The 57,671-nt window shown below is 50.6% G+C and carries 51 protein-coding genes, 3 pseudogenes and 1 riboswitch (1 of these 55 running past the window's edge); of the genes and pseudogenes, 15 read left to right on the forward strand and 39 right to left on the reverse strand.

Features of this window, described 5'->3' with window-relative positions; translation table 11 throughout:
• Window positions 1–139 precede the first annotated feature (139 nt).
• The 11 genes and pseudogenes from B5E82_RS18550 to B5E82_RS13300 all read right to left on the reverse strand — a co-directional run.
• Window positions 140–340 (reverse strand): annotated as a pseudogene (locus tag B5E82_RS18550) (ATP-binding protein); the annotation flags it as partial.
• A gap of 97 nt (window positions 341–437) precedes the next feature.
• Window positions 438–1,313 (reverse strand): SEC-C metal-binding domain-containing protein, encoded by an 876-nt coding sequence (locus tag B5E82_RS13250; RefSeq protein WP_087308040.1) that lies wholly within the window; start codon window positions 1,311–1,313, stop codon window positions 438–440.
• A 9-nt stretch (window positions 1,314–1,322) separates the two neighbouring features.
• The gene (locus B5E82_RS13255) at window positions 1,323–1,811 is read right to left on the reverse strand and encodes a hypothetical protein (protein ID WP_087308041.1); all 489 of its coding nucleotides are present in this window, start codon (window positions 1,809–1,811) and stop codon (window positions 1,323–1,325) included.
• Window positions 1,812–1,931: 120 nt separating this feature from the next.
• Window positions 1,932–2,093 (reverse strand): annotated as a pseudogene (locus tag B5E82_RS13260) (DUF961 family protein); the annotation flags it as partial.
• A pseudogene (locus B5E82_RS13265) lies at window positions 2,090–3,355 on the reverse strand (MSCRAMM family protein); the annotation flags it as partial. The pseudogenes B5E82_RS13260 and B5E82_RS13265, both read right to left, overlap by 4 nt.
• A 461-nt stretch (window positions 3,356–3,816) precedes the next feature.
• On the reverse strand, window positions 3,817–4,410 hold the full coding sequence (locus B5E82_RS13270; protein ID WP_087308042.1) for a helix-turn-helix domain-containing protein: 594 nt from the start codon (window positions 4,408–4,410) through the stop codon (window positions 3,817–3,819).
• 506 nt (window positions 4,411–4,916) lie between these two features.
• A complete protein-coding gene (locus B5E82_RS13275) occupies window positions 4,917–5,714 on the reverse strand; it encodes a hypothetical protein (protein WP_087308043.1) in 798 nt (265 codons plus the stop codon).
• 66 nt (window positions 5,715–5,780) lie between these two features.
• Window positions 5,781–6,524, reverse strand: coding sequence for a metallophosphoesterase family protein (locus tag B5E82_RS13280; RefSeq protein ID WP_087308044.1), 744 nt, complete (start codon window positions 6,522–6,524; stop codon window positions 5,781–5,783).
• Between the two features lie 20 nt (window positions 6,525–6,544).
• Window positions 6,545–6,832 (reverse strand): DUF503 domain-containing protein, encoded by a 288-nt coding sequence (locus B5E82_RS13285; protein WP_087308045.1) that lies wholly within the window; start codon window positions 6,830–6,832, stop codon window positions 6,545–6,547.
• Window positions 6,829–7,227, reverse strand: coding sequence for a GNAT family N-acetyltransferase (locus tag B5E82_RS13290; protein WP_162610782.1), 399 nt, complete (start codon window positions 7,225–7,227; stop codon window positions 6,829–6,831). Before B5E82_RS13290 ends, B5E82_RS13285 begins: the two co-directional genes overlap by 4 nt.
• Window positions 7,228–7,765: 538 nt before the next feature.
• Window positions 7,766–9,010 carry an NAD(P)/FAD-dependent oxidoreductase gene (locus B5E82_RS13300; protein WP_242966328.1) on the reverse strand — a complete coding sequence of 415 codons (1,245 nt, stop codon included), beginning with the start codon at window positions 9,008–9,010 and terminating at the stop codon, window positions 7,766–7,768.
• A 240-nt stretch (window positions 9,011–9,250) separates the two neighbouring features.
• Between B5E82_RS13300 and B5E82_RS13310 the strand changes: the two genes are divergently transcribed.
• Entirely contained in the window at window positions 9,251–10,384 is a 1,134-nt protein-coding gene (locus tag B5E82_RS13310; protein ID WP_087308050.1) for a DUF362 domain-containing protein, read from the forward strand.
• A gap of 249 nt (window positions 10,385–10,633) precedes the next feature.
• Here the strand turns inward: B5E82_RS13310 and B5E82_RS13315 are convergent, their stop codons facing one another.
• The 7 genes from B5E82_RS13315 to cls all read right to left on the reverse strand — a co-directional run bounded on the left by B5E82_RS13315 (window position 10,634) and on the right by cls (window position 18,091).
• Window positions 10,634–12,040 carry an oxaloacetate decarboxylase subunit alpha gene (locus tag B5E82_RS13315; RefSeq protein ID WP_087308051.1) on the reverse strand — a complete coding sequence of 469 codons (1,407 nt, stop codon included), beginning with the start codon at window positions 12,038–12,040 and terminating at the stop codon, window positions 10,634–10,636.
• Window positions 12,041–12,099: 59 nt separating this feature from the next.
• Entirely contained in the window at window positions 12,100–13,251 is a 1,152-nt protein-coding gene (locus B5E82_RS13320) for a sodium ion-translocating decarboxylase subunit beta (protein WP_087308052.1), read from the reverse strand.
• Between the two features lie 35 nt (window positions 13,252–13,286).
• Window positions 13,287–13,727, reverse strand: a complete 441-nt coding sequence (locus B5E82_RS13325; RefSeq protein ID WP_087308053.1) for a biotin/lipoyl-containing protein — start codon at window positions 13,725–13,727, stop codon at window positions 13,287–13,289.
• 33 nt (window positions 13,728–13,760) lie between these two features.
• On the reverse strand, window positions 13,761–14,600 hold the full coding sequence (locus tag B5E82_RS13330) for an OadG family protein (RefSeq protein ID WP_087308054.1): 840 nt from the start codon (window positions 14,598–14,600) through the stop codon (window positions 13,761–13,763).
• Between the two features lie 15 nt (window positions 14,601–14,615).
• Complete coding sequence (locus B5E82_RS13335; RefSeq protein ID WP_087308055.1) at window positions 14,616–16,010, reverse strand: acyl-CoA carboxylase subunit beta; 1,395 nt, start codon at window positions 16,008–16,010, stop codon at window positions 14,616–14,618.
• Between the two features lie 84 nt (window positions 16,011–16,094).
• Window positions 16,095–16,508, reverse strand: a complete 414-nt coding sequence (locus B5E82_RS13340) for a CBS domain-containing protein (protein WP_087308056.1) — start codon at window positions 16,506–16,508, stop codon at window positions 16,095–16,097.
• Between the two features lie 47 nt (window positions 16,509–16,555).
• Complete coding sequence (gene cls / locus B5E82_RS13345) at window positions 16,556–18,091, reverse strand: cardiolipin synthase (RefSeq protein ID WP_087308057.1); 1,536 nt, start codon at window positions 18,089–18,091, stop codon at window positions 16,556–16,558.
• A gap of 172 nt (window positions 18,092–18,263) precedes the next feature.
• Here cls and B5E82_RS13350 point away from each other — a divergent pair, with 172 nt between their 5' ends.
• Window positions 18,264–19,373 carry a DUF362 domain-containing protein gene (locus tag B5E82_RS13350; RefSeq protein ID WP_087308058.1) on the forward strand — a complete coding sequence of 370 codons (1,110 nt, stop codon included), beginning with the start codon at window positions 18,264–18,266 and terminating at the stop codon, window positions 19,371–19,373.
• A gap of 94 nt (window positions 19,374–19,467) precedes the next feature.
• Here the strand turns inward: B5E82_RS13350 and B5E82_RS13355 are convergent, their stop codons facing one another.
• From B5E82_RS13355 to B5E82_RS13405, 11 genes are all read right to left on the reverse strand, one after another.
• Window positions 19,468–20,385: a M15 family metallopeptidase gene (locus B5E82_RS13355; protein WP_087308059.1), complete on the reverse strand. Its 918-nt coding sequence runs from the start codon at window positions 20,383–20,385 to the stop codon at window positions 19,468–19,470.
• A 223-nt stretch (window positions 20,386–20,608) separates the two neighbouring features.
• The gene (nox, locus tag B5E82_RS13360; RefSeq protein WP_087308060.1) at window positions 20,609–21,937 is read right to left on the reverse strand and encodes a H2O-forming NADH oxidase; all 1,329 of its coding nucleotides are present in this window, start codon (window positions 21,935–21,937) and stop codon (window positions 20,609–20,611) included.
• 133 nt (window positions 21,938–22,070) lie between these two features.
• Window positions 22,071–22,712, reverse strand: a complete 642-nt coding sequence (locus B5E82_RS13365) for an ABC-2 transporter permease (RefSeq protein ID WP_087308061.1) — start codon at window positions 22,710–22,712, stop codon at window positions 22,071–22,073.
• A complete protein-coding gene (locus tag B5E82_RS13370; RefSeq protein WP_087308062.1) occupies window positions 22,709–23,578 on the reverse strand; it encodes an ABC transporter ATP-binding protein in 870 nt (289 codons plus the stop codon). The genes B5E82_RS13365 and B5E82_RS13370 overlap by 4 nt, the downstream gene beginning before the upstream one ends.
• Window positions 23,579–23,580: 2 nt before the next feature.
• Complete coding sequence (locus B5E82_RS13375) at window positions 23,581–23,955, reverse strand: GntR family transcriptional regulator (RefSeq protein WP_087308063.1); 375 nt, start codon at window positions 23,953–23,955, stop codon at window positions 23,581–23,583.
• Window positions 23,956–24,246: 291 nt separating this feature from the next.
• Window positions 24,247–25,452, reverse strand: a complete 1,206-nt coding sequence (locus B5E82_RS13380) for a C40 family peptidase (protein ID WP_087308064.1) — start codon at window positions 25,450–25,452, stop codon at window positions 24,247–24,249.
• A gap of 246 nt (window positions 25,453–25,698) precedes the next feature.
• Window positions 25,699–26,247 (reverse strand): phosphodiesterase, encoded by a 549-nt coding sequence (gene yfcE / locus B5E82_RS13385; RefSeq protein WP_087308065.1) that lies wholly within the window; start codon window positions 26,245–26,247, stop codon window positions 25,699–25,701.
• Window positions 26,248–27,759, reverse strand: a complete 1,512-nt coding sequence (locus tag B5E82_RS13390; protein ID WP_087308066.1) for a 4Fe-4S dicluster domain-containing protein — start codon at window positions 27,757–27,759, stop codon at window positions 26,248–26,250.
• Between the two features lie 45 nt (window positions 27,760–27,804).
• Window positions 27,805–28,677 (reverse strand): NAD(P)/FAD-dependent oxidoreductase, encoded by an 873-nt coding sequence (locus B5E82_RS13395; RefSeq protein ID WP_087308067.1) that lies wholly within the window; start codon window positions 28,675–28,677, stop codon window positions 27,805–27,807.
• A 19-nt stretch (window positions 28,678–28,696) separates the two neighbouring features.
• Window positions 28,697–29,008: a thioredoxin gene (gene trxA / locus B5E82_RS13400; RefSeq protein WP_087308068.1), complete on the reverse strand. Its 312-nt coding sequence runs from the start codon at window positions 29,006–29,008 to the stop codon at window positions 28,697–28,699.
• Window positions 29,009–29,153: 145 nt separating this feature from the next.
• Complete coding sequence (locus B5E82_RS13405; protein WP_087308069.1) at window positions 29,154–30,269, reverse strand: M20/M25/M40 family metallo-hydrolase; 1,116 nt, start codon at window positions 30,267–30,269, stop codon at window positions 29,154–29,156.
• Between the two features lie 258 nt (window positions 30,270–30,527).
• On the opposite strand from B5E82_RS13405, the gene B5E82_RS13410 reads away from it, so the two are divergent.
• Both B5E82_RS13410 and B5E82_RS13415 read left to right on the forward strand, forming a co-directional pair.
• On the forward strand, window positions 30,528–30,797 hold the full coding sequence (locus tag B5E82_RS13410) for an autorepressor SdpR family transcription factor (protein WP_087308070.1): 270 nt from the start codon (window positions 30,528–30,530) through the stop codon (window positions 30,795–30,797).
• Window positions 30,794–31,438 carry an SdpI family protein gene (locus tag B5E82_RS13415; protein WP_087308071.1) on the forward strand — a complete coding sequence of 215 codons (645 nt, stop codon included), beginning with the start codon at window positions 30,794–30,796 and terminating at the stop codon, window positions 31,436–31,438. The genes B5E82_RS13410 and B5E82_RS13415 overlap by 4 nt, the downstream gene beginning before the upstream one ends.
• Window positions 31,439–31,555: 117 nt before the next feature.
• On the opposite strand, the gene B5E82_RS13420 is transcribed toward B5E82_RS13415, so the two are convergent.
• The gene (locus B5E82_RS13420) at window positions 31,556–32,443 is read right to left on the reverse strand and encodes a CPBP family intramembrane glutamic endopeptidase (protein WP_087308072.1); all 888 of its coding nucleotides are present in this window, start codon (window positions 32,441–32,443) and stop codon (window positions 31,556–31,558) included.
• Between the two features lie 226 nt (window positions 32,444–32,669).
• Here B5E82_RS13420 and B5E82_RS13425 point away from each other — a divergent pair, with 226 nt between their 5' ends.
• On the forward strand, window positions 32,670–34,277 hold the full coding sequence (locus B5E82_RS13425; RefSeq protein WP_087308073.1) for an IS1182 family transposase: 1,608 nt from the start codon (window positions 32,670–32,672) through the stop codon (window positions 34,275–34,277).
• Window positions 34,278–34,524: 247 nt separating this feature from the next.
• On the opposite strand, the gene B5E82_RS13430 is transcribed toward B5E82_RS13425, so the two are convergent.
• Window positions 34,525–35,361 (reverse strand): putative manganese transporter, encoded by an 837-nt coding sequence (locus B5E82_RS13430; RefSeq protein WP_087308074.1) that lies wholly within the window; start codon window positions 35,359–35,361, stop codon window positions 34,525–34,527.
• Between the two features lie 208 nt (window positions 35,362–35,569).
• A riboswitch (THF riboswitch) is annotated at window positions 35,570–35,679 on the forward strand.
• Between the two features lie 95 nt (window positions 35,680–35,774).
• Between B5E82_RS13430 and B5E82_RS13435 the strand changes: the two genes are divergently transcribed.
• A complete protein-coding gene (locus B5E82_RS13435; RefSeq protein WP_162610780.1) occupies window positions 35,775–36,350 on the forward strand; it encodes a folate family ECF transporter S component in 576 nt (191 codons plus the stop codon).
• Between the two features lie 210 nt (window positions 36,351–36,560).
• On the opposite strand, the gene B5E82_RS13440 is transcribed toward B5E82_RS13435, so the two are convergent.
• The 4 genes from B5E82_RS13440 to B5E82_RS13455 form a co-directional block, all read right to left on the reverse strand.
• Window positions 36,561–37,439, reverse strand: coding sequence for a sirohydrochlorin cobaltochelatase (locus tag B5E82_RS13440; RefSeq protein WP_087308076.1), 879 nt, complete (start codon window positions 37,437–37,439; stop codon window positions 36,561–36,563).
• A gap of 116 nt (window positions 37,440–37,555) precedes the next feature.
• Window positions 37,556–38,203 (reverse strand): DUF3786 domain-containing protein, encoded by a 648-nt coding sequence (locus tag B5E82_RS13445; protein ID WP_087308101.1) that lies wholly within the window; start codon window positions 38,201–38,203, stop codon window positions 37,556–37,558.
• 173 nt (window positions 38,204–38,376) lie between these two features.
• Window positions 38,377–40,305: a corrinoid activation/regeneration protein AcsV gene (acsV, locus tag B5E82_RS13450; RefSeq protein ID WP_087164056.1), complete on the reverse strand. Its 1,929-nt coding sequence runs from the start codon at window positions 40,303–40,305 to the stop codon at window positions 38,377–38,379.
• Between the two features lie 266 nt (window positions 40,306–40,571).
• Window positions 40,572–41,984: an amidase domain-containing protein gene (locus B5E82_RS13455; protein ID WP_162610781.1), complete on the reverse strand. Its 1,413-nt coding sequence runs from the start codon at window positions 41,982–41,984 to the stop codon at window positions 40,572–40,574.
• A 282-nt stretch (window positions 41,985–42,266) separates the two neighbouring features.
• Between B5E82_RS13455 and B5E82_RS13460 the strand changes: the two genes are divergently transcribed.
• The 6 genes from B5E82_RS13460 to B5E82_RS13485 all read left to right on the forward strand — a co-directional run bounded on the left by B5E82_RS13460 (window position 42,267) and on the right by B5E82_RS13485 (window position 48,736).
• Window positions 42,267–42,956 (forward strand): response regulator transcription factor, encoded by a 690-nt coding sequence (locus tag B5E82_RS13460; protein WP_087308078.1) that lies wholly within the window; start codon window positions 42,267–42,269, stop codon window positions 42,954–42,956.
• Window positions 42,953–43,978, forward strand: a complete 1,026-nt coding sequence (locus B5E82_RS13465) for a sensor histidine kinase (RefSeq protein ID WP_087308079.1) — start codon at window positions 42,953–42,955, stop codon at window positions 43,976–43,978. The genes B5E82_RS13460 and B5E82_RS13465 overlap by 4 nt, the downstream gene beginning before the upstream one ends.
• Before the next feature lie 45 nt (window positions 43,979–44,023).
• Window positions 44,024–44,689: an ABC transporter ATP-binding protein gene (locus B5E82_RS13470; protein WP_087308080.1), complete on the forward strand. Its 666-nt coding sequence runs from the start codon at window positions 44,024–44,026 to the stop codon at window positions 44,687–44,689.
• A 12-nt stretch (window positions 44,690–44,701) separates the two neighbouring features.
• A complete protein-coding gene (locus B5E82_RS13475) occupies window positions 44,702–47,251 on the forward strand; it encodes an ABC transporter permease (RefSeq protein WP_087308081.1) in 2,550 nt (849 codons plus the stop codon).
• 47 nt (window positions 47,252–47,298) lie between these two features.
• Complete coding sequence (locus tag B5E82_RS13480; RefSeq protein ID WP_087308082.1) at window positions 47,299–48,033, forward strand: MurR/RpiR family transcriptional regulator; 735 nt, start codon at window positions 47,299–47,301, stop codon at window positions 48,031–48,033.
• Window positions 48,034–48,133: 100 nt separating this feature from the next.
• Entirely contained in the window at window positions 48,134–48,736 is a 603-nt protein-coding gene (locus B5E82_RS13485; protein ID WP_087308083.1) for a sugar O-acetyltransferase, read from the forward strand.
• A gap of 59 nt (window positions 48,737–48,795) precedes the next feature.
• Here the strand turns inward: B5E82_RS13485 and B5E82_RS13490 are convergent, their stop codons facing one another.
• The 4 genes from B5E82_RS13490 to B5E82_RS13505 form a co-directional block, all read right to left on the reverse strand.
• Window positions 48,796–50,625, reverse strand: a complete 1,830-nt coding sequence (locus B5E82_RS13490) for an ABC transporter permease (RefSeq protein ID WP_087308084.1) — start codon at window positions 50,623–50,625, stop codon at window positions 48,796–48,798.
• The gene (locus B5E82_RS13495) at window positions 50,622–51,365 is read right to left on the reverse strand and encodes an ABC transporter ATP-binding protein (protein WP_087308085.1); all 744 of its coding nucleotides are present in this window, start codon (window positions 51,363–51,365) and stop codon (window positions 50,622–50,624) included. The genes B5E82_RS13490 and B5E82_RS13495 overlap by 4 nt, the downstream gene beginning before the upstream one ends.
• Window positions 51,366–51,538: 173 nt before the next feature.
• A complete protein-coding gene (locus B5E82_RS13500; protein WP_087308086.1) occupies window positions 51,539–52,609 on the reverse strand; it encodes a sensor histidine kinase in 1,071 nt (356 codons plus the stop codon).
• Window positions 52,610–52,617: 8 nt separating this feature from the next.
• Complete coding sequence (locus tag B5E82_RS13505) at window positions 52,618–53,316, reverse strand: response regulator transcription factor (protein WP_087163943.1); 699 nt, start codon at window positions 53,314–53,316, stop codon at window positions 52,618–52,620.
• A gap of 376 nt (window positions 53,317–53,692) precedes the next feature.
• On the opposite strand from B5E82_RS13505, the gene B5E82_RS13510 reads away from it, so the two are divergent.
• From B5E82_RS13510 to B5E82_RS13520, 3 genes are all read left to right on the forward strand, one after another.
• Complete coding sequence (locus B5E82_RS13510) at window positions 53,693–54,370, forward strand: ABC transporter ATP-binding protein (RefSeq protein ID WP_087308087.1); 678 nt, start codon at window positions 53,693–53,695, stop codon at window positions 54,368–54,370.
• Between the two features lie 14 nt (window positions 54,371–54,384).
• Complete coding sequence (locus B5E82_RS13515) at window positions 54,385–56,985, forward strand: ABC transporter permease (RefSeq protein ID WP_087308088.1); 2,601 nt, start codon at window positions 54,385–54,387, stop codon at window positions 56,983–56,985.
• 195 nt (window positions 56,986–57,180) lie between these two features.
• Window positions 57,181–57,671, forward strand: partial view of an aldo/keto reductase gene (locus tag B5E82_RS13520; protein WP_087308089.1) — the 5' end (the start) only. 604 nt of this gene lie beyond the right edge of the window; 491 of the gene's 1,095 nt are visible here — the first part of the coding sequence; its start codon is at window positions 57,181–57,183; its stop codon lies beyond the right edge, outside the window.

Here is a 57,671-nt window from a genome sequence, read left to right on the forward strand (position 1 = left end):
TCTGACATGATACAGCAAAGATGCAGGATTGAATCAAAAAGTTGAAGTTGGAGCGTTTTACTTCAATAATAGTAGAACGTGGTTTAAAAAGATAGCCGTTGTATTATTAAGCGCTTACGGTGCAGGGAACAAAAAATGTGGTTATGAAGTTGTATGTGGAAAGCGTCACACCATTATCAAGCAGGCTGAAATGCTCCCAATCAGTACGCATGAGCTGACCCATGTTCAGTAGCAGGAGAACCGCCACGAACAAGAGCAGGAGCGTACCCACACAGAAGCGGTACACAAGGTTCTTGTCACTGGCTCTGATACGTTGCCCTTTAGCCCAAATAATTCGCATATACATTCGCTCCTTTCTAGGCATAAAAAAACAGCTAATCATTACGACTAACTGTTTTTTGCCAATACACTATTTACTTAATAAATTCTGTGACATATCAAAAATAAGTAAAATTACATTTTTCTTTTAAGATTACTTGTAAATGATGATGTTCATAATACATTTTTGATTTACAACATTTTTTAAATTTTTTACCACTTCCACACATGCATAATTCATTTGCACCTTGCTTTTTTATATTTTCGTCACGTTTGAAAATTTTATTGTCTTTAACTTCAAAAAGTTGAAAAAAATATATTTTTTGAGCAAGAAATTTATCAAGCATTGCATATTTTTCGATTTTGCTTCTGTTATTATCAGCTAATTCCATAACACATCTCTTATCCTCTGGATTAGATACAAGAGCAACTGCATTTATTTCTTTTATTTCCAAAATATTTTCATATGCAATTTCGCCCCAATAAAGATTACCTTTGATATGAGGGCATGAAAGACTATTCATTGCCTTACCACATATACTACATTCCGACTTTGTTATAATATATTCTGAACTTGCAAACATTCTATAAGGATATAATTTCTCGCACTCCCTTAATAGTTTATTTAAAAAGGGTAATTCAAGGCGTTTACTACGCACTACAAATTGACCAACTCCATATATATCATCTAAACAATCTTGCAATTTGTTCCACGATTCCTTATAACTTTTACTTTGCAATAGAGAAAAGTAAATTGCTATGTTACTAAATATATGAAAATAAAGCTGGGCAATAAAAGTAGCATTTGCAAGTTTCTCATTCCTTGTATCTAAGGCTATCTGTTTCACCTTATCAAAAAATATCTTAGCTTGGTTGTATTCTTCAAATGCTTCGTCAAAATCCAAATTTTCTAGTTTATGCTTCTTCCTGTTTAGAAGATTTTTTATGCTAGAAACTTCTTTTAATGAATTGTGGCTAAAAAAATATTCCAACATATGCTTATCCTATAGATTATTGATATCTATTTTCTCAAAGTTTTCTTTAAACGCTTCTGCGCTTCCCTTATAATGAAGTTCTTTAAAATCATCACCATGTTTTACCTTAAAAGTTATATCTACATCACAAGGCTCTTCTTCTCTACCTTTACGCTTTTGTATAATATAATCGCTCACTATGGCGATTGCTATTGGTAATAATATTTCTTTTGCAATAAAAATTAGAGGCATCCAAATGTCAAAAGAATGTAAAGAACGCACTTTAATATTATCATCAGCTAAGATATCAATATTTTGTTCTAAATTTTTGCTTTTACAATATTTATAAAAAGATACTGCTTCATCAGCAAAATAAAAATCTTCATTGTATTTATAGGGCAGGATAAGAATATCAGAAGTTTCTATCTTTTTTTGACATTCTTCAGAAATACTATCTTTTTCATTATATTCTTGTAGGGGATATTCACTGCATCCAACAGCACTGTGTGTCATTTTCATCTAATTACCTCTTTTCTAATTATAATAAGAAAATTATATCATTTTTAATATCTCCCTACAACGAATATTACCAATAGCATATCGTTACCAAGACTTTGCCATATTATATAACACTTTTACTTATTTACTAAGTCCTTTTTTTATATCTGCGGGCTGACCGCCTTTATTTTTCAGCACAATGTCGTCTGCCTTGATGTACCATTCCACATCTGCCCCTCGGTAGTTGACGTTTGCCACCGTGTCGGCAACAGGATTGATAAGCTCCACCTCGGCATTGTAATCTGTTCCTCGCTACCGTTTGCCTGCATATATGCACCGTCAAGAAGATAGCCGTCAGGAGCTTTCATTTCCTCAACGGTCAGCGTTCCTAAAGGAAGTACGTTTTTTCCGTCCTGTGTATAGAAGCTGTCCCCAGATACCTTGTATTCATCAGAAAGGCGGGAAATGTAATGGATAGTGCCGTCGCTGTCCTTTTCAGCGATTGTCTTTGTCACCCATGTTTTGGTAGGCTCGCTAGGAAGATTGTCAGCGGTATAGTGTCCCGCATAGAATTTCCATGTGAACTCCGCACCCTCTAGGGAAGCGTCGCCCTGTGGAGCGTCTTTCTGTGTTTCCATGTCAATCTTGAATAATTCAATCAAGGTGTCTGTGACCTTTGGCGTATCTGATACATTGAGTGTCGCTGTCTTGCCAGCTTCCACGTTTAAGGAATACACAGTGCTGTCCACTTTATAGCCAGCAGGAGCAGAAAGCTCTTTGATGTAGACTGTGCCAGCCTTTACTTCCACAACATCAGTATTTCCGCTGTTATCAGTCGTAAGGGTGGCAAGCTGTTTCGTACAGTCCTTATCAGAATAGACACCATATGTCGCACCAGCGATAGAGTAAAGCCCGTTCCCGTCGGTAACGCTGGCATTACTGGAAGTCTTTTTCAATGTAGCATTTCCTACGGCAAGTTTCGCCCAAAACTGTCCAATGTCTTGCCCCTCGCCAGAGTAGATATAACCGCCACATTCATAGCGTCCCTTGTTCTCGCTGGCAAAGGCTTTTGCCCCAGCGTAAACCTCATCCTGTATAGCTTTAGGGATTTCATCATAGGAAGCTCTGACGTTATCGCATTGCCAGCCCAGATGAACACTCAATCTCTGCCATACGACGCACTGTTTCAAAAGGTAGATATGCTGACTGCTCAATCCGCTGTGGCTCTGCACATACTGATTGACATACTCGATTGAGAGGGCAACATCTGAAATCTGGTCGTAGCTCATGCGTGTGCTTGCGTCGGCTCTGGTCTTATAACCGTTGCGGAAGTTGGTATTAATATTCACGCAGAAAGCGTCCTCACCCTCAACGGTCATGTGTCCCTCATTGAATGTCGAACCAATAGAACCGTCATTCATTACTTTTTCAACGATACCGACACGCTCGGCACTTTCTGTCCAGTATTGCTTCTCGGAAGCGTGGACTGCCGTTGTCGGCAAAGCGGTAACGATAGTCGCAAAGGCAAGGAAGCCTGTGGCTAATCGCTTCAATATCTTTTTCATAGCTTTTAAAATTCTCCTTTCGTTTGGATATAGAAAAAGCCGTCCATTTCTGAACGGCTGAAAATAGAAAAGGAACACCTGTCTGGGCTTTCCATAATCTACTTGCGATATTCAATTTTACAATTTGTGATACTGATATACTGTGGCAAGAAAAGGTATCTCTCTGCTGATTGACACCAATTTTTTATAAAATGACGATTTCTGACGAGTTAAGATAAAATCATAAAATCCGAGAAACGCCCATAAATAGGCACTTACGGCACTCTATGAAGTTAGACAAAAGCCACGCTGCGATAACAAGAGGTGAGTGCTAATAATTTTGTGAAAATTCTGTGAATTCCAAGTTTTTCTCGCTTCCACATGTTTCATATCCACTTTTCTTTTGTATTTTTCATATTTTTTAATCTGCTGCACCAGTCGAGAAGGGCTGACTGAAACTTGTGTTATTGTCTACGGCATATTTAGTTGGGGACAGGGCCAATTCCCAATGCTCCGATTAAAAAGAACAGTCCCAAAAATATAATCAAGAGAAGCGGTAAGGTAATCGCCAATGCAAGCGTTTGGCCACATGATTTCCCTTTTACTTTTCTCCATATTCCGTTACATAGCAGAGCAATGAATCCCCCCATGCAAAACAACGGAAAAGCAACTCCGGCACCGGTAAAGATAATTGTATCTGCCTGCCACTGCATACTATCAATAAATAGAAGGAAAAACACAATAATGGATGTAACACCTAAAATCTGAAACACATTTTTGCGTTCTTGCTTACGCTGCAGTACCGCCACATTCAGAGTGTCTGTAATCACTTCTGCCGCTTCCTCTTTCTCAACTTGATTCGCTGCCATTCTTTCCGATTTCATAAGTTCAAGAACGCTGACTTCCAAAGCATTAGCCAATGGTTCTATCGTGTTAATATCAGGAAATCCTACCCCTCGTTCCCATCGACTAACAGCTTTGTCGGTGACTTGTATTTTTAAAGCCAAATCAGCCTGCGTCATGTTTCTTTCTTTGCGGCACTTGGCTACAAAAGCCCCAAATTTATGCGCGTCCATCTCTGCACCTCCTTGCTGCCAAACTATCATATCCATAAAAATTTGACAACCGATGCTTCATTTACAAAGCTGTCTACGATTCGTCGAGCGGCTTTTTTCCAACAGTATTATCATTTTCCAACTCAATCACATCTAAAATTCCACAGTTAAGAATTTCGCAGATATGAGCCGGCTATGCGGCGCGGCAGGCGCTTGCACCTGCCATGGGATGGTAAGCAGGAAATTATATAATAGCCTGAAGAATATCATAAAATAATAGTTTGCTCTGAATATTCTTAAATACCGCCAATAACTTCCCATTGGTTCTCAATCTGACAGCCTCATTCCAAATTCTGTTATACATTTCATTATCTGCTTTGTCTGCTTAATTCTTCTGCACAGTTTTTTAAAGAACCTGCTGCGCCAGGACCGCCATGAACTAAGACAGTTTTATACGGTGCCTTTCCATGCAGTTCAACCATTTTCATTTTTACCCCAATTATAATTTCCCCATTTTATGCTCTGTTTTATCTCTCGTTTGCAGACCCGCCGGCCGTGAATTCTGCCCGATATCCCTCTCCAAGGTATATCTCATAATCCGCATGGCTGCCATAAGCATTCCGGAGCAGTCTCTCTATTTCCAAAAGACTGTCCATCAGATGCTGCCGCTTCTCCTCTGCCAGTTTTTCCACTCTGTAATCAAAAGCCTGAATCCGAAGATAGAAGTCATACAGATCGGTTTCCAGATAATCCGCCGCTGTGAACTCATTCGCCTGAAACCAGGGCTCTTTCCGGAGTCTGCTGTAAAATTCCGGCGGCGGATTTCCATTTCGATAAGAAATGTAGATATCCAGACATTCCAGCTCCTCTTCCGACAGTATGCCGCTTAGAATTTCCTGTTTCACCTGTTCGCCCACAGCATCTAAGGAAAGATCCATCAGCTCCAGCGTGAGAGCCTGCCTGGCCGAGTACCGTTCAGAGCTTAAAAACCAGTGCCTGTCATGGTTGATCTTAAGCGTATGGTCTGTGATAGTCCAGAGTTCTTCCTCCCCATATCTGTTTGTAAAGGCTATATCCCAGTTATGGTAGGTTCCGGCGCGCTCTCCCGGCTGTCCCGCATTGCTGGACCGGTAATAAACCGTGTACATCCGGCTTTCATTTGTTTCAGAGGAAATCTGCTCCCAGTTTCCTTCCCCAAAAAAATCATTAAAATCCGAGCGGAAGCGCAGAGGCCATGTCTGAAAATAATGATATATCAGAAAGCCCACAACGATGATAAGAACTACGATGGCTGCAGCCCCGGCTTTTTTCAGTGTCTTTTTCATGTCACATTTTCCTCCTGTAACTTTAGCATGGGTGTACAAGGGGCAATACGCCTTGGAATGCCTTCCCTAAACAATGCGGATCATCTGCTCATACAGCATCAGATCCTTCTCTGTCACGTTCCGGTTATCATGATAATGACCGAAAAACCATTTCCGGTACTGGCATTTCTGCCGGATTTCCTCCAGATAATCCGTAAGCGTGTCCGGCTGATACAAAATTCCTCCGGCCAGCGCCTGTGTGGAGGACGCCGTACAATGTGTTACGATAAAATCGACCTGCCATCCGGCCCGCTCCAGATTTCTTCTTCCCTCTTCGAACTCTGCTTCATCCGGCATTTCTTCTTTCCACCAGGACACATGATTGACCCGGAACCAGGCTCCCGCCCTGCGCAGCGCCTGATATTTTTTTCTGAAATCCGGGTCGTCCGGATCAAGAATCCCTCCATGAATATCATGGCTTCTGGCGCCTCCGAAAGCAAAGAGCCGGATGCCGTCCAGCTCATATACCTGGCCCCGCATCAGATGAATCACATTCTCTTTGATATACTGAACCTTTCCGCCATGCCATTCCTCCACCGGCAGCTCCGCCAGCATATCGTAATTTTCATGGTTTCCGTCCACCCACAGAAGGGTAAAAGGCTTCTCAGAAAGCCATTTCCGCTGCCATTCCTGCTCCTTTGAGCGGTCCCAGTAGCCAAAGTCGCCGCATACAATGACAAAATCCTCTCTTGTCATCTTTTTCTGCTCCGGAAAATTCTCTGTGCTGAACCGCCGGTAATCTCCGTGGCAGTCACCGGTAATATAAATCAACGAGATCCCCCCCCTATACTCTATCTGAGTTCTCTTTCCACGGAAATGATCTCCGCCTCTGTATTGCTCTCTACAAAAGACAGAATATCCTCCATCATGCTGTCCGCCTGAGCGCTGTGCGCCACGATAGACGCAATGCCAATCACAATCGTCTGGTGGACATCCTGCTCTCCGGTTTCAGCCGCCGATACCTGATACCGGTTTCTGATTTTCCCCAGAAGGCTCTTCACTACCATTCTCTTTTCCTTCAGAGAATGAACCCACGGGGCATAAAGTTTGATCTCCATTGCTTCAACTCTAAAATTCATCTGCCTGCTCCATTCCCGTTCTTTTTGTCAATCATATAAGACTGCAGGCTTCTCTGACACCCGTTCTTTTCATAAAAGCCTTCCAATCCGGGCTGCGCACCGAAATACAGCATAGTCGGAGTATATTCCTTCGCAAGCTGAAGCAGCCTGCTTCCGATTCCTTTTTTCTGATACTCCGGAAGCACCAGCAGTTCCGTAATCGTCCCAAAATAACAGCCATCTGTAAGAATCCGAAGACAGCCTGTAAGCGTGCTGCTATCATAGGCGGTTATATTTATTGTTTTTGACAATGCTTTCTCTGTCTTTTCTATATCATAATTTCCCGGCCATATCCTGTTGACAAACGAGACAAAGGCCTGCGCGCCGAGATTGCAGTCATCTACTTTATATTCTATTTCTCCCATTCTTCTCTGTCATTCCTCTGCGTTATTTTCAAATTAAGTATCGCTTTCCAATTTGCCATTTTGTTTTTACATTTATTGAACAAATGCTTAAAAACAATATATTTGTTTTAGGGGAGATTTCCACTCCTCCGTTTTTCTTCATCTAAGCTTTTACCACAGTATTTACAATAATGCAATCCTGGCATATCATGACCACAATAAGGGCATCTCCAGTTTTTAACAACATAGATAACCCAAAAAAGTAAACTAATAGCATCACATACAACTATCATAAACCCTAAAAGAAAATTAATGGTAAAAATCCATATTCCAATGCCACATATCACAAACATGATAAGCAACCATGCGTATATTATCTTTACCTTCGTGCTCATTGTCACTTGCTTTTTCGGATGTATCATAATAAGCCCCGCCTTTAGGATGAAGCAAACGAATTCCCATATAAATATAAAAAAATCCGGATTTCCGATTCGTATAATTCCCTTTAAATCTCTTAAATTTCCTTATAAATGTCAATTAACAGACCAGACTACACCGCATTTCCCGCCGCATATGCCGTAGACCAGGCAATCTGCAGATTGAAACCTCCCGTCACCGCATCCAGATCCAGCACCTCTCCGATGAAATAAAGTCCTTTTACCAGCTTGGACTCCATCGTGGAGGGATTGATCTCTTTCACCGATATGCCTCCCTTCGTAATGATCGCCTCCCGATAATCCCGAAGTCCCGTTATGGTCATCTCCAGATTTTTTATCAGATGTACGAAGTTCTGCCGTTCTTCTCTGGATATGTCGTGTACCTTTTTATCTGGAGTGATACCGGATAAAGCCACCATTACCGGGGTCAGCTTTGCCGGAAACAGGCCGGAAACCACATTTTTAAAGCTCTTGTTGGGATTTGCGTCAAAATCACGGAGAATCCGCTGGTCCAGCTGCTCTGGTGTCAGGGCGGGTTTCAAATCCAGAACCAGACGCAGCTCCTGCCGGGAAGCATAAGGCCCCACATAGCTGCTGGCAGTCAGAATCAGCGGGCCGCTGACGCCAAAATGGGTGAAGAGCATCTCTCCAAATTCTCGGAACACCTGTTTCTTTCCATTATAAATAGAAATCTCCACATTTTTCAGGGAGAGTCCCTGCAGTTCCTTTACAAACGCCTCCCGGATATTGAAAGGCACCAGGGAAGGCAGGCAGTCTGTCACCTTATGTCCGGCCTCCTCCGCAAACCGGTATCCGTCCCCGGTGGAGCCTGTAGAAGGATAGGAAAGTCCGCCCGTGGCCACAATCACAGCATCCCCTTCTACAGTCTCTCCGTTCTCCAGAATCACTCCCTTCATCTGCCCTTCCCGGCAGATGAGTTCTTTTACACCTGTATTCAGGTGAATTTTTACACCGGCTTTTTTCATGCTGCGGCGCAGGGTATCCAGCACATCTGCTGATTTGTCAGAAGCAGGAAATACCCTTTCTCCCCGCTCCACTTTCAGAGACAGCCCTTCTTCCTCAAAAAACTGCATGGCGTCCTGATTCGTAAACCCGTAAAATGCGCTGTACAGGAACCGGGAGTTCGTCCGCACGCTGTCAAAAAGGCTGTCCATTTCACAGGCATTCGTCAGGTTGCACCGTCCTTTTCCTGTAATATAAAGCTTCTTTCCCAGCTTCTCATTTTTCTCATATACATGAACCTCCTGTCCCCGCCTTGCGGCAAAGATGGAAGCCAGTATGCCGGCGGCTCCGCCGCCCACAATCAATACTCTGCTCATCTGTAATCTCTCCTGCATATTCTGCTCCGCTGGTTCGTCCCGCAGATTTCCTGTAAATTTTCTGTAGATTTCATGTAGATTTTCCGTAAATTCCCCGGAGCTTTTGTCTTATCGACAGTGTACCATATTCCGGCTATACCGGCAATCGTATTCCGCCATTCCAGCTTTCCATTCCTGTTTTCCTGAACTGCTTGTACATTGGCGTATCTGTGATAAAATAAGCATATAGAAATTTCGAAAACAAGGGGGAGCCGGTTCATGAATAAAAATGATATTTTCATCATACACGGAACAGATTACAAGGATATGACTATCCGCCTTCTTCATGAGGCAGGACTGGCGGAAGAAATCGGAGATCGGGAAAAGCATATTGCGCTGAAGCCCAACCTTCTGGGAACCATGCGCCCTGAGGACGGAGCAACCACCCATCCGGAGCTGGTCTGCGGAGTCATAGAATATCTTCAGTTTCATGGTTTCCGGCATCTTTCCATCATGGAAAGTTCCTGGGTGGGAGAACGGACTTCCCGCTCCTTTGCCGCCCTGGGATACACGGATATTTCAGAGAAATACGGCGTTCCCCTGATTGATCTGCAGAAGGATGAAGCCGTCTCCTGTAACACGGCAGGGATGGAACTCCATGTCTGCCGGAAAGCGCTGGAAACAGATTTTCTGATCAATATGCCTGTGGTCAAAGGGCACTGCCAGACGCTTGTTACCTGTGCGCTGAAGAACAACAAAGGGCTGATTCCCAACTCTGAGAAGCGCCGTTTTCATACCATGGGGCTTCTCAAGCCTATCGCTCATCTGAGTACAGTTGTCCGGAATGACTTTATTCTGGTGGACAATATCTGCGGAGATCTGGATTTTGAAGAGGGTGGAAATCCTGTATACATGAATCGAATCTGGGCCGCGAAGGACCCTGTACTCTGCGACGCTTTTGTCTGTGACTGTCTCGGGATTCCCGTGGATGAGGTCTCCTATATCCGAATGGCGGAGCGGCTGGGAACCGGCTGCGCGGATACCTCAAAAGCTCATCTGGTCTTTCTGAATGAAAGCACAGATACAGAATATGTGGAAATCACAGGCCGCAGAAATTCCTCCCCTCTTCCCCGCCGGGTGCAGAAGCTGGCCGGATATACCGCTCCAAAGGACTCCTGCTCCGCCTGCTACGGCTCCCTGATTCATGCTCTGAACCGGCTGAACGAGGGAGGAAAGCTCCGTCCGGGGCTGCCGCCCGTCTGCATTGGCCAGGGCTATCAGGGACAGGCCGGAGAAATTGGGGTGGGAACCTGCACCTCCTGTTTTTCCAAATCTCTGAAAGGCTGCCCGCCCAAAGCCATCGACATCGTAACCTTTCTGGAAGAAAACTGGATTCAAAAACGAAAGAACTGAAGGAAGCCCCGTTCGCCCTCCCGGCCGGTAAAGGAATATTACGGTTCCTGCCATTTCTCAAACGAGCTGCCGGGCAAATGCCATGGTAAGTTTCTTTGAGTTACCAACTGATATATTGCGGGATCAAAAGACGGCACAGCGTAACCGCCATGCCGTCTTCTTTCTTACTGTTTTTTGCGAAAAACAGTCTGTTTTTAAATTTCAGCAGAAAATACTGCTTTCCTGTCACTTGCAGCTGCGTCAGGCCAATTATACCGGATATGCGCCGTTCTTCGTATCTGCCTCTGTCACATCTACCTTTTTCTCCTGCGCGTCTCTGTATTTGAAGAAATCTGTCGCCACCTGCGGGAACAGAGCGTAGGTCAGAACATCCTCGTCCTGTTCCTTGTACTGCGCCATCTCCTTTTCCAGAGTATCCAGCTCGTTGGGTACCAGATCTGCCGGACGGCAGGTAATCACCTCCGCGTCTCCGATACACTTCTTCTGCACCTCCGGATTGAAGGGCTTTACGGTCTTTCCGTATTTTCCGGAAAGCAGGTCCTTGGATTCCTTGGTTACCATCTTGTACCGTTCGCCGGCTACCACGTTCATTACTGCCTGTGTTCCGACGATCTGAGAAGACGGAGTTACCAGCGGGCACTCACCGAAGTCCTTACGCACACGCGGAACCTCTTCCAGCACCTCGTAGTATTTGTCTTCCGCTCCCAGCTCTTTAAGCTGAGAAGTCAGGTTGGACAGCATGCCGCCCGGCACCTGATACAGCAGCGTCTTGATATTGACTCCCAGGTTCTTGGGGTTCAGCAGGCCGCTGTCCAGAGCCTCGTCGCGGATCGGGCGGAAGTAATCGGCGATCTCAGCCAGAAGCTTCTGATCATAACCGGTGTCATAGGGTGTTCCCCGGAAGGTCTCTACCATAACCTCTGTAGCCGGCTGGGAGGTTCCCAGAGCGAACGGAGACATGGCACAGTCAATCACGTCTACGCCTGCTTCTACGGCCTTCAGATAGGTCATGGAAGCTACGCCGGATGTATAATGGGTATGGAGCTGAATCGGGATATGAACAGTCTCTTTCAGGGCCTTCACAAGCTCTGTTGCCTTATAGGGCAGTAGAAGGCCGGCCATGTCCTTGATACAGATGGAATTTGCTCCCATCTCTTCAATCTCTTTTGCAATATTGGTCCAGTATTCCAGGGTATAGGCGTCACCCAAGGTATAGGAAAGCGCTACCTGCGCATGGCCGCCTTCCTTGTTTGTCGCCTTTACAGCAGTCTGAAGATTTCTCATATCATTCAGACAGTCAAAGATACGGATAATATCGATACCGTTTGCGATAGACTTCTGTACAAAATACTCTACCACGTCATCGCCATAGGGACGGTAGCCCAGGATGTTCTGTCCGCGGAACAGCATCTGCAGCGGAGTGTTCTTCGCTTTCGCTTTAATTTTACGCAGTCTCTCCCAGGGGTCCTCGTGCATGAAACGGAGGGATGCGTCGAAGGTTGCTCCTCCCCAGCACTCCAGGGAATGATAGCCTACCTGATCCAGCTTCTCCACAATGGGAAGCATCTGTTCTGTCGTCATACGTGTCGCAATCAGAGACTGATGGGCGTCACGCAGTATGGTCTCGGTAATCTGTACCGGTTTTATCTCAGACATTTTTTAACCTCCTCGTTAAAATCTTCTATATTGCTCGCGCTCATTTTTCTGCTGTCCGCTTACATGACTCCGAAAATAGCCATAAAGGTTCCGGCTGCCACAGCCGTACCGATAACGCCTGCCACATTCGGGCCCATGGCATGCATCAGCAGGAAGTTGGTCGGATCAGCTTCCGCGCCTACCTTCTGGGATACACGGGCCGCCATCGGAACCGCGGATACACCGGCAGAACCAATCAGCGGATTTACCTTGCCCTTCGTCAGCAGACACATGAGCTTTCCAAGCAGTACGCCCGCCGCGGTACCGAACGCAAAGGCGATCAGACCGAGAGCCACGATTTTCAGTGTATCAGCAGTCAGGAAAGCTTCCGCGCTGGCTGTAGCGCCTACAGAAGTTCCCAGCAGAATCACCACGATGTACATCATTGCGTTGGACGCTGTCTCTGTAAGCTGCTTTACCACTCCGGACTCTTTGAACAGGTTGCCCAGCATCAGAGCTCCTACCAGGGGAGCAGTTGTCGGCAGAATCAGGCAGACAACGATGGTAACGATGATCGGGAACAGAATCTTCTCCAGTTTAGATACGGGACGAAGCTGCTCCATCTTGATCTTACGCTCTTTTTCCGTGGTCAGCAGGCGCATGATCGGCGGCTGAATAATCGGAACGAGAGCCATATAGGAGTAAGCGGCTACCGCGATAGGTCCAAGCAGAGCCGTCTGCTCCAGCTTTCCGGCCAGAAAGATGGAAGTAGGACCGTCAGCTCCTCCGATGATGGAGATGGCTGCCGCCGCCTTGTCGGAAAAGCCCATCAGCATGGCGCCCAGATATGCCACAAAGATACCGAACTGAGCCGCCGCTCCGAGAAGGAAGCTCTTCGGATTCGCAATCAGGGGGCCGAAATCAGTCATGGCTCCTACGCCCATGAAAATCAGGGACGGCAGGATAGACCACTCGTCCAGCACGTAGAAGTAATAAAGAAGGCCGCCGACACCATTCGAGGTCTCCTCCGGACTTGCGATAATGTCCGGATAAATATTTACGAGAAGCATACCAAAAGCGATCGGAACCAGAAGAAGCGGTTCATAATCCTTTTTGATAGCAAGATACAGAAACACACATGCAACAAGGATCATGATAAAGTTGCCCCAGGTCAGATTGAAAAAGGCCGTCTGATGCACGAGGTTTCCAAGGGTTTCAAATATATATTCCATGTCTTAACCTCCGTTGAAATTCACGTTCTGTCTTATTAGTTCAGAGACGCTAATAAATCACCGGACTCGACTGCCTGACCTACGCTTACATTAATGCTTGCTACTGTTCCGGCCTCAGGAGCCACAATCGGGATCTCCATCTTCATGGCCTCCAGAACGACGATACTGTCGCCCGGGTTCACAGCCTGGCCTACCGAAGCTTCTACCTTTACAACCTTGCCCGGTACGGAAGCTTTTACTTCAATGCCTCCTGCGGCTGCCACAGGTGCAGGCGCGGGCGCTGCTGCAGGTGCCGGTGCTGCCGCGGGTGCAGGTGCGGGTGCTGCCGCGGGTGCAGGTGCAGGCGCGGGCGCTGCGGGAGCGGGAGCGGGTGCTGCCACAGGAGCCGGCGCAGGAATATAAGCTGCGCCGCCAGCTTTCTCTTCTACGGTTACGTCATATGCTACACCATTTACGGTTATTGTATAATTTTTCATCTCTATGATTCCTCCTGAACATAAAATCCTTTATTATGATTTTTTCCATTTGTTTCCGCTTCTGCGTCTGATGGAACGCACAACGAAGCCGTCTGAAGATGTTCCCATAGCTGCAGCCACAGCCGCCGTAATCACAGCCACGAGCTGCCTGTCTTCTGCCGGAGCAGGCACAGGAGCCGCCGGTACAGGTGCCGGTGCCGCAGGAGCGGATACCGGTGCAGGCTCCGCAGCTTTCTCTTCTCCGCTCTTTTTGCTCTTTCCTGCCTTCTCCTCCGCCATATGGATGTATTTGAAGCAGGAGATCAGGAAGCAGAGAATAATCAGGACCACAAAGACAGAGCCCATACCGATCAGGGTATTCAGCGCCGCCTTCTCGGCAATCTCTCCCGTACTGTAAACCGGGTCCAGCGTCACGGTCGTAACCACATTGTCTGAATTATACTCCAGACTCATCCGCATATCATGGTCTTCAAACTCATAAACAGTGGAATATGTTATGTTCCCATCAGAATCCTCTGTGGCGCCTTCGTATTCCTTCACGCCTACATAAGCGCCCAAATCATCCAGATTGTCCAGATAAGATGTCAGCATGCTTACATAGGCGTCTGCCGTAAAATCAAATTTCTGTCCGGTTCCGCCGATATAAGGATAGAGCTCTACCTGCTGCTCGAAATCATCATAATGAGATTCCAGATTTTCCAGCTCTGCCTCCAGCGCAGCCGTGTCCGTATTCACCAGCGTCAGCACATACTGATCGGATCTCGCCTGATAGTCTGCCTCGTTTTCAACATGAACTCGGGAAGAGCAGCCTGTCAGCACAAGAATACCGGTCAGAAGCAGCAGAGCCGGCAGTTTTTTCAAGTTTCTTTTCATAATGTCTCACCCCTCCTAGACAGTTCCATGCTTTTTGTCCGGACGGCTCTCTCTCTTGGTAAACAGCATCTCAAACGCGCCGATCACCTGCTTTCTTGTGTCAGCAGCGTCAATCACCGCGTCCACATAGCCCCGTCTCGCAGCAGCTTCCACACTGTCCTGAAGAGCAGCATACTCTTTTGCTTTCTCGTTCTGCGTTTCAGCATCCGCGTCCGCATACATAACCTTGACAGCCATCTTTGCGTCCATCATGCCGATCTTCGCGTTCTTCCACGCGAATACCAGATCCGCTCCGATTCCCTTGCTGTTCATAGCCACATAGGCGCTTCCGAACGCCTCGCCGGCAATCACATTCACCTTGGGAACAGTCGCGTTCGCAAACGCGTAAGTAAGCCGGGCTGCCGCCTTCGCCAGATTGCGCTCGGAGCACAGGGAAGCCTTGTAGCCCGTTACATTTGTAATGGTAAGAACCGGAATATTGAACGCGTCGCAGAAATTCACAAAGTCAGCAGCCTTCTGGGCTCCTCTGGCGGTAAGTTCTTTCTCCCCATTGGCCACAGCGCCCACAGTCATGCCGTTCAGACGGATAAAGCCAGTGACCATATCCTTCGCATAGGCCGCCTTTGTCTCAAAAAACGCATTTCCATCAGAAATGCTGGAAAGTATGTAAGGAGCGGAATACTGTACGCTGTCCAGATCCGCGCATACGCGGTTCAGATCATCTGTGCACTCCTCATAGGAAGCGTCATCTTCGTTGTTTGCCGGAAGCCAGGTTATAAGACGGCGGATCTGCGCCAGAATATCGCTCTCGCTTCCGATCATGTCTACAGTGCCTGCCTCCTCAGCCTGGAACTTCGCGGAGGAGCTGTCACATTTCTCCTTTCTGTTCCCGGCAATCGCATTGGGAGAATTCACAAAGAGCTTCGCGTCTTTCTCCTCCATAAAAGTAAAATCAGAAAGTCCCGGAACGACTGCAAGTCCGCCGCCGCAGGTTCCAAAAACCGCGGTGATCTGCGGCACCACGCCGGACGCAAGGGTCTGCTGGAGATAGAGCTCTCCAAAGCCGTTCAGCGCGTCCACGCCTTCCTGAAGACGGATACCCGCGCAGTCAATCAGACCAATCACCGGCGCTCCCATCTTACAGGCCATCTCATACAGACGCACAATCTTCTTTGCATGCATCTCGCCAAGGGTTCCGTTCAGTACGGAGGCGTCCTGGCTGTACACATAAACCAGATTTCCATCGATCACTCCGTAGCCGGTGATAACGCCGTCCGAAGGAGTGTCGGTTTCTTGCAGATTAAAGTCCGTGTTTCTGGCTGTCACCTGACCGCCGATTTCCACAAAACTGTTCCCGTCAAGCAGCTCTGCAATTCTTCTGCCTGCCGGGCTTAGTGCTGTACCACTCATTTTCAGCCCTCCATATATTTTTGTTTAAATTAAAACCAAATCACATCAGATACCATTTTAGCAACATTTGCGCAATGAATCAAGTCAATTTTCTTTTCGAATATACTCTTTATAACAGAATTCGATAATGTCCTTACGGGTTACAATTCCGATAAAAATTCCCTTGTCATCTATCACCGGAACGAAGTTCTGGTTCATGGCCTTGGTCACCAGATCCTCCATATTAGAATCAATGGAAATCGGCTCAAACCGCATCCTCCTGCGCACAGACTGGATCGGCACATCCTCTGCCATTTTCAAGTCCAGCAGAAACTTGTTCTTCAGCGACCACAGAAAATCTCCTTCCGTAATCGTTCCTATGTATTTCCCTTCCCGGTTAATCATGGGAATTGCGGTAAAACCGCTGCGTTCCAGCTTTTCCAGTCCCTGCCGGAGCGAGCAGTCGTCATATACATAGGCAAGATCTCCTTTTGGCTTCAGAAAAAACAAAACGTTCATAATTAAAATTCATTCCTCCAATACATATATTTGCTTATATGGCAGCGCTACAAAAGAGGCGAGAAAACCCGCAGAACCGCGCAGAACAGACTGCCGAAAAATCCCTGCCGCGTATCTTTCAGCGTAATCTCTCTGCTCTTCTCCATCGTATTCAGGCTGTCTCTCTTCACATCTGCCACAATCGGATTCCGGTAAAAATAGGTGCCGCATTCAAAATGCAGGTACAGGCTCCGGTAATCCATGTTAATCGTTCCTACCACCGCGATTTCATCGTCGCAGACATAGGACTTCGCATGAAGAAAGCCCGGCGTATATTCGAAAATTCTCACGCCGGCCTTCAAAAGCACCGGATAATAGGAACGCGTCAGCTGGAATACCATTTTCTTATCCGGGATGCCCGGGGTCACAATCCGGACGTCCACGCCTCTCTTGGCCGCCAGGCAGAGCGCCGACTGCATCTCATGATCCACAATCAGGTACGGCGTAAAGATGTAGACATAATCTCTCGCCTGATTCAGAATATCCAGGTACACATTTTCAGCCAGGATCTCATCGTCCAGAGGCGAGTCTCCATAGGGCTGCACAAAGCCCTCTCCTTCAAAAGGCTCCGGATGCCATACAGACGGCCGGTACGGATCGTAGGAGACATCTGTATGGCGCATGGAATTCCACATGCGCAGGAACATAACCGTGTAGTTCCAGACAGCTTCTCCCTTCAGCATAAAGCCCGTATCCTTCCAGTGGCCGAAACGCATTTTTTCATTGATATATTCATCCGCCAGATTCACGCCTCCGCTGAAGGCTGTGTGGCCGTCGATAACCGCTATCTTCCTGTGATCCCGGTTGTTCATCACCAGAGACCAGAAGGGAACGAAGGGATTGAACGCAATGCTCTTGATGCCTGCCGCTTCCAGCTGGCGGTCATAGCCTCCGGGAAGCAGAGACACACTGCCAAGGTCGTCATACATAAAGCGCACATCCACGCCGGCCTTCGCTTTTTCCTCCAGAATCTCCCGAATGCTTCCCCACATCTTTCCTTCGCCGACGATAAAAAATTCCATAAAAATGAAATGCTCTGCTTTTTTCAGTTCCTCCAGAAGATCCCGGTACAGTTCCTCTCCCACCTGATAATAGCGGGCTGAGGTGTTCCCATAGACCGGATAGCCTCCCGTATTGGAAATGTAATATGCCTGTCCTTCCACCCGCCGGTCGCAGGCACGTACCGCCTCCATTACCTTGGGGTCCTGTCTCAGCTCCTTGTCTGTGCGGAGACGTTCCGCTTCCATCTTCCGGCGCATTCTTCTGGACGGCTGCTTATGTCCTACCGCCAGATAGAAGAGACCGCCAATCAGCGGGACTGTCATGATCAGAATGATCCAGGCCATCTTGTAAGCCGGATTGTCATCCCGGTTGATAATCCACAGAACTGCCAGAAGACTCAGGATTGTAAAAATAATGGAAATCACTGTGGAATACTTCGCCAGCTCTGTCACAAAGACCAGAAGCCACCCGAGCTCCACAGCCAGAATCAGGCCAAAGGCCACAAGACGGTTCTGCAGTATTGTTTTCAATATTTTTTTCATATGCACTCCTCACCTTCACCCCGTCTATCCTAACATATTTTTGTTTTATTTCCAAGCCGCCCCTCCTTTTTTCACGAAAATTTAAGAAATGATCTGGAATATTCTGCTTATCCGTGATAGACTGAAAAAGCAGTTTTTCTGAAAATCTATGAAAACGGAGGAAATGTTCTCTATGGAACCATCAAAAGTGTATTTTACGAACCTGCGGGTGCACAACGGTGACAGCCTGCAGAAAAAGCTGGAGCGCCTGATCCGCAGGGCCGGCATTGAGACCATCGACTTCAACGGCAGATACGCCGCCATTAAAATTCATTTCGGAGAGCCCGGCAATCTGGCCTATCTCCGTCCCAATTACGCGAAAACCGTAGCAGACGTGGTAAAGAGTCTGGGCGGAAAGCCTTTTCTCACAGACTGCAACACCCTTTATGTGGGCGGAAGGAAGAACGCTCTTGACCATATCGAGTCTGCTTATCTGAATGGCTTCTCACCGTTCTCCACAGGCTGCCACATACTAATTGCGGACGGCCTGAAAGGCACTGACGATGTGGCTGTACCCGTGAAAGGCGGAGAATACGTAAAGGAAGCCAAAATCGGCCGCGCTGTCATGGACGCGGACATCGTGATCTCCCTGACTCATTTCAAGGGGCATGAAATGGCTGGTTTTGGAGGCGCCCTGAAAAACCTCGGCATGGGCTGCGGCTCCCGGGCCGGAAAGATGGAAATGCACAGCGCCGGAAAACCTTATGTAAAAACTGAAGACTGTATCGGCTGCGGAGCCTGTGTGCGCATCTGCGCCCATGACGCGCCTCACATCACAGATCACAAGGCATCCATTGACCAGAATAAATGCGTGGGCTGCGGCCGCTGCATCGGTGTCTGTCCCAAAGACGCCGTGACACCCGCCCAGGACGAAGCCTGCGATATCATGAACCGGAAAATCGCCGAATATACCAAGGCTGTGGTAGACGGCCGCCCGTCTTTCCATATCAGTCTGGTCATCGACGTATCTCCCTTCTGCGACTGCCATGCGGAGAACGACGCCGCTATCGTGCCGGACGTAGGAATGTTCGCCTCCTTCGACCCGGTTGCCCTTGATGTGGCCTGCGCAGACGCAGTGAACCGCCAGCCCGCCATCCGGAACAGCATCCTCGGAGAATCTGTCCACCATGACCGGGACCACTTCGGCGCCGTATCACCGGACACCGATTGGAAATCCGCCATTGAACATGCCAAGAAGATCGGCCTTGGAAACGACGAATATGAACTAATAGAGGTCAAATAACTTCTCCCGGCCGTACATCTGCGCGCCGGACGCGCCGCGCAAAAACCCGCTTCGGAATATTCCAGTTCCAAAGCGGGTTTTTGTTTGTCTGTCTTTATCTGTCAGATGTACTTTCTGTACTGTCTTTCGTATACAGGTTCTCTCCCTGCTGCCTTCGCGCTGTCTGCTCCTGCTCTTCCAACGCAGCCAGGCCTTCCGATACCGGTCTTGCGCCCACATACTCCTCAAGGGTCAGACCGGACTCTGTAATCTCCTTCGCAGCCTCCAGTCCCACATAGCGGAAATGCCAGGGTTCGTAGATGATTCCCGTGATATCCGTCTCCCCGTTGGGATAACGGAGGATAAAACCATATTCCCAGGAATGTTCTGTCAGCCACTTAAAGCCCTTTGTATTTTCCTGCTTTTCGTCCAGCTTCCGGTATTCAGAGGATACCAGATCAAGCGCCAGACCCAGATGATGCTCACTGGTGCCCGGGACGGCTACTACCTGTCCCGCCTGCTCTTTTGCGCTTTCATAGGAATAGCCCTGCATCACATAAGACTCTACCTTTTTATTATACAGATCCGTCTGCTTGTCCAGATCCCGGTAGGAAGAGGTTACATAGATATAGACTCCTTCGCTCTTCGCCGCCTGAATCATGGCCCTGAAATCATCATAAGCTCTTGCGTCTATCTGGTGCCCGCTTCCGATGTTTTTCAGCTCCACCTCATAATCCTCCGGGATGGGGTGGGTCCGGTTCACCAGAATCAGATTCCAGTCTTCCGGCAGATGTTCTTCCTGTTCCTCTTTTTCTTTTTCTTCCTCTGTCTCTTCTGTCAAAGTCTCTTCTGTATGTTCAGCTGTTTCCTCTTCCAGTACGTCCGGCAGTACAATCTCCTGTACTCCGCCTTCCTCCTGCTGTTCCTGTTCCATGGTCTGTGCGTATACGGTTCCTATCAGCATTCCCACACAGATCACGGCGGTCAGGCTGCCTGTCAGTGCCAGCATCCTTTTTTTCTGCCGTCTGGTCATAACTCTTTTGCTTCCTCTCCTTGTCCTTTCCTCCTGGGCTTTTCGTGCCGGTACGCCGGTTTCCGGACAGACACCCCTGCCCCGATACACCGACGCTAACAGTATAAAAGAAAAGAGCCTGATAAGCCAGACTCTTTTCTGAACATTTTCTTAATTTTTTCTGAAGTTCTCAGTAAAATATGGAATCCGGGTTTCCCGGTCCGGTTTTCCCTTTTTATCAGAATTACTCCGCCTTCAGAGCAGCCATGGTAATGTAGTTATAAGGCTGATTAAAGTGCGGCAGGAAGAAGATATCCAGAAGCTTCAGCTTGTCGATGGTCACGCCCTCTTCGATGGCCAGAGAGAACACATGGATTCCCATGGAAATATCCTCTGTGGACGCCATCTGCGCTCCCACCAGCCGGCGGCTGTCCTCCTCATATACCAGGCGGATCTTAACCTTTGCGTTCTCCTTCATAAAGCCCGGTCTCTGCAGATCCTCGAAATCAGAATATTTTACCTTCATGCCGTTCTTCTCCGCAGCCCTTACAGACAGACCCGTAGACACCATGTTGTATCCAAAGATGGAAATGCCGTTGGAGCCCTGTACGCCGATGGCGTCAAGCTTTGTTCCGCCCACATTGTGGCCCGCCACAATACCGCTGCGCACCGCGTTGGTAGCCAGAGCAATGTAAGTCTCCGCCCGGAGCGCGTTGGAGTAGATGGAAGCGCAGTCACCTACCGCGTAGACATCCGGATCGCTGGTCTGCTGGTGATTGTCCACATGATAAGCGCCATTTGCCAGGCACTGCAGATGCTCTCTTCCAAGCTCTGTATTCGGGATAAAGCCAATGGCATTGATCACCATGTCTACCGGATACTCTCCCTTGTCTGTCACAATCGCCTCTACGCGCTCCGTTCCCTTATAAGCAGTGGCGCGCTCGCAGAAATGTGTCTCGATTCCATGGTCCTGCAGATTTTTGTCCATATCATCTGTAAACCAGGTATCATAATAGCTGGCAAGGGAGCAGGGAGCTACATCAAAAAGCAGCACATCCTTGCCGCGGCGTTTCGCGGCCTCTGCAATCTCCACGCCGATATAGCCTGATCCGACTACCGCCACCCGCTTCACAGCCGGATCACTGATCTGACGGTCTACCTCCTGTCCTTCCTGGAACAGCTTCAGGAAGCTGATGCCCTTCAGATCCTTTCCAGGCAGATTCGGAGAAATCGGCAGAGAGCCCGTCGCCAGAATCAGCTTATCATAGCTTTCTTCAAAGGCGCTGCCATCCTTCTTCTCGCAGTACACGATCTTCTTCTCAAAATCAATCCGCGCCACGGAAGTCTCCATATAGATCTGTGCGCCCTTGGCTTCAAAGGCTTCTTTATTTGTATAAAACAGGTTCTCATAGGAATCAATCTGACGTCCCACCCAGAGCGCGGTTCCGCAGCCCAGATAGCTCAGATTTGTATTACGGTCGATCATGACAACCTTCTGATCCGGATAATTGTCCAGAAGTGTATTTGCCGCAGCGATTCCCGCATGATTTGCACCGATAATAACCGTCTTCATAAAATGTTTTCCTCCTGTGTCTCAGTATTAATAATAGTTATTATTTTCATATGTTATTATATACGGGATCAGGAAAAGATGCAATAGTTTTTTGTTATTTTTTTATCAATTTTATTCTGCGGACTTTTTCCGCCTACCATTCCTTCTTCTGCATCACTCGAAGGGACAGGAAATAGGATATCAGAAGGCCTGCCGCCGTCAGCGCTGCGCCCGCTCCCACCGCGGCAAAGACCATCCCGGATGTAATCTCAATGCCGCTGTTTCTCACCAGCGTCACGGCCCCAAAAAGCACGCCGGAAACCACCACAAAGATCAGGGCCAGAAAGAGCCTTGCTTTCTCAATACCCAGCCGAAAGATCACCGGCAGAAAAATGTCAAAGGCCAGCAGATAGATGCAGGCCACAGACAGGAGTGAGAAACCCTGCTCTGCCAGAGAGACGCTTCCCGCGTCGCCGATCAGGATTCCCAGCACTGCTTTTCCCACAAGACCAGTCACGATTCCGGCCAGGAACAGAAAGAGCATCAGGACATATTTGCTGCGGACCAGATCCTTTCTTGTCACGGGCAGGGTAAGCGCGTATTTGTTAAACTGCGCCATCTCATCATAGCTCACAGCCGTAAACAAAAGCATCAGGCTGTAGATGATCGACATCATGGAAAACAGCTGAGAATCTCCCAGGAAAAAGCACCATGCAGCCAGCACCGCCACTACAATCAGAGACTGTCTTGCCACCTGCCGCAGGTTGCAGAGATCTTTTACCAAAAGTCCTTTCATCTTCTTTTTTCCTCCATTCCATTTTTTACGGTAAATAAAAGAATATCTTCCAGGGAGGCCCGGTCTACCACAAGCCCCGGCTTTTCCTGCAGCTCCCGGACATTTTTGACCAGCACCTCTGTCTCAAACTGATTCTCGCGCCTTCCCACAACCTGCTTCTGATCAAGACGGTCCGCCTGTTCCCGGGTACAGCGCACGATGCCATATTCGTAAAGAAGCGTGTCTTTATCCTCAAACAGAAGAATCCTCCCTTTGTGGATCAGAAGAATGTAGTCTGCGATCCGCTCAATATCGCTCGTAATATGAGAGGAAAGGAAAACCGTATGATCCTCTTCCTGAATGAATTCCTGAAAAATGTCAAGAATCTCGCTGCGCACCACCGGGTCCAGACCGCTGGTCGCCTCATCAAGAATCAGAAGCTTTGTCTGGTGGGACAGGGCCGCCGCGATGGAAAGTTTCATCTTCATGCCTCTGGAGAACTCCTTGACTGTTTTCTTTCCCGGCAGTTCAAAACGCCGGCAGTAGGACAAAAATTTATCGCTTTCCCAGGTTTTGAAAATACTTCTCATAATCCGGTCTACGTCCTTTATCCGCAGATTATCCGGAAAATAGCTCTCATCGAAGGCTGCCCCTATCTGCTCTTTGATCTCCCGGAAGGCTGCGCCATCCTTCTTTCCCAGAAGGCTTATCTCCCCTTCCTCTGGCCGGATCAGACGCAGCAGAGCCTTAATGGTTGTACTCTTTCCGGCTCCGTTTTCTCCGATAAAACCCACAATGCTCCCGGCCGGCACTGAAAAGCTTACATGGTCCAGCGTAAATCCCGGATAATGTTTCGTTAATCCCTGTACCTCAATGGCATATTCCATAATCATATCTCCTCAAACAACATATTCAAAATCTCAACGACTTCCTCTTTTTCCATCCCGCACTGCCTTGCCTCCTCCACGGCTGCCTGCAGATGGTTTTCCACGGCTTTGAGCTTTTCTTCCCGGACAAACTCCCGGTCTGCTTCCCGGACAAAACTGCCCTTTCCTACGATTGTGGAGATAAATCCGTCCCGCTCCAGTTCTTCATAAGCCCTCTTGGTAGTAATGACGCTGATACGCAGCTCTTTCGCCAAAAGGCGCATGGATGGCAGCGGATCTCCGGGCTTTAACGCCCCATTCATAATCATCCCCTTAATCTGGGCGGTAATCTGCTCATAGATTGGTTTGCCGCTTGAATTGCTGATAATAATATTCATAAGTACCTCTTCCTCATTCTGCGCATATAAGGGTTCCATATACCATCCATACGGCTGATATATTTTATATATTGTATATATCATATATATATAATATAGTCAAGTAGTTTTCTGAAATCTTAAGAATTCAATGAAAAGCAGGCTGCCCGGTTCCGCCGCCGGGATCTTCAGCATCAGAAAAAGGATGTCCCGCCGGGCCTTGCTGACCCCGGAACATCCTTCTTTGACAGATTACAGCTGATTTTGCTGTCTCGTTTTATTGTTTTACCGTTTTCCCCGCGGCAGTATCCGTTAATAATATCTGCGCACTGACAGAATCGTCCGGTAAGTAGCCGTGCCGGTCTTGATACCGGTCTTCGCTGTGCTGGCGTGAACGATACGTCCGCCGCCAAGATAGATCGCCACATGGCCGCCGTAATAAATGATATCCCCGGCCTGAGCCTCCGAATAGCTGACTTCACGTCCCGCGCGTCCCTGAGCATCCGAAGTTCTCGGGATCGAAATGCCGAAATGCTTGAACACAGACTGGGTAAAACCAGAGCAGTCCGCGCCGTTTGTCAGGCTTGTCCCTCCGCTCACATAGGGATTTCCCACAAATTGAAGAGCATAGCTGGCAATGGCTGAACCCGTAGAGCTTCCGCCGGAAACGGAAACGCTGGAACCGGACGAGCTGGAACCGGATGAACCGGAACTGCTGCCCGAGGAGGATGAGCCTGTGCTTACGGAAGCGGTCTCCTGGGCTGCCGCCGCTTTCTCCTTTGCAAGGCGCTCTGCCTCCAGCTTCTTTAACTGGCTCTGCTGTTCCTGAAGTTTTTTCTTATAGGAGGATGCCTGTGCCTGGGCATTGGCAAGCTGTGTCTCATAATCAGCTTCTTCTGCCTGCTTCTGAGCAAGGGTCGCTTCCATAGATGCCTTCTGCTCCTCATACTCGGCTTCCAGGGCTTCCATATCCGTCTTCTCCTGCTCCAGCTGATCCATCAGCTCTTCTACCTCAGCCTTTGTAGCCTGATATTCCTCCAGCATCTGCCGGTCCTTGGTCTGAATCTCCCGCGCGAAATCCGCCCGGTTCAGAAAATCCGCAAAACTGTCGGCTTCCAGGAAAAGCGTCAGATAATCCATATCGCCTTCCTCGTATATGTACTGGATTCGAAGCTTCATAGCCTCATACTGCTCTTCTTCCTTCTGCTTGGCTGCGTCATAATCGGCCTGAGCCTGATTTAACTCCTCTTCCTTCGCCGCCAGATCCGCGTCCAGAAGTTCCATATTCAGCACCACATCCACAAGATCTGAATTCAGGGAATCAATCTCCGCCAGAATACTGTCTCTCTGGCTCTCGATGGACTTCATCTCCTGATTGATGGCATCCAGCTGCTTCTGCGTCTCCTTCTGCTGCTGCTTAATCTCTGACTCTGTGGCAAAGGCCTGCAGGGAAAAGCACATACTGGCCGCAAGCACCGCCGCAAGCACACGGCGGCTTATTTTAACAAATTTACGCATATATTTTTTCTCTCCGCTTCAAATCACAGTTTTTTTCCCAAAGTTATTTTCATTATATCTGTTCTTTTGTCATTTTTCAAGGTATTTTGCACATTTATGTGAACCAGACTGCGGAAATTCCCGGCATTTTATCCATGTTATTCCTTTCTTCTCAAAATGTGCAGGAAGTACACGGCCCCGCCAGGAAAATACGGCGTTCCTATTTTCCTGGCGGGGCCCCTTCTGCTCTGCAGATTCTCCCGTTCTTTACTTCTCCGGGCAGAATTCCTTTTTCACTTCGCCATCCAGATCCTTCCACACAAATTTCCCGTTCTCCAAAATCATGTATCCGTGCCAGCTGTTCTCCTTGGGAATGGATACGGAACCGGGATTGAGATAGGTATAGTTTTCCGTCTCATGGCACACCGGCACATGGGTGTGGCCGTGAAGCAGGATATCCCCTTTCTTCAGCATCGGCAGATTCTGCTCGTTGAACACATGGCCGTGCGTGGCAAAAATCATCCGATCATTCAGATAGAGAATACAGTATTCCGCCATAATCGGAAATTCCAGCACCATCTGATCCACTTCCGTGTCACAATTGCCGCGGACGCACAGGATTTCCTGCTTTCTGGGATTCAGCATGGCAATCACTTCCTTGGGCGCGTATTCCTCCGGCAGATCGTTGCGCGGTCCGTGGTACAGCACATCTCCCAGCAGAAGAAGCTTGTCCGCCCCTTCTCTGTCATAAGCCTCCAGAAGCTTTCTGCAGTAATACGCAGAACCGTGGATATCGGATGCAATCATCAGTTTCATTTACTCTTCCTCCAGACTCTTCAGTATATCTTTGTAATCGCTGGAAAGAACGCCTTTATTTTTGGCCTTCTTCATAATCAGCTTTACCTGTCCTTTGGCCTTGGTGGGACTCTGCAGGATACCTGCGCCGCCCACACAGCCTCCGGGACATCCCATGCCTTCCAGAAGATAACCGTCGTAGGTTCCCTTTTTCGCCTCATCCAGCATGGCCCTGCATTCCCGCAGGCCCTCGGCGTTCACCACCTTAACCTCCCTCTCCGGGTCCAGCTCCCTGATACAGTTCACTACGGCGTTCGCCACGCCGCCGCTGACCGCGAAACCACGGCCATCCGCGCTGGAGCCGGAGAGATTATCAGCTCCCGTGATCTGCGTGAAATCGATCTCCTTTGCTTCAAACATGCCCATGACCTCCTCGAAGGTCAGCACAAAATCCACGTCGCTCCGGATATCGGCCCGGCTTGCCTCCAGCTTCTTGGCCGAGCAGGGCCCTATAAAGACCACCTTGCATCCCGGATGCTTTTTCTTGATCAGGCGGCCGGTCAGCACCATGGGCGTCAGCGCCATAGAGATACATTTCGCATATTCCGGATACAGCATCTTCGCCATCTCCGACCAGGCAGGGCAGCAGGAGGTTCCCATAAACGGCAGCTTGTCCGGCACCTCCTCCATAAAATCGTGGGCTTCCTCAATCGTACAGAGATCCGCTCCCACAGCCACCTCAATCACATCCTCAAAGCCCAGCATCTTAAACGCCTCGCGCACCTTCTCCGGCGGCAGATCTTTGCCCCACTGTCCCACAAAAGCAGGGGCCAGCGCCGCGTAAACCGGAGTCTCGCTCTTAATGGCGTGAATCGTCTGGAAAATCTGGCTCTTGTCCGCAATGGCCCCGAACGGGCAGTTCACCAGACACATGCCGCAGGAAACGCATTTATTATAGTCAATGTCCGCCCTTCCCAGCTCATCCGTGCGGATGGCATCCACACCGCATGCCTTCGCGCAGGGGCGTTCCAGCTTCATGATCGCGCCATAGGGGCAGGCCGAAATGCAGCGTCCGCACCGGATGCATTTTTCCGGATCGATGACAGACTTCCCATTCACTATGGAAATCGCGTCTTTGGGGCAGACTTCCTTACAGGGATGAGCCAGGCAGCCCTGGCAGGAATCTGTCACCCGCACCTCATTTTCCGGGCAGGCATGGCAGGCAAATTTAATAATATTCACCAGTGGCGGATCGTAATATTTTTCCGCGATTGCGCTCTCCTCAATGCCCTGTGATACCGGCGCGTGCTCTGTCATCTTCCGCAGAGGAAGACCGATGGCCAGACGGAGCCGTTCCTCCACAATCGCCCTTTCCAGAAATACGCTTTCCCGGTAGGTCGCCACTTCGCCGGGGATAATCTTATACGGCAGGTTTATGATCCGCGAATAATCGCCGCCCTCATAGGCCAGCCGCGCCACCTCTGTAAAAACCTTCTGCCGGATCTCAACAATATTGGTGTAAATCCCTCTCATAAACTTCTCCTTTTCGTCCGCAGTTTCCTGCTTCTTCCGTCATAATCAGCCCTTTTTTTGCTGCCTTACAAATTTAATCATGCTCATGGCTGCCTTTGCTCCCTCTCCCACTGCTGTGGAAATCTGCAGAAGGCCTCCGGTGCAGTCTCCTGCCGCATAAAGTCCCGGCACATTCGTCGCCATATTCTCGTCAGTCTGTATGCTACGCCCGTCTGTCAAAGCCCCGATCTTCCTGGCCAGATCCACCGCTCCGGCGCTTCCAAGCGCCACAAAAAGGCCGTCAAGCTCCAGGCTGCTGCCATCCTCAAAGGTCACTCCCGCAACCTCTTCTTCTCCATTTACCGACGTTATCTTTTTTGTAATGACCGGTACGCCCTCCGGGGCACTGGCCAAAAGCTCCTTCCCATTTGTCAGCAGAACCGCGGAACCAGCCACCGGAAGAAGCTGGCCAAGCTCATGGACTGCATACTCTTCATTTCCCAGGACCGCCACCTTCCGTCCCCGGAAGAAAAAAGCGTCGCAGATGGCGCAGTAGCTGACGCCGCGGCCTTCCAGCTCAGCCAGTCCCTTGATGTCTGCTTTTTTCCGGGAACTTCCCGTGGCCAGAAGCACCGATACGGCCTGATAGGTTCCTTCCCGTCCCTCCAGCACAAAGCCCTGATTCCAGGAAATATGAAAAATCTCATCCGTCACCAGAGCGGCCCCCAGACTTTTTGCCTGCTGCTTGGTATTCTCCACAAGCTCGCAGCCTGACACCGGCTCCGCCATGCCAAAATAATTCTCAATCCGCTCCGCCTTCGCCAGAGCTCCCTGATCCTTTCCGATAACCAATGTCTTCAGGTTCGCCCGGCTGGTATATAGAGCGGCCGACAGACCCGCAGGCCCGTTTCCCACTATAATTACATCATATCCTGCCATTTTCCCCGCTCCCGGATTTTTAGATTCCCAGCAGTTTCTTCAGGCCTTCCTTGGACTGAAGCCCCACTGCGGAAGCCGCAATTTTCCCATTCTTGAACACCAGAAGGGTCGGGATGCTCGCCACACGGTACTGCTGCGCCAGACTCATATTTTCATCCACATTCAGCTTTCCGAATTTGATCCCGGACACCTCTTCTGCCAGCTCATCCACAATCGGCCCCTGCATCTGGCAGGGTCCGCACCATACAGCCCAGAAATCCACCAATACCGGGACGTCCGATTTCAGCACTTCTGCCTCAAAGTTCTGCTCTGTAATCTTTATCACTGACATAACCAATTCCTCCTTCACACTCGCGTTTTTCCTGCGTTTTCATACCCTTTCCTATTGAGTAATCACTAACCTGTGTTCCTTACTCTACCATATTTTTTCTGAAAAATCTACGGAACATACCCATGATTCTGAAAAAGTACAAAGCCTATGCCCGTTCCTGCATCAGGCCCTTCACGATCTCTGCCACGGTCTCCAGGCCTGACACCGTCGTATATTCTTCACAGGAATGTACCTGCTCCATGGCGCTGGCCAGCACAAGTCCCTGCACTCCGTGAAGGGCCAGATTGCTCTGATCGCTGCCCCCAAAAGTGGGCACCAGTCTCACCGGCAGTCCCAGTTCTTCGCAGACTCTCCGGAAACGCTTCACGCAGGAGTGCGTCTCCGGCACCCGGTAGGCCTGCAGCGGGACTGTAAACTGTACCTCACAGCTTCCCCCTGCCTTTTCGGCTTCCTCCTGAAAAATCCCTTCTATCTTTTTCATCTCTTCCAGTGCCTGCTCATGGGAATAGCTCCGCACTTCTCCCCTCAAGCTGCAGCGTTCCGGAACAATGTTGGTGGCCTTCACACCGCCTTCTATGTGGCCGATATTGACTGTCATGGACGCGCCGGTTCTCCCCATATCCATCCGCGCCACAGCGTTTGCCGCGATTCTAATGGCATGAACGCCCTGTTCCGGCGCAAAGCCCGCATGGGCAGCCTTTCCATGCACCACGATTTCAAAATCAATCAGTGTCGGAGCCTGTATGGCCGCCGTTCCGGCAGGACCGCTCAAATCCAGAATATAGGATTCTTCTGCCTGCACACAGGAAAAATCAAAAACCGCGCTGCCCCTCAGATGCTTTTCCTCTCCAATGAAAAACAGAATCTCCAGAGCCCTGCAGTCTGCCTGTTCTTCCTCCAACTCCGTCACAGCCTCCAGAAGCGCCGCTGTTCCAGCCATGCAGTCTGCTCCCAGAACCGTCGCCCCGCCGCTGGTGATCCGTCCGTCCCCGTGAAGAACCGCCTTTTTCCCCTCTGCAGGTTCTACTGTGTCCATATGGGTGGAAAAAAGAAGGGGCTTTCCGGGAATGCTCCCCTTCCGGAAGGCATAGAGATTTCCGGCCGTCCCTCCATAATATTCTCCAGCCCTGTCCTCGGAAACCGTAAATCCCAGCTTTCTCAGGCGTACGGTCAGTTCATCCGCCATTTTTCTCTCTCCAAAGGATGGAGAATCAATGGATACCAGCTCCTGAAATGTCTTAACCAGTCTGTCTGTGTTCATTTTTCTTTCTCCTTTTTTCGGAGACGCAGGGAAACCTCTTCCGCCGCGTCCTTTTATCTGGAGTAAAGTATATCACAAAACGATTTCCCGCTCACTCATTTTCTCTGTTGACATTTCTTCTTTTCCGTGATACTCTGTTCTTAGATAATTAGAAATATACCTAAATATCTAATTACAAAAACAATCTTATGTTTAGCCGGAAAAGGCGCAGAAGTATCTGGCCGCTGCCGGCTTCGCCCCACAAAGGAGGAATGCTGTTTGAATGATGCTTTCAAAGCCCTCTCTGATCCCACCAGGCGGCGCATCCTGGAGCTTCTTGCAGAGCGGGACATGACGGCCGGGGAAATCGCCGGCTGCTTCGATATCTCGAAACCATCCATCAGCCACCATCTGAATACACTCAAAGCCGCCGGCCTTGTACTGGACGAGCGGAATGGGCAGAATATCATATACAGCCTGAACATGACTGTATTTCAGGAGCTTATGAAATGGTTCTTTGATTTTTCTGAAGGAGGAAAAAAGAAATGAAAAAAATGAATCTTATATTATTTGTTCTGTCTCTTCTGTCTCTGATCGGACAGTTCATCCTGCTTCCGCAGATGCCCGACACAATTCCGATTCACTGGAACGCGGCCGGAGAAATCGATGGATACGGCAGCAAATATGTCTCTCTGATGATTGCCGCGGTTCCGCTTATTATAACAGGTCTTTTTGTCCTGATTCCCAGAATCGACCCGAGAAAGCAGAGTTATCAGAAGCACGAAAAAGCCTACCGTATCTTCTGCGTCTTTGTCGTGCTGCTCTTCATCGGCCTCGTCTGGGTAACCAACGCCGCGGCCATGGGATGGCCGGTCAGCGTAGGACGCATTGTTCCCATAGCCATTGGTCTTTTGTTCCTTGTGCTTGGAAACTATATGCCCCAGATCCGATCCAACTACACCTTCGGCATCAAGACGCCCTGGACTCTGGAAAGTCCTTATGTCTGGAAAAAAACACATGCCATGGGCGCCTTTGTATTCTGCATCTATGGCATTGTCATGATCGCTGCCGGCGTCACAGGTTTTCCCTGGATGATGAATGTCTCCTTTGCAGTCATTCTGGCCGGAGTAGCGGGACTTTTCGTCTACTCCTGGCTTGTCTACAGAAAAGAAAACCAGAAAAATTCCTAAACAGGATTTGCACACCGGCACCTATCTAAATTCTCTCTAAAAAGGGAGCCCTTGCTCCATAGATGAATTGATATGAATTCTCATCTATTTTGCAGCAGCTCCCTTTTTCCACCGCTTTTATGAATGAAGCATGGGAGAAGCGCCATCATACACAGACTGCTCCGCTTCTTCTCTTTCTTCCTTTTCTTTTAAATCTTTTTTTACCAGTATCAGACCAGCCGCGAAAAGCCCCGCGCCAAACACAATGGCTGCCACATAACAGCCAATTTCTACCGCCGCTGAGGGTTCAGAGCCGAAAATCATGTTCAGAAGCGGTGTCACGAAGGTTCCGTAGGCATTGAAAACCATATGTACCGCAATTCCAGCCAGAAGAGACCGGTACCTCAAGACCACATAGCCGCAGGTCAGACCCAGAAGAAACGCATAGGTTCCCTGAACCAGATTCAAATGGGCGAAGCCAAAGAAAAACGCCTGGATCACATTGGCCGCCCAAAAACCGGCTCCGGCCTTTTTCAGGTACTCCATGGTAAGCCCACGGAAAATTATCTCTTCTCCTATGGGCGCCAGGATTACCGTGGCGATAATAGACAGGAAGCCCGTGGTCGCTATGCCGGATTCCTCCATCATCTGATTATAAGCTTCAATCATATCCGGCGCCGCATACTGCCATACTGTCAAAATAAGCCCTATCAGAAGCTGAGCTCCGAACGCCAGCATCACGGTAAAGCCAAAGCTTTTTCCGGTAAAAAATCCGGCAAAGGGAATTCCCGCTTTCTTCTGTCTGCGCACTACATAAAGCCAGTACCACAGCCCCATAACCACAAGCGTCGATACATGCATCCATGTAACCACCACAATGGCATTGTCCGTATAGATCTGCATCGCTCCTTCGTACCCGGCGGTTATTATCCAGGCCATCATCACAGCAATTGTAACGACAAGCTGAATTCCAAGCATTCCCACAAGCGGAACGAAGCTCATCAGATACCATCCTAATTTCTTCATAAAATACAGTCCTCCAGTTTCCTAAATTCCTGTCTATCATATCAAAATTTACTGCAAATAACTATATCAGCCATTCAATCTTAACGAAAATTTAAACTTTTTTTACGAAAGTCAAGGGGCCGTTGCAAAATAGATGAGTAATCATCTATGGAGCAATGGCTCCATTTTTATGCTTGAAAACAGAAAACGGACCCCGAAGAGTCCGTAATCCATGGTATAATTAGATATGCCTACTAACCAAAAATACCATAAAAATTATACCGAATTCGGCGAGCCTTATCAACTGGTTTTGCCATTAAATTTGGAAGGTTTGGTTCCTGATGATGATTCTGTCCGACTGCTGAGCCACGAATTGGAGGAATTAGATTACAGCTTGCTGTATCAGGCTTACTCTGCCAAAGGCAGAAATCCGGCAGTAGACCCTAAGGCCATGTTCAAGATCCTGACCTATGCTTATTCCCAGAACATTTATTCATCCAGAAAAATCGAAACGGCATGCAGACGAGATATCAACTTTATGTGGCTGCTTGCCGGGCAGAAAGCACCTGACCACAGCACGATCGCACGTTTCCGTACCGGATTCCTGGCGGATGCCTGTGAAGCTCTCTTCTATCAAATGGTAAAGAGACTGAAAAATGCGGGCGAGCTGTCGAAGGAAACCGTTTTTATTGATGGAACAAAACTGGAGGCCTGTGCAAACAAATATACTTTCGTCTGGAAAAAATCTGTAGGGAAATGGGAAACAAAAATGTTCCAGAAGATACAGGAGGCAGTTTTGCTTTTGAATCAGGAATACATACAAAGTTTTCAGGTAACTGAAGCCACAAGGACACAGGATCTTCAGGAGATCTGCCGATTTTTGGAACAGATCTGCGAAGAACAGCATACTGTTTTTGTCCATGGCAGAGGAAAGCGCAAAAGTCGTAACCAGAAATATCTGGAACTGTTCCGGCGTTTTCTGGAACGTCAGACAATCTACGACTGGCACACCGCCAGTTTTCAGGGGCGGAATAATTACTGCAAGACCGATCCGGATGCCACATTCATGCACATGAAGGATGACCATATGCGCAACGCCCAGTTGAAACCGGGATATAACGTACAGATTGCAGTGGACAGTGAATACATTGTGGCAGTGGACATTTTCCAGGACCGTAATGATGTCTGGACTCTTGTTCCGTTCTTGAAAAGAATGGAAGAAAATCTTGGATTCCGTTATCCCAGTGTAACGGCAGATTCGGGATATGAAAGCGAAGAAGGTTACAGCTATCTGAGGGAGCAGAAACAAAAGCCCTATATCAAACCACAGACGTATGAGAAATGGAAAAAGAGGAGTTTTAAAAAGGATATCAGTAAACGGGAAAACATGGGTTATGATGAAGGAACAGATACCTATACCTGCCATGCCGGGAAGAAACTGCAGCCGATCTTCCTGAAAAAGCAGACAAGTAAGAGCGGGTATGAATCGGAAGTAACCGTCTACGAATGTGAAGATTGTATCGGATGTCCTTATAAAGAGAAATGTACGAAAGCAAAAGGGAATAAACGACTGTACGTCTCTAAAAGTTTTTTAGAGAAACGCCAGGAATCCTATGAAAATATCCTAAGCGAGACAGGGATTCTATATCGGATGAACCGTTCGATCCAAGTGGAAGGAGCATTCGGAGTCCTGAAAAACGATTACGAATTTCAAAGATTTTTACTCCGTGGGAAAACCAAAGTAAAACTGGAGATTCTTTTACTTAGTATGGGGTATAATCTCAATAAACTTCACGCGAAAATACAGAATGACCGAACAGGAAAACATTTATTTCCTGTGAAAAAACTTGCTTAAAAATAGAAAAAACAAATATCTTTATTAAAGTACGCCAAAAAACGGAAGTAAGCCACAGTACAGGTGAGATTACTTCCGTTTTCCCTTTAGATTAAGCGAGGGAGTCACTCTATCATCTAATTTGATAATTTTGCGACACTCTCCAAACTGGCCGCGGGAATAGAGCCGGACCCGGAGTATCAATGGAAACGGTCTCCCAGACCCGGCCTGGTCATTTCACATTTTTTCGCTGCTTCAGAGACAGAAATTAAAGAAAGATCTCCAGGATGACTCCTACTGCTGCCGAAATCACATACAGCAGAGCCAGAATTGCCACATTTTCTTTCACGGGATGGTTGGTCTTAAAAAGGACAGCCAGCCCCACGCCGGCTCCGGCACAGAGCCCGGCCATAGCGGACGCAAAGCTCAATCCCCCCGCCAGGTAAAGCTCTGTAATCAATATAGAAGAAGCGCAGTTGGGAATCAGTCCCAGGAGAGCTGTCAGAAGGGGCTGGAACCAGGTGTCCCGTCCCAAAGCAGCAGTCAGCGTATCTGTTCCTATCCATTCCAGCAGAAGATTCAGCACAAGGGTAAAGACCAGAATATAGACTGTCAGCCGCAGCGTGTGGCGGAGAGCCGGCTTCAGAATGCCGCCGTGGCCGCTGCAGCCGCAGCTTCTGCATAAATCTTCAATGTGTTTTTCTTCCTTTTTCTTTCTCAGAATCAGGTCTGTCAAATAGCCAAACAGAATTCCTATGAGCACCTTTCCTATCAAAAGCTGCGCAATGACTCCCCCGCTTCCCGGATTTCCCAGCAGAATCAGCACCGCTTCATCCGAAGTGGAAAGGAAGACAGCCAGCAGAGTTCCCAGAGTAATGACGCCTCCGGAATACAGGTTGGCCGCCGCCACGGAAAAACCACACTGGGGAACGCAGCCGAAAAGGGCTCCCACTACAGGCCCCGCCTTTCCCACTTTTCCGAGTATACGGTTCATATAGTTATTCGAATAATGCTCCAGCGCTTCCAGTGCCAGAAAGGCCGCCAGCAAAAAGGGTACCATTCTAATCGTATCCAGAAACGCATGTTCCAGCGCATGCAGTATCATAACTTCATCTCACTTTCTGTTCTAACAGGCTAACAGAATACCACATTCCTGCCTGACGCGCAAGAGAAAGAAAAATCTTTGTTAAAAATTTAATAATATCCATTGCATTATTATAGTAATATGTTATAATGGCCTCAGATGAAGGACAGGGTTTCTAACCTTCATCTCTCCCGCTTAAGCTGGAGAAAGTTTTTGGAAAATAAATAATAGCGAAGTAGGATTTTATGCGTCAAGTGTTCGCTGGCTGGGGAGTTGCCGCGAAACGAAAAGCAGAGCATGAGAGCTTGGTCTTACGATATAATATCCGCACCCGTTGCTGCAGATGAGTACATCTCATGTGTGGAGGAGATCGGGCTGGGACAGTCTCGATATTATTTATTTTACCTGACACACTTACAGGAGGTGTATTTTTTATGCAGTTATTTTCAAAAGACGCTTTTGCGTTCCGGGAACAGTTTCAAAATTTGAAGAAGGTACAGAGCATCTGTCTCTGCGGCCTTTTTGTGGCGGCTTACGTGGCTCTCTCCTTCTTCAGCATCAAAATGACCGAATTTCTTGAATTCCGTTTTGCCTTTCTGGCTCTGGCCGCGGCAGCCGCCTGCGGCGGCCCTGTTATGGGTATGGCAGCAGGACTTACGGGCGATGTCATCAGCTTTTTCGCAGCTCCCCAGACAGGTCCCTTTTTCCCTGGCTTTACCATCAGCTACGCGATTCTCGGTTTTCTGTTCGGCCTGATTCTTTACCGGGCAAAGATTACTCCCCTGCGCGCTTTCGCAGCGGGCCTGGCAGAGTTTATCATTGCCTGCACGCTTAATACCATGTGGCTTCATTTTATGTACGGCATGGAATGGGAGTATCTCTTCACCATCCGCCTGATTAAGAACACGGTTTCTCTGGGCGTAAATTCTGTGCTGCTCTTTGTCTTCATGAAGGCCTTTTCACGGATTATCCTGACCGTCTCGCCGGCTCTCAAGGCATCCCGGCAGTAGAAAAACTGCCGGCATCCCCCCTGAAAGCTGAACGAACCCAGACAGTTCCAAGCATAACTGCCGTCAGGCACATACTTATTTATTATACCAGACAAAGGGTTGTCGGGAGATAGATAACCTTAAACAGGAGCAGGCGTGGCTTACACGAGTCACGTCTGCTCCTAAATTTACCTCCTAAATTTAGCTCCTAAAAAGAGATTTTCTGAGTTTTTATAAAGGAAATATCTGATTATCCTCCATGGAAGCTTCTCCGAACGGCGTTTCAACGGACCTGTGCTCTTCTGCCGGACAGACCTCCCGAAGCCTCTCCTCTGCCGCATGCACATGATCCAGATACATTCTCCTGATACCCGGATACTCTCCAAGCCCCTGCATCCTGCAGACTACCTCATAGCCTTCCTTTTCAAACTGGCTTCTCCAGGAATCCTCATCCTCACCGGACATATCATGAATCGCATGGTCGCCGGCCACCACCATAAAGGGCGCCAGTATCAGTCTTCTGGGTCCCAGCGCGCGGATCTGCTTTTTCAGGGATTCCATGGACGGATAAGCTTCCACTGTTCCCAGGAATACTCTGGAATATCCCAAATCCTTAAACGTATAATCCAGGGCCGCATAGATGGAATTGGCATAGTGCGTGGTTCCATGTCCCATCAGTACCAGCGCCTCGTCTTCCTTCAAGTCCGGAAACTCTTCCATCACCGCATGAATCACTGCCTCATTGTCTTCCTGGGAGGTCAGCAGCGGATCACCGAAGGCCACGCTTTCAAAAGCGTCCCGCCTCCCCAGCACATCCTCCTTCATCAGATCGTTTTCCACTCCGTTGATCACATGGGTCGGCTGCACAATCAACTCGGTAATTCCATCCTCGATCATCTGTTCCACAGCCTCGGAAACCGTGAAAACCCGAATCTGATCACGGCGCAGCAGCTTGGCAATAATCAGCTTGCTGGTCCAGGCCCGGTAAATCCGGTAATCCGGATAAGCTTCTTCGATATCTTTCTCTATTCTGTCAATGGTTTTCTCTCTGGTCCGGTGAAAGCTTGTACCAAAGCTCACCACCAGAATCGCCTTTTTGGAATCCTTCATTGCTCCTGTCTCCTTGCTATTGCCTTTCTTTTATCCGCTCTTTTTATACTTCTTCTGTCCGGCTTCTGGTCTGTCTTTCCATGCCTCTTCCTTTTCTCATCCCCGTTCGGTGGGGTTCAGGCTGCCAGAGCTTTCAGTGTAGAGATGGAAATATCACCCACCACAGCCAGGTCCTCTGCCTGGTACGCATAGGGGAAGTTGTCCTCAAAGAGGATCTGAGAGGATGGCGGGAACTCCTCGTCTCCGGCCCAGAGAATGAAGCGCACATGAAGACCATTGATGAATTCAAATTCATAGGAAACATCGCCCAGGCTCAGCTTCTTCACGCCTGGTATTTTTTCCATGCCTTCCGCAAATTTGTCCAGCTTGAAACCGAAGCCAAATTTCAGCCTCATCAGGCAGCGTCCCTCAAACTGGCGGAAATATACTTCGCCCCAGGGCACTTCCCGGTAGGTCAGGTATTTGCCGCTGCTCTTTACCACCTGGGCTGAAATTAGAAAGCGCAGCACAATTATCTTCGCCGGAACCATGTCCAGCAGAAGAAAAGCGCCCTCCTCATTCTCGTCTTCCTTGTGCACCGCAAATTCCGGAAAATCTACCAGATAGCGGAAGCCCATCAGCCGGATATGAAACTGCTGCTTCTCCTCGTCATACTCTACACCGCAGCGCTCGGCCGCTTCCTTCGGATCGATATTCCGATATTCGCTCAGATAGTGCTCCAGGGGAATCCGTTCTTTATTGTCCTTTTCATAAGGGAAATCCATATTTTCATCTCTCTTTCCTGAGACCTTCTCAGGATTTTCTTCCCGACACAGTCTCATGCTTTATGACAGCATGCCGGCCGGGACATATAGCTCCGGCCGGTATGCGTATCTGCTCATTTATGTTTCTGCTCTAATTTCTGTCTCTATTTTCCGCCGCCGTTTCCTGTCTCTGTCTATTTCTGAGTCACTGACGGAAACAGGCTGCTGTCCGTATGAGGCAGGAAGCAGCAGGCCACGAACTCATCCATGTATCCAGGCTCCGTGGAAAGCTCCAGATAAGTCATGTTCTGGGCCAGCTCATAGACCTTGCGCTCTGCTTTTGTGGAAAGCAGCATGGCATAGGCGCCGGACAGGGAGGAATTGCCGATATAGTGATAATACTCGATGGGAATATCCGGGAACATGCCGATATTGATAGCATTCTGCATGTTGATGCCGCTTCCGATTCCTCCGGCCACATATACCTGCTCGATCATGCTGATGTCGAAATCCAGACTCTTCAGCATCGTGCGGACCGCAGAGAAAATCGCTCCCTTGGCACGGATAAAATTGTCAATATCCACCTCGGTGATCTCTACATCCTTTGTGCCCTCTGCCTCTTCTTCAAAGGCCAGCACATAGCTTCCCATACCGTAGGCGTCGTGCTTGATTCTCTTTCCTTCCCGGATAAATTTTCCCTTGGGGCTGATCATGCCGCAGCGGAACAGCTCCGCAATTACGTCAATGATACCGGAACCGCACAGGCCTACCGGTTTCTGTCCCTCGTCTCCGATGATCTGGAACGTGGGTTCCATGGTCTCCTTGTCAATCGTACATGCCTCGATGGCGCCGTCTGTGGCGCGCATGCCGCAGCTGATATCGCCTCCTTCGAAGGCAGGTCCTGCGGAGCAGGCGCAGCTCATCATGAAATCAGAGTTTCCGAATACCAGCTCGCCGTTGGTTCCCAGATCGATGAACAGTGAGAAGTGGGGCTGGTTCCACAGCATGCTGACCAGTGTGCCCGCCGTGATATCTCCTCCCACATAGCTTCCGATATTGGGCGCCATGATAATATGTGCGTCCGGATGTACGTTCAGATGGATATCCGACGCATAGAAGGAATTCGTCTTAAAGAAGGCCGGAATATACGGCTCCATCCGCAGCGGGTCCGCGTTGATCCCCATCAGCAGGTGATTCATCGTGGCGTTGCCCGCCACTGCCAGACGGAAAATATGGCGGGGACTGATTCCTGCCGCCCGGCACATCTGCTGAATCAGCGGATTCAGCGTCTCAGAAACGATAGCGTCCTGCAGCCGCTTTTGTCCGCCGGGCTTCGTGGATTCGATAATACGGTTGATAACATCCGCTCCATAACGAATCTGTCCGTTTCCAGTGGAAGCCTTGGCCAGGATCTTTCCGTTGGTCATATCGACTATGACAGCCGCCACTGAGGTGGTTCCGATATCGACCGCCAGGCCTCCCACAATCAGATTCTCATTGCTTCCTGATACTTCATAGACAAAGACATGGCTCTTACTCTGGCTGATCACACACTGCACATCAAAATCGCTGCTTCTAAGCACATCCGGCAGACGGCGCAGCACAGAATAAGGCACCCGTACGTGCTCAATCCCCGTCTCTTTCTGAAGGGCCCGGATCAGCCGTTCGATATCCGGCATTGTATCGTCCAGACTTGGCGGATTCATTTTTACGGATACAATCCTGAGATTGTTCTTCATCGGAAGTCCCGCTTCCTCCACCTTCTCTTTGGACTCATCAAAGATTCTTACTTCTTCCGGGGAGCTCAAATCAGCCACCTTCATGCGGCTTCTGTAGGCAGACGCAATATCCGGAACCATAATCTCCACGTCTCCCGCCACATGGCTGCAGCAGGCCAGGCGCCATCCCTCCGCGTATTCCTCATCGCTGATATGGCGGGTCTGTCTGGAATCCAGTTTTCCGCTTAAAAGCTTCACCCTGCACTTTCCGCAGGAACCGTTTCCGGAACAGGGCGCGTCAATCACCACATTCGATTTGCGCGCAGTCTCCAGAAGATTCTCTCCTGCCATAGTGGAGACCATCACCTTTTCCCCGTTTTCAAATTGAAATGTCACATTTGCCATCTGTCTGCTTCCTCCCGTTCTTCCCGCCGCTGTCGTTTTCCTGCCGGTTTCATCTTCCTGCGGCTGTTTTTCCAAAGCGGTGCGGAATGCCCCGCTCCCGCCTGAGTTCTCCCTTTATTTCCGCGGCAGTGAGCCAAGCGGACGCGGCCCAGGCCGACGTTATGATTATAGCACATCGAAGCGCTTCCGTCTATTCCCAAGTCTTCTGTTTTTCAATTTGCGGCCACTGTCCGCTTCTGCCCCTCCTGGCGTACCTTTTCACCTGTTCAGCCGTTCCAGCCCGCGATCCGCACCAGTTCCTGCTCCGCGTACACATAGGCGGACACGGGAAAGTCTCTGTAATTTCCGGTATTGGAGCAGATAAGGTAATCCACAGTACCGCTGCTTTCATCCTGCACCACCTGGGTAATGATGACCGCATGATGATAGTTCCCGGCCGTGGACATCAGAATCACATCTCCGATGTCCCCCGAATTCCAGGGAACGTCTGTCTGCGCGCAAAGTCCGTAACCGCTGTTGTTCATGACATAATCCCGGAAGGAATCCACTCCTGTCCACGCAGGAGCCCTGCTGGAATCGGAATACCAGTACCATTGCGCATCTCCCGACTGGTCCATCGGTATACCGGAGGCATACAGGCACTGGGACACGTAGTTCATACAGTTTCCTCCTGCGCCGTCATAGACGCCCCACTGGGGATTCCGCTCTCCGGCCCATTCTCTGGCGTAAGCCGCCGCGGCTTCCCTGTCGTAAGCATGATCGGCTGCCGCTGCACCGGTTCTGCCGTCCGCCGCCGCTTCCCGGCTCTCTATCTGTTCCCGTGCATTCTGAATTCTTTCCTCAGCCATAGCCGCGAACTCCCCGGCAGAGGTTCCTCCCGTACTTCTTCCCGTTGCGGAATTTTTCCAGCGGATAAAAGAAAAATAGGCGGAATCATAGGCTGCATGATGTGTCAGGCGCCACTGTCCATCCGTTTCCTTTATCACAAAAGAATGCCAGACGCCGGTGACCTGGCTGTTCGTATCCGGCGTATGCGAAAAACGCATATCCGCGTATTCCACAGCTTCTATCTGAACACAGCCATCTGCCTGCTCCTCTATATTCTGCACTTCCAGCTCATAGTCATAAGAAAGAAACCTCAGATCCAGTCCGGATGCCTGGCGGATTCCCAGGATCATCTCAAAGACGGCGCGGTGCATCTCTTCCTGGGTGCTGTTGTCCGTCACTGCGGTCCAGGAAGTTCCGTCCACCTGCGCGCGGAACCGGGCATGTTCCTCATCCTCGGTAAACAGGCCGCTCAAATCCTGAAGCTGAAGGTATGCCATGCTCTGATAATAAGCGTCCATGAAAGCCAGAACCGGCTCCTGCTGCTCTGCCGTAAGGACCGCCGCTCCTGACAGCGTATCTCCTGCCGAGATGCTCCCGCTTCCCTGGACTGTCCAGGAATTTCCGCCCGTCTCAGCCTGTTCCTCATCGGAGTTTTCCGTTTTCTGTTCCTCTGCTCCCTGCACAGCCCCTTCTGCTACATCCTGTCCGGCTGTGCCCGCCTCTTCCTGTACATCTGCTTCTTTCTGAGGGGAAGGCAGTGTCTGCGGACTTTCGCCCCTGCCGCAGCCCACAAGAACCGCGAATAAAAGAGCAAAAAGAACTGCCAATTCTCTTCTGTAAATTCTGTTCACTTCGTTCGTCTCCTTTCCTGCCATTATACTATACAAGTCAAATGCCGTTTCGTCCAATACCCGCTCTCTATGAACGTCTATAGCCGATTCGCATGGACTGCGCCCTGACGTCTGCCGCCTTTCCATTTTCTCTTTTCATTTTCCGAATTTCTGATATACTTAAATCCGTGGCGTCAATACGGCTCTTTCGTGTGTCGTATGTCTGTCAGAAGCTGCACAGGATGAACAACCGTGCCTGCGCGGCTCTGCAATCATTCCAGCAACATAAGGAGTGCTGTTTTTATGGAACGGATCTTAGTAGTGGAAGACGACCTGGCCCTGAACGCCGGTCTTTGTTTTGAACTGGATACAGGCGGCTATTCCTCTGCCGCTGCCTATACCTGCGCTAAAGCCCGCTATCTTGTGCGGGAGGAGCGCTTTTCCCTGGTCCTTCTGGACGTAAACCTGCCGGACGGGAACGGCTTTGACCTGTGCCGGGAAATCAAGAAGCTCCGCCCGGAGCTTCCGGTCATCTTTCTGACGGCCAATGATCTGGAGGAAGACGTGCTCTCCGGCTTTGACATGGGCGCTGAGGACTATGTAACCAAGCCCTTCAACATGAAAATCCTGCTGCGGCGGATAGAAGTGGCGCTGCGGCGAGGAAAGGAGAAGCCCTCTGTTCCGGCAGACCGCTGGAGCGACGGCTTTCTGCTTCTCGATTTTTCTTCTCTCACCGCAGTCCGCGGCGGAGAAAAGCTGGCCATCACCCCCAACGAATACAAGCTTCTGAAGACGCTGACGGAGAATTCCGGGCGGATTCTCACCCGCCAGCTTCTTTTGGAGCGTCTCTGGGACAGCGGCGGAAATTTCATCGATGATCATACCCTCACCGTGACCATGAACCGGCTGCGGGCCAAAATCGAAGACGATGACCATCCCTACATTAAGACAGTCCGGGGCATGGGCTATATCTGGACAGGAGGAACTACATGAGAAAGCATAAAAACATAAAATTTCTGCGTTTTTCCATCCTTCTTCTCATGCTTCTGCTCATCGCTCTCCTGCTCTGGCTTCTGTGGAAATTCGTCCCCAGAGCCTCCGTCCGCTTTTGTCTGCTTGCGGTCTGCGCCGGAATTCTTGCAGCCGCAGGGCTGCTGAACTGGTATCAGCGCCTTCAGATCTCCTCCTTTGCGGGCGAGATCTGCGAGACCCTGGACGCGCTTATGTCCGGCCGCCAGCCGGAGGATTATCACCCTTACGAAGATTCCCTGACCTCCCGGGTCCAGGGTAAGCTTCTGCAATATTACGACATTATGAACGAGGGAAAGCTCCAGAGCCAGAAGGACAAAGAGACTATTCAGGGACTGGTCAGCGATATCTCCCATCAGGTGAAGACACCTGTGGCAAACCTGCGTCTCTATGCGGGAATTCTGAAAAATCCCGCGCTTCCCGCGGAAAAGCGGAACGAATTTCTGGGAACCATGAGCGGTCAGATCGACAAGCTGGATTTTCTTTTGCAGTCCCTGATCAAAATGTCCCGCCTGGAAACCGGAACCTTTGCCCTTCATATAACGGAAGCGCCCTTAAAGGATACCATTGCCGCCGCCATGAGTACCGTCTGGGCCAGGGCGGAAGAAAAGGGCATCGCGCTTCTGGCAGACTGCGACAGCGGGATTACCGTGCAGCACGATCCCAAATGGACTGCGGAGGCTCTTGGCAACATTCTGGACAACGCCGTCAAATATACGCCCGGCGGCGGAAGCGTCGCCATTACCGTGCGCCCCTGGCAGTTCTACACCCGCATTGACATTACGGACACGGGCACAGGGATTCCCGAGGAACATTACAACGATATCTTCCAGCGCTTTTACCGCGGGCAGGAAGCCGCCGCCCAGGAGGGCGTAGGCCTGGGACTTTATCTGGCAAACGGCATTGTGACGCGCCAGAAGGGCTATATCAGCGTAAAATCCAGGGTGGGGAAAGGTACGGTTTTTTCAGTATATTTGCTGAGCTGACAGACGCATAATACAGACATTATAAAACTTACCGGGAGAATTGTTATGGATATCATCACCGCACATCAGCTGAAAAAATATTATGGAAAGGGAGAAAATCAGATAAAGGCCCTGGACGGCATCGATCTTGCCATCGAAAAGGGGAAATTCACCGCCATCATCGGCGCTTCCGGCTCCGGGAAAACCACCCTGCTCAATATGCTTGGGGGACTGGACACTCCGGACGAAGGAGAAGTCATCGTGGACGGCGTAAGCCTGGCCGGACTGAAGGAAAAAGAACTGGCTGTCTTCCGCCGCGGCAAGGTGGGCTTCGTCTACCAGAATTTCAATCTGATTCCCACGCTTACGGTAAAGGAAAACATGTTATTTCCCTTAAGCCTGGCGGGAAGCACGCCGGACCCCGTCTTTTTTCAGGAGATTCTCACGCTTCTGCATCTGGAAGACCGGCAGAACGCTTACCCGAATCAGCTCTCGGGAGGCGGCCAGCAGCGCGTGGCGATTGCCCGTGCCCTGATCGCCAAGCCATCCGTCATTCTGGCGGACGAGCCCACCGGAAACCTGGACAGTAAAAGCAGCCAGAACGTGCTGGGTCTTCTGAAGCTTTCTGTGGAAACCTGGAAACAGACTCTCGTCATGATCACCCACAACCTGGAGATCGCCCAGATGGCCGACCGGGTCATCCGGATCGAAGACGGCAGAATCCGTGCGTAAGGAGGTCTTTCCATGCTTGTAAACAACAATCTGAACATCTGCGGGAGACTGGTCCGCCGGGACTTCCGTTTCCACCGCGTGAAAAATCTGATCCTGATCCTGGCCTGCGCCCTGGTCACCGGACTTTATTCCTTTGTCTTTCTGCTGGCCGGCTCCATAGAAGGAGCCTATCTTCTGAACTACCAGTATACCTACGGCTCCACCAGCCATATCCTCTATACAGGGCTGACGGAGCACCAGGCAGACATTCTTTCCCGGGACGCCGCCATAAGGTCCTCTGTCCGCCTGAGCTCCGTGGGACAGCTTACGGATGCCGTCATCGGACAGCGGCAGGTACAGCTGGCGGTCACTGACCGGGATTACGCGGAAACCGTTCTGTCCATTCCCACCTCCGGCCGCCTGCCGGAACAGAAAGGAGAAATCGCTCTGGACGAATTTACGATGGATTCTCTGGGGATTCTCCGTGAAGAAGGCGCTCCGGTGGAGCTTTCCTGGACAGATCCGGAAGGGAGCTCCCACACCAGCTTCTTCACTCTCTGCGGCTGGTGGGCCAGCCCCACAAATTTCTCAGAGGCCTGCGCCTGGATTACGGAGGAAACCGCCCGGGACCTCTACCCGGAGTATGACGCAGAGACTGCCCGGAATACCACTCTTGGCGTCACCCTTTACCAGCCCCGGAATCTGGAAGCGCAGGCGGAACAGCTTCTGGCCAGTCAGGGAATCGCAGGCGCCGGCTGCACAACCAATCTGGCTTTCAACAGCGCCCGGATGGAACAGGCCCAGAGCAATGCCATGCCCTACTACTATCCGGCGATCCTTGTGCTGATCTGCGGCTTTCTGATGATCTACGGCATTGTCCATATCGCTTCCGGCCAGGACGGCCTGTTTTTTGCCGAGGTCAAAGCCCTCGGCATGACGCCCCGGCAGATCCGCGTCTTTCTGGCGGAGAAGGCCTGTGCTGTCTCCCTGCTGGGAGTCCTCCCCGGTTTTCTCATTGGTTTTCTGCTTCATCTGGCAGTCACAAGCCGGATCGTCTCCGGCATGGAAGAGAATCCGGCCCTTTACTTTCTCTCCTGGGGACCCTTTTTCGCAGGAGCAGTTCTTTCCCTTGGCACGACACTGCTCTCTTATCTTCTGCCGGCCAGACGCCTGTCCCGCATGACGCCCGCCGGGCTTCTGCGGTCTCTGGACGAAATGCCTGTTCCCGGCAGAAAAAGCGCTTCCGGCAGCGGAAGAATCCGCCTTCCCGGCCTTGCCTTCCGCGCCCTTCTGCGGGACCGCTTTAAGATGCTGCTCTCTGCGGTGACGCTGCTCCTGGCCCTTTTCCTTCTGACCTCCGTATGGATACAGTATATCAGCCTGAAAGTAGACCTCTACCTGGAGGCCATGTCCCCCTGGGACTACACCATTGCCGACGGATCGGCCTATCTTTCCGTACAGCAGTACAACCAGAACAACCATTCCATCACCGATGAAACCATTGAGGAGCTCCGCTCCCGTCCGGAAGTCCTCCACGTGAGCGCGCTGAAAACCCGGGAGCTTTCCCTGACCGCGTCTGAAGAACTGCGGCAGCGCCTTATCAGCTATTACAACGCCTCCGAGGAAGAGGGCGGCCCCGCCCGCCGGGAAATGATGGAGGGACAGCCCCTTTGGATCGAGGGACTGGAGCGCCTGGAAGAAACCGGAGAATATATGGGCGTCGCAGTTTCTCTCGAGGGAGAATACTTGGACTACATTCTGGAAAATGTATCCTTTACCAGCGGCTCCTTTGACGCAGATGCCTTCGCGTCCGGAAATGTGGTGCTCACAGCCGGAGCAAATGCCGCCGGCCTCTCGTCGGAAGCCGCCGGGGAAACTGTCACGCTGGCCGGAGAGACCTTTGAAGTCCTGGGCTCCATCGCCGACAGCGGAATGATCTTAAGCGGCTCCAACAGTCCTGAGGCTTCCTTCTGTATCTATTATTATATGGCCCCCGCCGCCTTTGACCGGCTGTTTCCGGACCAGGGTGTACGTCAGGCCGCTGTCAGCATCGATCATGGCCGCCAGGAGGCGTTTGAGGCTTATCTTGACGCCTATGAACAGGGACTGAACCGTGGCGTAGGAATCACCCGCCGCAGCGAATATCAGGAAAATTTCGCCGCCGGCCGGCTGAATACGGTCCTTCCCACTCTGATTGTAAGCGTGGCTCTGCTGGGCATCGCTCTGCTGAACTTTACCAATATGCTGATTATCAAAGCCGTAAATCGGCGGCGTGAATTTGCCGTCTATGAAAGCCTGGGAATGACACATTCCCAGCTTCAGACGCTTCTTCTTCTGGAAGGTGTCTTCCACGCGACGCTGATGTTTCTTGCCACCGGACCGCTGACCTTCCTCTTCGCGCGGTTTGTCATGCCGTCCGTCATAGAAAGGATTGGCTCCTGGTGCATGGTCTACACCTTTTCCGTAACGCCCCTCGCGCTTACTTTGGCAGGCGTGCTGGTCCTGTCCGCCGCAGTCCCCCTTGGCTGCCTGCATTTCATCTCCAGGGGAAGCATTACGGAGCGGCTGAGAACTGCAGAATAAAGAATCAGAAGGAATATGCCCTGAAAAGGAGGCAGTGAGAAGAAGCTATGTTTTCTTATGACGAAATTCAAAAATACAACGAAACAGATATGCTTATCTACCGGTATATCATTTCAAATGCTGAAAAAGTTCCCTATATGACCATACGTGAGCTTGCAGGCGAAATACATACTTCTCCCGGAGCAATTCTGCGGTTCTGTTCCAAAAACAGCTTCCAGGGATACGCCGAACTGAAGGAAGCCCTGAGGCGGCAGAACCAGACTCTGCAGAGAAGTCTGCCCTCATCCGATCTGCAGGAGCTTTCCGCCTTTTTTGAGCGTACCAATTGCAGTGCCTTTGAGGAAAAGCTGGCACCGGCTGTCAGCATCATCCGGCAGGCGGAACCAGTGCTTTTTGCGGGCAAAGGCTCTTCCGGCACCCTGGCGAGATACGGAGCAAGATATTTTTCCAATCTGGGGAAATTTTCCGTAGGTCTGGAAGATACCTGTTATCCCGTTGAGACATACTGCTGTCAGAACGCGGCTGCCATCATTCTTTCAGAAAGCGGAGAGACAGGGGAGGTCATAGAACTGGCGCGGCATCTCCAGCAAAAGGGATCTTCTGTGTTAAGCATCACCAACTCTTCTCTGTCCACACTGGCCAGAATGTCGGACTGGAATTTTTCCTATCACTTTGCACACCAGCGCATCAACGGAAACTATAACGCTACCACTCAGGTGCCGGTATTATTTGTGCTGGAGGCCCTGGGCCGGAGGACCTGTCTGCAGGACCCACGCAGCTGATACAGAGCGGAATGCCGCGGATAAATCGAAACAGCCTGTTGCTTGCACTGCAACAGGTTTTTTCTTATACTGAAACAAACTCATTTCAGGAGGTGTAAGCTTGACAGAACTGGAAAAATGCATGGCCGGGGAATACTACGACTGCCACAACGAGGTTTTTTTGTCCTTAAAGGCGGAAGCCAGGAAACTGCTGAAAGAATACAATGCCCTGCAGTATGAGCAGAAGGAAGAAAAGAGAAAAATTCTTGACCGTCTGTTCTATGAGGCCGGTACAAACGTTTCGGTAGCCCAGCCTTTTCTCTGCGATTACGGATACAATATCCATATCGGAAACAATGTGTCCATTAACATGAACTGCACCTTTGTGGACTGCAATAAAATCGAAATCGGAAACAATGTTCTGATCGCTTCCAATGTACAGCTTTACACGGCGGCGCATCCTGTAGAACTGTCGGAAAGGCTGACTCCGGACTGGAACCCCGAGTCAGAGGAATATTTCTGCCGCACCTACGCCCTGCCCATTCGAATCGGAAACGGCTGCTGGCTGGGCGGCGGCGTCATCGTGCTTCCCGGCGTAACCATCGGGGACGGCTCTGTCATCGGCGCAGGAAGCGTCGTGACAAGGGATATCCCCGCAAACTCTCTGGCTGTGGGAAATCCCTGCCGGATCATCCGAAGCATCAATCTGCCTGCGGGAAGCTGAAAATCCCACAGGCATCCCAAACACACTCTGACCGGTCTGCGTGCCGGAAAGTCCAGGCGCTACAGCTCTCCGATTGTCTCCGTCACAGAAAGCTTCCGTATCCGCCCTGCCGGAGCCCAGACTGCCAGAACCGCCGCAAGAATCACAGCCAGCAGTATCACCAGAAGAGAGTTCACCGGCAGCTCCCAGACAGCGTAGGCAAAATGGGCGGCGATGAGAACGTCAAAAAGCCATTTGCTGATGAAAAGTCCTGCCGCGCACCCGGCGGCACAGCCGGACAGCGCATAGGTAAAGGCTTCCGCAGCTATCATTTTCGTGATCTGCCGCCCGTCCATTCCGACCGCCCGCATGGCGCCGTACTGTTTTGTCCTGGCGGACACGCTCATGGAAATGCCGTTTACAATATTCAACACAGTAACCAGCGTAATAACAAACAGAAAACCATACACGCAGGCTGCAAACGCCCGATAGGTGCCGGAGGTATTCTGATCACGCCTGTCAGAAAAAACGCAGTCCTCTCCGGCTGCGGCTCGGATCGCCTCCACATCCTCCTCCGTCACATTTCCTGTGGTCTGTACTGAGATCAAAGAATACCCGGTGATTCCAGTAAGCCGGATAAAGGTCTCTCCGGACATAATCAGAGTAACCTCCCCATGGGTCAGTCCGTCGCTGCTGAAAGGATCGTACTTCAAAAGTCCCGCTATTTCAAGCTCTTCCGCTCCAATCTTCACCTTGTCCCCGATCCGAAGAAGACTGTCCGCATCTGAAGTCGCAAGCACATAACCGCTGTCCCCATAGACCTTCGAGATGTCGCTGCCCTTTTTCAGCATATTGTCCTTTTTCAGGCAGTCCAGACCAAAATCATCATAGGAAATCAGATCTGCGGCGCCGGAGCTTTCTGCCGCACCAAAGCCTTCTGCCGCTCCGCTTATTTCCACCGGAACCTGAAAGCTGGTTCTGCGCCCGTACACCCGCTTCACGCCCTCCATGCCGCTGAGCGTATCCAGGAGCCCGCTGTCTACCGTGTCCGCGCCTCCGCTGCCCGATATATCAATGTCAGAAGCGTCGGAATACTGGGGCATCAGGTATCCTACAAAATCCACCAGAACCGAAAAGCTTAAGAACATCATAATGCTCAGGGCGAAGGAGCCGGTCATCAGGATCAGATTTTTCTTCGCGGACACTGCATGATGAATCCCCAGAGCCGTCTCCACCCGGAACAGGCAAAGCTTTGCGCCATGGCGCAGGGCGCCGGTTCCTTTTTCGTTTCCGGAAACTGCTTCCACCGGGGACACCCGCGCCGCCCGCTTCGCAGGCGCCCGCGCGGCAAGCAGCACAGCGGCGATTCCCGTTACGGAGCCGATTACAATTCCTGTAATACTGATTCCGAATACCGGAATTTCTGAAAACTGTCCCCCTACGAGAAAACGCAGAACTGCGCAGAGAAGCCAGGCTGCCATAATTCCGAGCGCCACGCCCGCAGGCACAGCTGTCTTACACCAGTTCAGGGCCTCCAGCCTGACAAATCGGATAATCTGCTGTCTGCTCATGCCGATACAGCGCATCATGCCGAAAAATTTTGTTCTCTGTGCTACCGTGCTGTTGATGCTGCCTGAGATCATCAGAACGCCAGCAATCAGAATCAAAAGCGTCAGTACCGCGGCAATGGGGTAGAGGGTCTGGGCCATGGTGCTGCCGGCCAGATTTTCGAGCTCCTGGCTTCCGTGCTTCTCCAGAAGCCTGTCCGCTTCAATCCGTACGCCCAGCTCCGCCATGCTGAACACCGCCGTCACCAGAAAGACGGCAAATACAATACAGAGAATCGTCATGCGGTTCTGCCGCCTGTGGACCTTTGCGGAAATAGGAATCAGACCAAGATAGCTTTTCATTCGAAGCCACCTTCTTTCCCATATCCAGTCTGTCTGTCATTTGCGGACAGTCTCCGGACATCCCCTGCCCGTCCGAAATCTGTTACCACCCCGTCCGACACCTGCAGAATCCTGTCCGCCGTCTGGGCAATGCGCCGGTTGTGGGTAATCATGATAATCGTCTGCTCATATTTTCTTGAAGTCTCCTTCAGGAGAGCCATGACCTCGCTGCTGTTCTGCGTATCCAGGTTTCCCGTGGGCTCGTCCGCAAGAATCAGCGAAGGACGCGTCATAAGCGCGCGCCCGATGGCCGCGCGCTGCTGCTGGCCGCCGGAGAGCTGGCCCGGCAGATGATGGCGGCGTTCCTTCAGATTCAGCACGGAAAGAAGCTCCTCCAGATACCTTTTGTCGGGCTTCTGATAATCCAGCAGCACCGGGAAAATCATGTTCTGCTCCACCGTAAGCTCCGGAATCAGATTAAAGCTCTGGAAGATAAACCCGATATTTCTGCGGCGGAAAATAGTCAGCCGCTTTTCCTTCATGGCAAAAATATCCTTTCCGTCTATGAACACTTTCCCGGATGTGGGCGTATCCAGCGCCCCGATCATATTCAGAAGCGTCGTTTTTCCGGAGCCGGATTCTCCGACGATCGCCACAAATTCTCCCTTGGGAACCGTAAAACTGGCTTTCTTCAGGGCCTGCACGGCAGCCTCTCCGCTGCCATAGGTCTTGGAAACTGCTTTTACTTTCAATAAATCCATTGCTGTCATCCTCCTTTTGCGTCTTCCATCACCAGCGCCGGCGTACCAGGGGCAATGCGCCCCGGCAAACCAATGCTGTACAGAAAGCGTAGCATTCCCACCCTACCGCCATATGACATTTATCCTGCAATTTTGTAGGAATTGCTCTGAACAGCCAGGACATTTCCGGTCAATTAAGGGGATTCCGACAGGAAATTCATGGTAAATACCGCTCCTTTTCCAGGCTCGCTGTCCGCCTCAATGGTACCCCCGTGCATCTCCACAACTGCTTTCGCAAGCGGAAGGCCCAGGCCAATCCCTTTCGTATCCTTTGAAAAACGGCTTCGGTAAAACCGTTTGAAAATATGGTGCAGATCCTCCGGATGGATTCCTCTTCCGTCGTCCTTCACCGTTATCTGGACCACCGACGCAAACTGCCTCCATTCCACCCGGATCGCGCCGCCCTTCTCCGTGTGGTCAAAAGCATTTTTCACAAGGTTCCCGGCCGCCTCCAGAAACCAGCTCCGGTCACAGTTCAGCGTGACGCCGTCTTCCCCGGAGAATGTCAGCGTCTTATCCTCCAGCTCTGCCCGGCAGGCAAACTGCTTTTCCAGGGCCCACATCATTTCCGGTACGGATTCCTCTGCCTTTTCCATCACAATCGTTCCCGCGTCCAGCTTCGCGATCTTCAGCAGGTTCTGCACCAGCGTCTCGATCCGGTCAAGCTCCTGCTCCGAAAGATCGGTAAACTCCCGTATCTCCGGCAGATTTTCCGCCTCTCCCTGCAGAATCCCGTTGTAAATATTCAGCGCCGCAAGAGGCGTCTTCAATTGATGAGAGATGTCCGCTATGGTATCCTTCATAAATTCTCTGGATTTCGCCTCGTTTTCCGCATGGGCGTTCAAAATCGCCGCAAGGGAATTGATTTCGTGAAACAGCCGGTACAGCTCTCCCTCTTTCTCACAGTCGATCCGCGCGTCCGGATCTCCCTGCAGATATGCCCGAATCTGCGCCACAGCCTCCTCAAGAATCCGGTTCTCCTCCCGGAAATGCAGGAACGCTGTCATCAGAATCAAAAGCCCCAGGCCAAGACAGCAGGCTCCGGCCCACAGCGCCGCTCCTTCTCCCGGGCCTGCCGCCTCTTGGGCTCCCGGCACTCCTGCTGCCAGACCGGCCAAAACCGCTGAGAGAAGCGTAAAAATCAGCGTAAGCAGTCCTGCTCTGACAAAAAACTGTTTGATCCTTTTATCCGCCAGTATCTTCATCCCGCACCTCAATCCGCCGTGTTCCATTTATATCCCATGCGCCGTACTGTGATGATTTTCTTTGGCTCGCCGGGGTCATCTTCTATTTTTGTACGCAGCCTCCGGATATAAACGGTCAGCGTGCTGCTGTCTATATATTTCTCTTCATGGTCCCAGAGCCTGCCCAGGATCTGCTCCGGCGACAGAACCATATCCGGATTTTCCATAAAGAGGCAGAGCAGCTTATATTCCCCCGCTGTCAGGTCAAGCTTCACTCCATCCTTGTATACCTCTCCTTTCAGCCGCTGTATCGTAATGCCGCCTGAGCTTAATTCCACATTTTCCTGTCCGGAATTCCCGTCAAAATTTTCGCTTCTGCGCAGAAGCGCATTCACCCGGGACAGGAATACCGCCAGCTTAAAAGGCTTGGTAATGTAATCGTCTCCGCCTATGTCCAGTCCCATGATGATATCCGTCTCCTCATCCGCCGCTGTGAGAAAGATAATCGGTACCTTCGATGTCTCCCGGATGAACCTGCACAGATCATAGCCGGAACCGTCCGGCAGAGACACGTCCAGAATGACCAGGTCGTACCTTCCATCCTTCCATATTCTCCGCGCTTCCAGGCTTGTCCTTGCAACCTCCGTCTCATATCCCTGCTTCTTCAAAGCAAAGGTTAATCCGCCTATCAAACTCAAATCATCTTCTGCGAAAAAAATACGTTTCATGCTTTCTTCCTGCCTTTTCTCTTTCACTGAAAGGATCTTTTCCAAAAAAGAGGCGCCGCACTAATTGCTTAGCACGGCTGCCCGTATGTTTTTCTCACCTTTAGCATACGGAATTTCCCGGAATACGTCAAGGGCTATCAGGCAGAATTCCTGCAAAAGCTCCAGGTCAAAGCCGGTATCAAAGGCCGTCTTCCCGTAATACAGGTACCTGTCCGGATGGAGATCCGGATGAAAAATGCGTTTAAAAAACGGGTTGTAAGCATTGGGGAAAGGTACAAAAATGTAACCTTCCTGTACCTTTCCTGTGACCTTCCTCTGCTATCCTGATATCTGAAAAGAAAAAGCATTCCATATTTTCATACAGGAGGAAATCGGCATGAAAGACAACATCATCTTACAGACAAGAGGACTGAAAAAATATTATGGAAAGGGCGAAACGCTGGTGAAAGCCCTGGACGGCATAGATCTGGATATCGAAAGAGGAAAATTTACGGCCATTATCGGAACCTCCGGCTCCGGAAAATCCACGCTGCTTCATATGCTGGGCGGCCTGGATACCCCGAGCGAAGGCAGCGTCCGGGTGGGCGATACGGAGCTTGCAGCCTTAAACAGCGAACAGGCCACCATTTTCCGCCGTAAGCAGATCGGCTTCATCTTTCAGAATTATAATCTGGTTCCCGTCTTAAGCGTATGGGAAAATATCATCCTTCCCATCTCCCTGGACGGCAGGCGGCCTGACCGGAAATTCATCCTGCAGGTAGTCAAGCTTCTTGGCCTGGAAAAGAAGCTTGACAGCCTTCCCAACCAGCTCTCCGGCGGCCAGCAGCAGCGGGTGGCCATCGCAAGAGCCCTTGCCAGCAAGCCCTCGATTATCCTGGCCGACGAGCCTACCGGAAACCTGGACACCAGAACCAGCGACGACGTCATCGGTCTTCTGAAAATGACGGGCAGGGAGTTTGACCAGACCATCGTCATGATCACCCACAACCCGGAAATCGCCCAGATGGCTGACCGGGTCATCCGCATTGAAGACGGACATATCGTATCACAGTAAGGAGGTTTTCCCGCATGAAATCCACAAGAAAAATATTCAAACCAATCCAGACACTGAATGCGCGGACCTTCCGTTCCAATAAGGGCCGGAACCTGGTCGCCGTACTGGCCGTCCTGATGACCGCGCTGATGTTCACGACTCTCTTTACGCTGGCCCAGAGCATGAGCAAAAATATCGTAGAGATGACCTTCCGCCAGACCGGATACGACGCCCAGGCTTCTTTTCGGGATATTACGGAAGAACAGGCAGCCCTCCTTGCCGCCCACCCGGATGTCCGAGAAGTGGGGACGAGCATCGTCCTCGGCATCGCTGAAAACACAGAGCTTGCGGGCCGCCAGGTGGAAATCCGCTGGGCAGATGAAAGCTATGCCGTCCACAGCTTCGCCGCTCCCACTACGGGACGGCTTCCGGAAAGCGCCGGCGAGATCGCCCTGGATACGCTTACCCTTGACCGGCTTGGCCTTCCCCATGAACTGGGCGAAAGCGTCACGCTGGAATGGCGTAAGGATCTGAACAGCAGCGAAGTCACTTCCTCTGTCTTTACGCTCTGCGGGTTCTGGGAAGGAAACGAATCCAGCTATGCCGGCATGGCCTGGGTCAGCCGGGATTTCGCCGATGAAATGATTGCGGAAGAAAAGAGCTTTGCCGGAGCAGATGCAGATACTCAGACTCCGGACAGTGCTTCCGACGGAAATGTGCTCGGCACCTTCATGGCCCAGGTGAGCCTGTACAGCGACCAGAATATCGAAGCAGATCTGAACGACATCCTGGCAGACACCGGCCTTTCGGATCTGGAATACAACGTAAACCTGGCCTATTCCCCGGAAATGGGCGCCACAGCCTTCCAGGAAAGCCTGCCTCTGTACCTGGGCATGATTCTGGTCTTTATCGCCGGCTTCCTGATCATCTACAATATCTTTCAGATCAGTGTCACCGCCGATATCCAGTTCTACGGCAGGCTGAAAACTCTCGGAACCACCAACCGCCAGATCCGCCGGCTTATCTTCGGGCAGGCAGGCCGCATCTGCCTGATCGGAATCCCTCTGGGACTGCTATTTGGCTGGCTGCTCGGCATGGTGCTGGTGCCTTCCTTCCTGGGAATCCTTGAGGGCGAAAGCACCGTATCCGCTAATCCGGTCATTTTCATCGGCTCCGCCCTGTTCGCCTGGATTACGGTCCTTCTCTCCTGCCTGCGCCCCGCAAGGCTCGCGGGAAAGGTGTCTCCCATAGAAGCTCTGCGCATGAACGACGCCGCGTCGAAGAGCAGAAAAAGCCGCAAACGGCGCCGCGGAAGCGCTTCCCTGTCTTCCATGGCCTGGTCCAATCTGGGCCGCAATAAAAGGCGGACCGTCACCGTCATCTGCTCCCTGACACTGGCCCTGGTGCTTCTGTGCTCCTTCTATGCGCAGAACGCGGCTTTCGATATAGAGAAATACCTGGCTGATCTGACGCTTGCAGACTTCGAGCTTACCGACTCAGACAGCGGGGACAGCCTGAACGGCTATGACCCTGCTTCCACCTCCCTCAGCAGCTCTCTGGTCCGGGATCTGGAAAATCAGGAGGGACTGGAAGCGTCAGGCCATCTCTATACCGGTCAGGCAGACTGGCAGATCGACGACGACACCCTTAAAAATCTTCAAAACTTCTATACCGAGGACGCGCTGGCAGACTGGGAAACCTATGACGCGGCAGGCGCCGGAGAGCTGCGCGCCGCCCTGAAAAGCCGGGAAGCCTCCGCCAGGGTCTACGGCCTTGACGGGATTCCCCTGGACGCCATCACCCAGGAGCCGTATATTCTCCAGGGCAGCTTTGACGCGGAAGCCTTTGTCTCCGGAGATTATGTTCTGGCCGTGGGACCTGCCATCGATCTGGAACAGGAATATTCCGTTCTCCCCACGCCGTCTGCAGGCAGCACCATAGAACTGAACGGCCGTTCCTACACGGTCATGGCTGTGGTATATCCCCTGACTCCTGTGACGGAGGGCGCGCCGGAAGCAGCCGCCGCGGACCGTCTGGAGCTGGAATTCATCCTTCCCCTGGATGCCTTCCGGCAGCAATGGCCCGACAGCACGCTCCGCAAACTGTTTCTCACCGTAGATGACGAACATATCCCGGAGGTACAGTCCTTCCTGGACGATTACAGGGAAACCACGGACAGCAGCCTTCCCATCACCTCCCGCCAGACCATGGCCGAGCAGTACGAGGCTGAGACCCGCTCCTCTTCCGTCATGGGAAATGCCGTCAGCGTCGTCATCGCCCTGGTAGGCATCCTGAATTTTATCAATTCCATGGTGACGGCCATCGTCTCCCGCAGACGGGAATTCGCCATGATTCAGAGCGTCGGCATGACAAAGAAACAGCTCTGCCGGATGCTGGTCTATGAAGGTCTTTTCTACGCAGTCATTACACTGGCAGCCTCCTTCATTGTCAGCGCTCTGTCCGTGGGAATTCTGATCCGCGCCATGGTAAGCGGCGGCTTCTCTACCTTTCATTTCACACTGCTGCCCTTGGGAGTATGCGCGCCCCTCCTGCTTCTGTTCGCCGTACTGATTCCCTGCCTGTGCTTCCGGAATCTGGAGAAGCAGAGCATCGTGGTACGGCTCCGTATGGAATAAAAGTTGAATTTCCTATTGACCTAAAGCTGACTTCAGCCTGTAAAATAATATCAGTGCGCTCCAGCCGGGAAAGGCAAGGGAGCTTTGCCGGCCGGATGCCGTTTCTGCCCGCCGCTGCGCTGCTGCGCTTTCAATTTTCATACTCAGTCCGCCGGCTGCGGGTACTTCACTGACAAAATACAGGAGGATTTAAATATGGAGTACAGAATTCATAAAAAGACCGGGGACAAAATCAGCATCCTGGGACTCGGCACCAGCTATATCGCCGACACGCCGGAAAAGGATGCCGTAGAAGCCCTGATTTACGCCCATGAAAATGGAATCAACTATGCGGACCTTGCAACCGCCGGAGCCAGAACCTTCGGATACTACGGGACGGCCTTCGCCTCTGTAAGGAAGGAAATGTTCTATCAGGTTCATTTCGGGGCAAATTACGAAAGCGGAGAATACGGATGGACCACAAAGCTTGAGACCATAAAACGGCAGATTGACTGGATGCTTACGGAACTGAAGACGGATTATATTGATTACGGCTTCATTCACTGTCTGGACGCAGCTTCCGACTGGCATGCCTATCAGAAACACGGCGTTCTGGACTATCTGCTGGATATGAAGCAGGCCGGCGCTGTACGCCACATCGGCCTCTCTTCCCACACTCCGGCGCTGGCCCGGCATGCGCTGGACAC

This window comes from Lachnoclostridium sp. An138, assembly GCF_002160765.1.
Classification (GTDB): domain Bacteria; phylum Bacillota; class Clostridia; order Lachnospirales; family Lachnospiraceae; genus Laedolimicola; species Laedolimicola faecalis.

Coding starts and splice junctions, on each gene's coding strand:
- B5E82_RS13250 (WP_087308040.1), bottom strand. CDS start 1,313: ATGTTGGAATATTTTTTTAGCCACAATTCATTAAAAGAAGTTTCTAGC.
- B5E82_RS13255 (WP_087308041.1), bottom strand. CDS start 1,811: ATGAAAATGACACACAGTGCTGTTGGATGCAGTGAATATCCCCTACAA.
- B5E82_RS13270 (WP_087308042.1), bottom strand. CDS start 4,410: ATGGACGCGCATAAATTTGGGGCTTTTGTAGCCAAGTGCCGCAAAGAA.
- B5E82_RS13275 (WP_087308043.1), bottom strand. CDS start 5,714: ATGAAAAAGACACTGAAAAAAGCCGGGGCTGCAGCCATCGTAGTTCTT.
- B5E82_RS13285 (WP_087308045.1), bottom strand. CDS start 6,832: ATGAATTTTAGAGTTGAAGCAATGGAGATCAAACTTTATGCCCCGTGG.
- B5E82_RS13300 (WP_242966328.1), bottom strand. CDS start 9,010: ATGCAGGAGAGATTACAGATGAGCAGAGTATTGATTGTGGGCGGCGGA.
- B5E82_RS13310 (WP_087308050.1), top strand. CDS start 9,251: ATGAATAAAAATGATATTTTCATCATACACGGAACAGATTACAAGGAT.
- B5E82_RS13315 (WP_087308051.1), bottom strand. CDS start 12,040: ATGTCTGAGATAAAACCGGTACAGATTACCGAGACCATACTGCGTGAC.
- B5E82_RS13320 (WP_087308052.1), bottom strand. CDS start 13,251: ATGGAATATATATTTGAAACCCTTGGAAACCTCGTGCATCAGACGGCC.
- B5E82_RS13325 (WP_087308053.1), bottom strand. CDS start 13,727: ATGAAAAATTATACAATAACCGTAAATGGTGTAGCATATGACGTAACC.
- B5E82_RS13330 (WP_087308054.1), bottom strand. CDS start 14,600: ATGAAAAGAAACTTGAAAAAACTGCCGGCTCTGCTGCTTCTGACCGGT.
- B5E82_RS13335 (WP_087308055.1), bottom strand. CDS start 16,010: ATGAGTGGTACAGCACTAAGCCCGGCAGGCAGAAGAATTGCAGAGCTG.
- B5E82_RS13340 (WP_087308056.1), bottom strand. CDS start 16,508: ATGAACGTTTTGTTTTTTCTGAAGCCAAAAGGAGATCTTGCCTATGTA.
- cls (WP_087308057.1), bottom strand. CDS start 18,091: ATGAAAAAAATATTGAAAACAATACTGCAGAACCGTCTTGTGGCCTTT.
- B5E82_RS13350 (WP_087308058.1), top strand. CDS start 18,264: ATGGAACCATCAAAAGTGTATTTTACGAACCTGCGGGTGCACAACGGT.
- B5E82_RS13355 (WP_087308059.1), bottom strand. CDS start 20,385: ATGACCAGACGGCAGAAAAAAAGGATGCTGGCACTGACAGGCAGCCTG.
- nox (WP_087308060.1), bottom strand. CDS start 21,937: ATGAAGACGGTTATTATCGGTGCAAATCATGCGGGAATCGCTGCGGCA.
- B5E82_RS13365 (WP_087308061.1), bottom strand. CDS start 22,712: ATGAAAGGACTTTTGGTAAAAGATCTCTGCAACCTGCGGCAGGTGGCA.
- B5E82_RS13370 (WP_087308062.1), bottom strand. CDS start 23,578: ATGGAATATGCCATTGAGGTACAGGGATTAACGAAACATTATCCGGGA.
- B5E82_RS13375 (WP_087308063.1), bottom strand. CDS start 23,955: ATGAATATTATTATCAGCAATTCAAGCGGCAAACCAATCTATGAGCAG.
- B5E82_RS13380 (WP_087308064.1), bottom strand. CDS start 25,452: ATGCGTAAATTTGTTAAAATAAGCCGCCGTGTGCTTGCGGCGGTGCTT.
- yfcE (WP_087308065.1), bottom strand. CDS start 26,247: ATGAAACTGATGATTGCATCCGATATCCACGGTTCTGCGTATTACTGC.
- B5E82_RS13390 (WP_087308066.1), bottom strand. CDS start 27,759: ATGAGAGGGATTTACACCAATATTGTTGAGATCCGGCAGAAGGTTTTT.
- B5E82_RS13395 (WP_087308067.1), bottom strand. CDS start 28,677: ATGGCAGGATATGATGTAATTATAGTGGGAAACGGGCCTGCGGGTCTG.
- trxA (WP_087308068.1), bottom strand. CDS start 29,008: ATGTCAGTGATAAAGATTACAGAGCAGAACTTTGAGGCAGAAGTGCTG.
- B5E82_RS13405 (WP_087308069.1), bottom strand. CDS start 30,269: ATGAACACAGACAGACTGGTTAAGACATTTCAGGAGCTGGTATCCATT.
- B5E82_RS13415 (WP_087308071.1), top strand. CDS start 30,794: ATGAAAAAAATGAATCTTATATTATTTGTTCTGTCTCTTCTGTCTCTG.
- B5E82_RS13420 (WP_087308072.1), bottom strand. CDS start 32,443: ATGAAGAAATTAGGATGGTATCTGATGAGCTTCGTTCCGCTTGTGGGA.
- B5E82_RS13425 (WP_087308073.1), top strand. CDS start 32,670: ATGCCTACTAACCAAAAATACCATAAAAATTATACCGAATTCGGCGAG.
- B5E82_RS13430 (WP_087308074.1), bottom strand. CDS start 35,361: ATGATACTGCATGCGCTGGAACATGCGTTTCTGGATACGATTAGAATG.
- B5E82_RS13435 (WP_162610780.1), top strand. CDS start 35,775: ATGCAGTTATTTTCAAAAGACGCTTTTGCGTTCCGGGAACAGTTTCAA.
- B5E82_RS13440 (WP_087308076.1), bottom strand. CDS start 37,439: ATGAAGGATTCCAAAAAGGCGATTCTGGTGGTGAGCTTTGGTACAAGC.
- B5E82_RS13445 (WP_087308101.1), bottom strand. CDS start 38,203: ATGGATTTCCCTTATGAAAAGGACAATAAAGAACGGATTCCCCTGGAG.
- acsV (WP_087164056.1), bottom strand. CDS start 40,305: ATGGCAAATGTGACATTTCAATTTGAAAACGGGGAAAAGGTGATGGTC.
- B5E82_RS13460 (WP_087308078.1), top strand. CDS start 42,267: ATGGAACGGATCTTAGTAGTGGAAGACGACCTGGCCCTGAACGCCGGT.
- B5E82_RS13465 (WP_087308079.1), top strand. CDS start 42,953: ATGAGAAAGCATAAAAACATAAAATTTCTGCGTTTTTCCATCCTTCTT.
- B5E82_RS13470 (WP_087308080.1), top strand. CDS start 44,024: ATGGATATCATCACCGCACATCAGCTGAAAAAATATTATGGAAAGGGA.
- B5E82_RS13475 (WP_087308081.1), top strand. CDS start 44,702: ATGCTTGTAAACAACAATCTGAACATCTGCGGGAGACTGGTCCGCCGG.
- B5E82_RS13480 (WP_087308082.1), top strand. CDS start 47,299: ATGTTTTCTTATGACGAAATTCAAAAATACAACGAAACAGATATGCTT.
- B5E82_RS13490 (WP_087308084.1), bottom strand. CDS start 50,625: ATGAAAAGCTATCTTGGTCTGATTCCTATTTCCGCAAAGGTCCACAGG.
- B5E82_RS13495 (WP_087308085.1), bottom strand. CDS start 51,365: ATGGATTTATTGAAAGTAAAAGCAGTTTCCAAGACCTATGGCAGCGGA.
- B5E82_RS13500 (WP_087308086.1), bottom strand. CDS start 52,609: ATGAAGATACTGGCGGATAAAAGGATCAAACAGTTTTTTGTCAGAGCA.
- B5E82_RS13505 (WP_087163943.1), bottom strand. CDS start 53,316: ATGAAACGTATTTTTTTCGCAGAAGATGATTTGAGTTTGATAGGCGGA.
- B5E82_RS13510 (WP_087308087.1), top strand. CDS start 53,693: ATGAAAGACAACATCATCTTACAGACAAGAGGACTGAAAAAATATTAT.
- B5E82_RS13515 (WP_087308088.1), top strand. CDS start 54,385: ATGAAATCCACAAGAAAAATATTCAAACCAATCCAGACACTGAATGCG.